The sequence below is a fragment of the Salinimicrobium aquimaris genome (assembly GCF_035607535.1).
GTDB lineage: Bacteria > Bacteroidota > Bacteroidia > Flavobacteriales > Flavobacteriaceae > Salinimicrobium.
This window is the reverse complement of sequence record NZ_JAYDZX010000003.1, coordinates 115,344-173,014: the sequence shown is the minus strand read 5'-3', so window position 1 is coordinate 173,014 and position 57,671 is coordinate 115,344. Positions and strand designations below refer to the sequence as shown.

The window sequence follows — 57,671 nt, the reverse complement described above, 5'->3', positions numbered from 1 at the left end:
GAAAGGTTTGTTGCTGTTATCATCCTATTCACCTGTTTGTTTAAAACCATTGATCATGGCATATTTATTTTTTCTGTATGATTCTGTCACCTGCTCCATAATTCCCTTTCTGAATATGATCCCTAGAAGACCTAAAATTGCCAGTACTAACAAAGCGGCTTCAAAAGAATGAAATTTATTGAGGGCCCAAAAAAGTAGAATAGGAAGGATCACCAGTGGAAGTCCCACCAGCCACTGCGCCGCTCCTGTCCCCTGGTAGTTCATAAAAGGGCTTTTTTCAAGATCGATCCGTTTTCTATTATAAGATCCTGCAAACAATAGCACCGGCACATTGATCCCGATATTATAGATGGCACAAACAATATTGATCAAAAGAATGTCTAATCCAAAAAACACATAAGGAGTAGTGAGAATTGTGAGTATGACTATGCTGAAGGTGATCAAAGCAGCTTTGGAATTGAGGTACTGCTTTAGCGGAATGTTCTGTGCCATCATCATAGAATAGTACGATGAATCCCAGGCAGGAATGAACTGGCCGAAATTGATCATAAAGATACCTGTCATAAAGATCCCGACAAACACAAAAATGGAGGGCATGTTTTGATATGTTTCCTGCGGATAAAAGATCATTCCGTAGCCCATGATGAGCAACGAAATAAAAATAAGGGTCTTTGGCCGCTTATTACGCCAAATCATTTTAAGGTCTAGCTGAAGAAATGTCGAAATATCTCCAAATCTTCTCAACCATTGAAAATCCTGAGATTTTGCTTCAGTTACTTTCCCTTTGAGAGATTCATCCAGGTAGAACCTGCTTTTTAATACTTTTTGATTCCATTTATATAAGGCGAAAAGAAGCAATAAAGGCAGGAGAGCCAAAAATGGCATTTCCAACACATAATTCAGTCCGGCACCAAAAACCTTGGTGATACTGAAAATTCCGTAATTCTCCAGTCCAAAAAAGATAAGTGCGATCAAGATATAGGGAAGCAGGGCTTTGAGATCATCTACAAATCTCTTTTTGAGAAGAAAATTGAAGTAATTCACACTCAGGTCGAGTGAGATGACAGCTACTGCCCAGGCCAGTACTGAGACCCAGGAAAGATCGGTTGCATACCAGGTAAATACTGCAAAAGGAATGAACAGCAAAAGGGGCAAAAAGTTGAAAAATGAGAATAAAGATCTCAGAAGAACATAATTCACCATTTTTTCTTTCGGAACAGGCAGAGACAACATAGGTTTAACTGTCATCACCGGCAGCGTTTGCAACATAAAACGCATGATCATTTCAAGGGCAAAATATACCAGCAAAAAACGGTTAACTATCTGCAAAGGTTCTTCTGCAGGAAAAGCTTCTTTCAGCAATGGATGCAAGCCTATTCCCAATAGTAAAAATACCAGTGAAAAGTAAATGGCAATGAACGCCATGAAGATCTTTAGACCGAGGCTCTTCCCGAAACTGGCCGAGCGGTAAAAAGCTTTCCACTGTAGAGAAATAAAGTCTTTATACATCCTTTTGCTTTATACTACAAGTAGGGAAATTTACGATTTTGTTACAAGAATAAATTCACATACTTTGTACTTTTGCCGCAAATACCCAAGAGAAATGAGCAAATTCTTTCCGCTAAAGATCAAAAATATCATCAGGGAAACAGAAGAGGCAGTTAGCCTTGAATTTGAAATACCACAGGAATTAAAAAAGGAATTTTCCTTTAAAGCAGGACAATATGTTACGCTTAAAACCACTATAAATGGTAAAGAAGTGCGCCGCGCCTATTCCCTTTGCACTCCGCCAACAGACGAAACCTTTAGGGTGACTGTGAAGGAAGTAAAAGATGGCACCTTCTCTGTCCTGGCAAATAATAAATTAAAAGCCGGCGATGTTCTCGAAGTTCACCCGCCCGAAGGAAAGTTCATTTTTGAACCGGAACAGGACGGCCACCAGCACACCTATGCTGCCTTTGCTGCCGGAAGCGGAATTACTCCTGTAATGTCTATTCTCAAAACGGTCCTACAGGTGGAAAAGCACAGCCGGTTCGTGCTTGTCTACGGAAATAAAACTCCCGACGATACCATCTTCTTTAAAGAATTGCTGAAACTGCAAATGGAGCACCCGGACAGGCTGTTCATCGAATTCATTTACAGCCGCACCAAAGAAGAAGAATCCCATTATGGAAGGATCGACCAAAGCACAGTGAATTATGTGCTGAAGAACAGGTTCAAGGACGTTAGCTTCACAAAATTCTACTTGTGCGGACCTGAAGATATGATCAATAACGTGACCGAGATCCTCCTGAACAACAACATTAAAAAAGAAAAGATCCTTTTTGAACTTTTCAATACCGAAGTAGAAGGCCAGGTAAAATCAGATCTTTCAGGTGACACAGAGCTTCTTATAAAAGTTGATGAAGAAGAATTTTCATTAACGATGCCAAAGAACAAGACTGTATTACAAATGGCTCTTGATAATGACATCGACGTGCCATATTCTTGCCAGGGTGGGATTTGCAGCAGCTGCGTCGCCCGTATAACAGAAGGTACCGCCGAAATGGAAAAGAACTCCATTCTTGTGGATAGCGAAATCGAGGAAGGCCTTATCTTAACCTGCCAGGCACACCCAACTTCTGCAACGCTAAAGGTGGATTATGATGATGTATAGGTTAGTCTTTAGACGGTAGATGGTAGACGGTAGTTATTAGAACAAGAGGCTTCAAAAATGGCATTTTTGAAGCCTCTTGTTTTTATCTTTTTTTGGAATTTGGATTTTGGTGCTTGGTGCTTAGTGCTTGAAATTTCAATTCTGCTCCAGAACTTCCATTATTCTTTGAACTACCCTTTGCGGAGGAATGCTTCTCATTACCTCTTCATATCCTTCCGGAATGTCTTTTCCATAAATCGAGGTGGGAATAGCGGGATACTTTTCAAGATCGGGCAGAAGGAAATTTGTTGGGGGCTGGCGAAAGGGAGCAAAACCGGTGTAAGGATGAGTGAGCCCCCACAGAGTGATCACCGGAACAGCGTAATTGGCCGCCAAATGTCCATTGCCGCTGTCCATAGAGATCATAAGGTCAAGATTAGAGATAAGAGCCAGTTCTTCCTTAAACATCAACTTTCCTGCAACAGAGATGACATTAGGGAATTCAGATTCCCAGGCGGCAAGTTTTCCGGTTTCTACCGGTCCACCACCGAACAATAATATCTTAAGATTTTCCTCTTTTTGGAGCTCCTGTAAAACCTCCTTCATGAGATCTTCCGGATAGGCTTTAGATGCATGTTGGGCAAAAGGGGCAACTCCTATCCACTTTCCTGTGGGTTCTTCTGTAATTTGCATAACCTTCTGCGGCAATTCCTGCTTTTTCAGGAGTTCTATTGACGCCAGGTCCAGGGGATATCCAAGCTTCCCAAAAACATCAGCATAGCGTTGATGGGTAGATTTCAGCTGCCTGAAAACTTTGTTTTTACTTCGGGTGAGAGCAGATTTTTCCCTGCGGCCCTTGTCTATTTGTCGTGCCGGTAGGCCCTTCAGCTTAAAAAAAAGTTTCAGGATATTTGATCGAAGTACATTGTGAAGATCGGCTACTGCATCAATTTTTAGATCCAGAAGTTCAGAAGAAAGTTTATAGAGTCCGGCGATACCTTTGTGTCTGCCTTTGACTTCAGCATCAAAAACCTCAACATTGGGTATTTCTTCAAACAGAGGCGCAAAAAATCTTCGGGTAAGCAGGGTGAGCTTTACATCGGGATATTTTTCAGTAAAAGCTTTGAGTACCGGCACCATCATCGCCACGTCTCCCATTGCCGAAAGGCGAATAACTAAGATGTGGCGCGGTCTCTCCATCCAAAAATGCTATTTTTTAGCCCCTCTTAGAACAGGGTTAAGCTCGTCGTCATTGTACATTTTCATCTGCCTGTAGACTTTCATGTATTTGTCTCCGTTGGCGATATCCTCCAAAAGTTGATTAATAGCCGTAGAAAGATCTACACGCTGTTCGAGCAACACGTCGAGTTTTGCCTGGCATTTCATCATGTGTTCCTGCCCCGCCTCAACGCGATTTGCCTCTTCATTCATGTGGTAGATCTTAAGGGCAAGGATCGAGAGCCGGTCAATTGCCCAGGCGGGACTTTCGGAATTAATAGTAGCGTTTGGTTTGGGCTCTACGTCCTTGTATTTATCAAGAAAGTAACTGTCAATGTACTCCACCATGTCTGTGCGATCCTGGTTGGATGCGTCGATCTGGCGCTTTAGCTTAAGGGCCGCAACAGGATCTATGTTGGGGTCACGAATAATGTCTTCGTAATGCCATTGCACAGTATCAATCCAACATTTGCGGTACAACAAATGCTCCAGCAACTGCTCCTTTTCATCATAGGGATTGTGGAATTCCTGCCCCACAGTATTGATCTCATGATATTTTTCAACTACTTCGTTGAATATTTGGTTGGCTTTATCTGAAAACATATTCTGAATATTTACCGGTTCCTTTAAAGGAAACCGCCTATTTACAATTTTGGCAAAGGTACCGGATTTTTAGCTTTTTTAAAGGGTGATTCCCGAACTTCTGAAGGCTAGAACAGCAGCAGAAGCAATCCCGGCAGGAGGATTATTGTAACAAACAGAATTTCCTTGAACCACTTATCATTCATATGCTGAAAATAATTGGTGACGATGATTGCCAGGGGAGCAAAGAAAAACATGAGTTCGCTGCCATTCTTTGTAGGTGCCAAAACCGCCACGGTCAATGCCACTCCCGCACATAACAGAATGAGGAACAGAGAAGCTTTTGCATTGGCACTGGCCTTTTGAATGATCAACATATAAAAGAAGGTAGACCATGCTGTCAAAGCAAATAAGAAGGCAGCGGGAATGAGTAAACCGGTATCGCGGTAATTCTCAAAATCAAAATTTGAAGCCTGGGTCCAATCGGTAAGGGTATAAAAAGTATCAGTAATTAAGAGGTCAAAACAGGTGACCAGGGATAGCAGGGTTAGAATTGCAACCAGTGGCACCAACCAGTTCTTGAACCTGTGACCTACATGCACCAGTATGCCGAAGTAGACCACAAATAAAAAGAGAATGCTCCAAAAATAGAAGAGAGAAGCTACTCCAACCCACAAGGTTGCATCAAAGATTTTCTTTACGGTGTCGCGCTGTGACCGGAAAGAAAGAATACGTCTTAGTGCCAGCAGCAGGAACAAATTCGCAAGAATGACATCATTATTTTGCATGGCCGCGGCAAACATGCAGAGAAATCCTGCAAACAATATGCTTTTGTAGGCATTGCGTCCTGTCAATTCATTTCTTCCGGAAATGAAGTTGAGCAAAAACACACTAAGAACAAGTATGAGCAACATTCCCACCTCCTGCAAAATAACCCAAAGGTTGGAAGATAACAGGGTGCTAACATTGGCAAATAGATAGAAGATGAGAATATAAACGGCCACTATTATGAAGTTGATTGGCCGTGAATTGCTAAAAAAGCTTGTTAGCATTAGGGTTTTTTATATTTTTGTGGAGTTAAATATAACTACTATGACGGATTTTTTCGAGGGGATACAGACCATTTTTGAAGATTACCTGTTCGCACCGTTCAACGAATTGGCCAATCTTGAGTTAGATAGCTGGTGGCTGGCAAATGCAGTGAACTGGATCTTTATCATTATTGCTTTTGCTGCTTTTATCTACTGGATGAAACAGCTGAAAAAATTCAATGACCGCAATGAAGAAAAGCGCGAAACCAGCGCACATTCTTTTCTTGGCTAGAGGTCAAAACCTATATCTTTTCTAAAATACATCTTATCAAAATGAAGCTTATCGGCATTTTGGTAAGATTTTTTTATGGCCTCTTTATAGTCCTCTCCAAATGACGTGATGGCTAAAACGCGGCCACCGCTGGTCACAACCTTTCCATCCTTTTCGGCAGTTCCTGCGTGAAAGACTATAGAATCTTCAATATTTTCCAGTCCTGAAATAACTTTTCCTTTTTCATAGGCTTCGGGATATCCTCCCGAAACCAGCACTAAAGTAGCAGCGGCTTCCTTTTTCACCTCGAGTTCCACCTCATTCAATGCACCGGCAGCAACTTTTTGAAAAACCTCAACAAGATCAGATTCTATACGCGGCAGCACCACTTCGGTTTCGGGATCACCCATTCGCACGTTGTATTCAATAACATAAGGCTCCTCCCCCACTTTTATTAAACCTATGAAAACAAAACCTTTGTAATCGATATCTTCAGCTTTGAGACCATTGATCGTTGGCTTTACGATCCTTTCCTCCACCTTTTTCATGAAATCCTTATCTGCAAAAGGAACAGGGGAAATAGCTCCCATTCCACCGGTATTCAACCCTTTATCTCCTTCTCCAATTCGCTTATAATCTTTGGCTGTTGGCAGGATCTTATAATCTTTTCCATCGGTAAGGACAAAAACACTTAGTTCAATCCCATCCAAAAATTCTTCAATAACCACAGTATTACCGGCTGCTCCAAACTTGTTGTTGGTGAGCATATTTTCCAATTCCTTCTGTGCTTCCTCGAGTGAGTCGAGGATCAAAACTCCTTTCCCGGCTGCAAGTCCATCGGCTTTTAGAACATATGGTGGTTTAAGCGTAGTGAGGAATTCTTTTCCGGCAGCAAGGCTTTCTGCTTTAAAACTTTCGTAAGCTGCTGTGGGTATCTTGTACATACCCATGAATTCTTTCGCTCTTTCTTTACTTCCTTCCAGTAAAGCACCTCGCTTTGAAGGACCTACAACCGCCACCTTCTTTAATTCTTCATCCCGGTTGAAAAAATCCACAATTCCCTGCACCAAAGGATCTTCGGGTCCTACCACCATCATCTCAATATTTTCCTTTAGTACCAGCTGCTTGACCGCTTCAAAATCTGTCACACTCAATGCAACATTTGTTGCTATTTTTGCTGTACCGGCATTTCCTGGGGCTACAAAAAGTTTATCACAATTGTCACTTTTGGAAAGTTGGTGTGCAAAGGTGTGCTCACGGCCGCCGGAGCCAAGGATAAGAATATTCATGAGGGTTGTGTTTTCTTTCTTGCCTCAAAAATAATTGTTTGTAAATTAAAGCACTAACTTATTGGCATAAAAAACAATCTTTCTTGACTCTTGAACTGGTTTAGCCTTTCATTACAACTCAATCGCTTCCCCATCAAAAAGGCCAAAAATGCCCTGGAGGAGATCAAAAATATTCCCGAAACGGAATATGCCGCCTATGTGGAAAGAAAGAAGCAGGAAATAATCAATTACCACCTACAGAACAATTCCCTTTACAAAGATTTCTTTGGTAGTGAAAAATACAGTACCTGGGAAGAGGTGCCGGTAATGAAGAAGAAGGACCTTCAAAGGCCTTTGGAAGAACGCTTTAGTAAGAACTTTAGCTCCAAGAACAGCTATGTAGGTAAAACTTCGGGTTCCAGTGGTCATCCCTTTATCTTTGCAAAAGACCGGTTTTGCCATGCCCTTTCCTGGGCAGAGTTCAATGACCGCTATCGTTGGTACGGTATAGATCTGGACCGTTCTGTTCAGGCCCGGTTTTATGGAATTCCCCTCGATAGGTTCGGATATTTTAAAGAACGGATAAAAGATCGCTTCGGTTTCAGGTACAGATTTCCCATTTTCAATCTCAGCGATGAGAAGATGGAAGAGTTCCTGAGTGAATTTCAGAAGAAAAGCTTTGATTATATCAACGGTTACACGAGCTCCATCGTTCGCTTCGCAAAATTCCTGAAGAAGAAGAACCTCATCCTGAAAGAAATTTGCCCCCAACTTAAGTTGTGTATCGTTACTAGTGAAATGTTCTTCAAGGAGGACAAAATTCTACTGGAGGAGACATTTGGAGTGCCCATTGTCAATGAGTATGGCGCCAGTGAACTCGGCCTGCTTGCTTTTCAAAATCCTGAAGGGGAATGGATCCTTAACAGTGAGACCATGTTCGTGGAGGTCCTGGATGACCGGGGTAAAGAGTTACCTTACGGCCAGGAAGGGCGAATTGTAATTACTTCCCTGTACAATAAGGCTCATCCATTCATTCGATACGATATAGGCGATACCGGCTCCCTGGCAGAAAACTCCACGCTCAAAAAGCCTGTTTTAAAGAAGCTTTTGGGAAGGACCAACGACATGGCTGTATTGCCCAGCGGAAAAGTGGTACCCGGCCTTACTTTTTATTACGTTACCAAGAGCGTGATCGAGAATGACGGACAGATCAAGGAATTCATCGTCCAGCAGATAGAACCCGGCGCATTTAAAGTTATTTATGTTTCTGAAGTAGAATTGGCACCTGAAAAAAAGAAAAAGATCGAAGAAGCAATGGAGGTGTATCTTGAAAAGGGACTTGATCTGAATTTTGAACACCAACCTACCCTGAACCGCAGCAAAAGGGGAAAGCTGAAGCAATTCGAATCACTTATTTAAAGCAACTTTCTGCTTTTGTTTTACAAACAATTGTTCCCACAGGAATAAGATCATCCAAAAAAGGCTTTTTAGAGTGGAATATTTCAGCACTTTTCTATAGACTCTGTAGTTATACTGAAGCATTTCAAATTTATTCCCGGAGATAGATCCTTTACGCTCCCGGTAGATAGCTAATGGCTCCCGGATTCCTCTTGCTCCGCCCGCCTTTTTAACTGCCAGAAGCCATAGTCCCCAGTCCTGCCTCTTCCGGATTAACGGACAATAGATCTTCCCTAGTTTTGCAGCATCATATATCCCGGTGAGATTACCAATGTAGTTGGCTTTTTTAAGCTTGTCAAAAGTTAGGTTTTCCAATGCCTTTATTTCCTTATTAAGGCCCCGGCCACTTTCGTCAACAAGTTCATAGCTGCTGAAGCATACCTGCTCGCCTTCCTCTTCCATTACCGTTAACTGCGTTTCCAGTTTGTGAGGCTTCCAAAGGTCATCGGCATCAAGGAATGAAATATGATCTCCTGTGGCAGCCTTGATCCCAATGTTGCGGGCAAACCCGGCGCCTTGATTGGTGGGAAGCACGTGCAGTTTGATGCGGTTATCAACTTCCGTGAATCTTTTCACTATTTGAGAAGTTTCATCTGTTGAAGCATCATCAATCACCAGTAACTCCCAGGAGGAATGAGTTTGCTGCTGAACAGATCGAATACTTTCAGCTATAAAAGCGGCTGCATTAAAGGCCGGCATAATGACAGAAACCACGGAGTCGGAATTCATTTCAAGGTTTTAGTCATTATAAAAAATCTTAGGGAACGGCCAAAAACTACAGGCCCGAAAAAGGTTATTTTCGAATGTGTTTTGAAAAATCCTTGTGTTCGCTTCGATGAAGTTCTTCTTCAGTGAGGCCTTTAAAGTATTCGTAAGTCCTTTTCATGCCTTCACTTCGGGAGATCTTAGGTTCCCACCCAAGGACCTCTTTAGCCTTGGAAATGTCCGGTTGCCTTTGCATGGGGTCATCTTCGGGCAGAGGTTTATATACGATCTTTTGATCTGTTCCTGTAAGTTTGATGATCTCTTCGGCAAAGTCTCTTATCGTGATCTCATGAGGGTTTCCAATGTTCACGGGATAAGCATAATTACTCAACAACAGCTTATAAATTCCCTCTACCTGGTCATCTACATAACAGAAAGAGCGGGTTTGGGACCCATCGCCGAATACCGTGAGATCTTCTCCTCTTAATGCCTGGCCAATAAATGCAGGAATTACCCGCCCGTCATTCAGTCGCATTCTGGGTCCATAGGTGTTGAAGATCCTCACAATCCGGGTTTCCAGCCCGTGGAAACGGTGGTAAGCCATGGTAATAGATTCCTGAAAGCGTTTTGCTTCGTCATAAACTCCCCGGGGACCTATTGTGTTTACATTTCCGTAGTAATCTTCTGTTTGGGGGTGAACCTGTGGATCTCCATAGACTTCAGAAGTCGAAGCAATTAGGATACGTGCTTTTTTCACCATTGCAAGCCCCAGCAAATTATGAGTTCCCAGCGAACCTACTTTAAGGGTTTGGATCGGGATCTTTAGATAATCAATGGGACTGGCAGGAGAAGCGAAGTGCAATATATAATCGAGCTTACCCGGCACATGTACAAAGGTTGTTACGTCATGGTGGTAAAACTCGAAATTTTCCAGCTTAAAAAGGTGCTCAATATTTCTTTTGTCCCCGGTGATAAGGTTATCCATTCCTATCACGTGATTACCTTCATGTATAAATTTATCGCAGAGATGAGAACCGAGGAATCCCGCGGCCCCGGTAATGAGTATCCTTTTCTTCATTGGTTGGTTTTACTTCCGAAAGTAATAAAATTAGGTCTCACCACCATCACCTAATTAGTTGACTGCTCCTATTCCTTCGACATTTAAGAATAATTTAACCCAATTTAAGCATAACTGAAACTCAGCCTGAGTCTCAATATGAGTAAATTAGGCTATAAAACAGAAAAACAAGACTCATGAGGAAACTTTTACAACATCTATACACCAATGTTAGTCCGGCAGAAAGAGGTGCTTCTCTCCTGGCGGGAGCTTATTTTTTATATGACGCCTTAGGAAAAGAGAAAAAGAGCGGAATCGAAGCTGTTCTTGCGGGTTACCTTCTCTACCGGGGCATATCGGGTAATTGTTTTGTGTATAACGCAATAGGAAAGACAAAGCCTGATAACCGCAGCCGAAATGTCAACATTCAACTGAAAATGTTCGTAGATAAGCCTCGGGAAGAGGTCTATACCTTCTGGAGAAACCTGGAAAATCTTCCGCTGTTTATGGAACACCTGGAAAGTGTAGAGAGTCTAAATGACAGTATTTCTGTGTGGGAGGCAAGTTTACCGGGACACGTAGGCACGCTGCGATGGAAAAGTGAAATTGTAAAAGAGCGGCCTTTTGAACTTCTTGGCTGGCAGTCTTTACCGGGATCATCAATAGAAAATGCAGGTAAAGTAGAATTTCTGGACGCGGGCGAAGGAACAGAACTGCACGTTGTGATCTCTTACCACGCTCCCGGTGGAATAGCCGGAGAAAGTGCCGCCCGACTCTTTAATCCTGTGTTTGAGGACATGGTCGAAGAAGATGTGAGAAATTTTAAATGGTTTATTGAAAGAGATTATACCTTTTGAGAAAGCTGTTTCAAACTATCCTTCCAATGCGGAACAGGTAAGCCGAAAGCCGTCTGAATCTTCTCCTTACTCAGAACGCTGTACTCCGGCCTAATGGCCAGGGTCTCGAAGTCGTTGTTCTCATTCAGGCTGGTAGGAGAATCCATCAAATGTAATATCTCTTTTGCAAAATCATACCAGGTTGCCTCCCCCAGGTTACTGTAGTGATATAAACCGTATTTAGTTTGACCTTGTGCTATGATTTTCAACACAAAATTAGCCAGATCATGTGCATTTGTTGGCGTTCCTTTTTGTGAAGTAGTGATATTTAAAGTTTCGCCTTCCTCTGCTTTAGTCCTTATGGTGTTGAAAAAATTCTTTCCAATATCTGAATAAAGCCAGGATGTCCTGAAGATGTAGTACCTGGACAATGCCTCCTGAATGTATTGTTCTCCAAGTAATTTTGACGCCCCGTAAACGTTCAGGGGATCTGTTTCATCCTCTTCTGAATAGGGAGAGGTTTTCTTCCCATTAAAAACATAATCAGTAGAAAAGTGGATTAAAGTGCAACCTATCTCTTCACAGTCTTTGGCCAGGTTACGCACGCTTTCAGCGTTGGTGAGGTATGCCATTTCCTGCTCCTTCTCTGCCTGATCGACCTTGGTGTAAGCGGCGCAATTGATACAGATACCAAATTTTTCCCTTCGCAGGTAAGCCCCCACCACAGCAAATTGTGACAGGTCAAGATCTTCGGAAGTTGTAAAGGTGAAATCCCAATGGGGGTAATTTTTAGAAGCTTGTCTAAAGCACTTTCCAAGTTGGCCTCCCGCTCCTGTAACTAGAATTTTCATAAGTCCAAGTCTTTAAAAAGGGGAAGGTTCTTATCTTTTTCTGAAAGTATAAGGTCTTCAACGGGGTATTCCCAATCTATTTTAAATTCCGCATCATTAAAAAATACTCCGGCATCGGCGTCCTTGTGAAAGTAACGATCACATTTATATGCGAACACAGAGACTTCAGAAAGCGTTAAAAAGCCATGTGCAAAACCGGCAGGCACAAAGAGCTGATGATGGTTTTCATCGCTTAAAACAGCCTTAAATGATTTTTTGAAGGTGGGGGAATGGGGTCTTAGATCCACAACCACATCCAGCACCTTACCAACTACAGTTCGCACCAACTTTGATTGTGCATATTTTCCCTTCTGAAAATGAAGACCCCTCAAAACCCCCTTTTTGGAAGATGATTGGTTGTCCTGCACAAAGTCGATCTGCAGGCCTGTGACTTCTTCAAATCTCCTCTGACTAAAGCTTTCCAAAAAGGTACCGCGGTGATCCCGAAACACCGAAGGCTTCAGTAAAAAACAATCTTTTAGAGGTGTCTGTTCCAGTTCTAACATTTAATCCAGTTGTAAAAGATATTCACCGTAACCGCTTTTTAGCAGTGGTTGCGCAAGGCGGTGCAGCTGTTCTTCATTAATATAGCCCATTTTATAGGCTGTTTCTTCAATTGCTCCAATCTTTAAACCCTGCCGTTCTTCTATCACCTGCACAAATTGTGAGGCTTTCATGAGAGAATCAAAGGTTCCGGTATCGAGCCATGCTGTACCTTTGTCGAGAATACTCACCTGTAATTTTCCTATCTCTAGATAAGCATTATTCACATCGGTGATCTCCAGTTCTCCCCTGCCCGAAGGTTTTATATTCCTCGCAATTTCTACCACGTCATTGTCATAAAAATATATTCCCGGCACTGCAAAATTGGATTTTGGTGAGGCTGGTTTCTCTTCTATAGAAATTACCTTGCCCGACTTGTCAAAATCCACTACTCCGTATCGTTTCGGGTCGTGTACATGATAGGCAAAGATCATCCCGCCCTCGGGATTGTTATTGTTTTGAAGAAGCTTGTCAAGACCTGAGCCATAAAAGATATTATCCCCTAGTATAAGAGCTACCTTTTCATTTCCAATAAATTCTGCACCAATGATAAAGGCTTCGGCGAGACCTCTTGGTTCCTCCTGTGTGGCATACTGAAAATCACATCCATACCGGCTTCCATCTCCTAACAGCTCCCTGAACACAGGCAGATCTTTAGGGGTGGAAATGATGAGGATCTCTCTTATTCCCGCCATCATCAAAGTGGATAGTGGATAATAGATCATGGGTTTATCATACACCGGCATTAACTGCTTGCTTAATGCAAGAGTCAAGGGATGTAATCTTGTTCCCGAACCTCCGGCCAGGATGATGCCTTTCATGCTTTATACTTTTCAAGGTACCATTGTACCGTCTTTTCTATACCCGATTCAAAATTTTCATCGGCTTTCCAGCCCAGCTGAGACTCCAGTTTGGTTGCGTCTATTGCATAACGCTGGTCGTGACCCGGTCTGTCTTTTACAAAAGTGATCAAATCTGTATAACTCTTACCGTCTTCACGAGGCACTAATCTATCCAAAATTTCGGAGATCTTTTGCGCGATATAAATATTCTCACGTTCATTGCGACCTCCAATATTGTAAGTTTCGCCGAATTTTCCGTTCTCCAGGACTAGCTTGATCCCTTTACAATGATCGGCAACATAAAGCCAGTCACGCACATTTTTTCCGTCTCCGTAAATAGGGATCGGTTGCTTCTTTAGGGCAGTGCGAATGATTGTTGGTATTAACTTCTCGTCATGCTGGTGCGGACCGTAATTGTTTGAACAATTGGTCGTCAGGACCGGCATTCCGTAAGTGTGGAAATAACTACGAACAAGGAAATCTGAAGCTGCTTTTGAAGCAGAATAAGGACTGTTTGGTGCGTACGGTGTTTCCTCTGTGAATAATCCTTCTGCTCCCAAAGTTCCATAAACCTCGTCTGTAGAAACATGCAAAAATTTAGCGTCGCTGTATTCTTCCTTCAGCTCAAAAGGACCATTCATCCATAGCGTATAAGCAGTTTGCAGCAGGTTAAAAGTTCCGTTGATATTTGTTTCAACAAAGGCTGCAGGATTGAGAATGGAATTATCTACGTGAGATTCGGCTGCAAAATTTATCACCTTCGAAAAATGGTATTTTTCAAACAGAGCTTTTACGAGCTCCTTATCCCGAATATCTCCCTTGACAAAGGTGTAGTTCTCATGGCCATCAACCTCCAGGTTATCCAAATTCCCTGCGTAAGTCAATAGATCCAGGTTCACTATGTGGGTATCTTTATCCTTGACAAAAAGATTGATGTAATTTGAACCTATAAAACCGGCACCTCCGGTAACTAAAGTGTATTTCTTATTCTCCATTTACAGTTTCCTTTTTTTCTGATCTTTCTTTTTTCCCCTTTTCCTGCGGAAGTTCAAAGATCTGTTCCAGTATTTTCTCTGTGATGAGGTAAGTTGGCTTGACACCCGTAGTTCCAAGTCCGCCAGAAGCTAAGGTGCTTCCGGTTTCTAAAGGATTATCTGAAGCATAGTACGCATATCTCACCTTTACATTTTCACTAATATTTCCTCTTAACCTTGAAGCTGCCTGTATCGCCTTTTGATAATGCGCACCTTCCATTTCCAATCCTACTACATTCCATGTTGATTCGTGGAAGAATTTGAGGATATCCTTATTTTGGAGGGAAGTACCTAATACAGTTACCATGGAGCCATCACAAACATGAATACCGTTGCCTTCAAGATCGGCCTTGGTGAGTTCATTGTGGAACGGGTAATTATCGGCTGTACCTTCAAAAAGGTGTGCTGTTGGGATCATAATATCTCCCTTACCACCAACTAGAATTCCTGCTTTTCCCATTATTGAAATGGAAGCGACATTCAAATGGATGTTTCCGTGTTCAGACTGGTAAGGTTTCAGCATTTCATCCATCGTCTCATAGGCCTGCTCTCCAAAGGCGTAATCCATCACCATGATAACCGGTTTATCTTCATCTTTTGTCTTCTTGTCAAGGCTGAACTTCGGATTAATTGAGGACATTTTAGCAGTATCAAAGATCTGCACATCAATGTTTGCACCGCTGGTATCTTCAATGAAAACCATCCCTTCAGAAACAGCATTTTTCATCACCTTCATTCGTAGCTGCCCATTGGCGTTGTTGCTAAGATCCTCATAGATCCCGAAAAGAGATTTTTTCTTAAGCTCGGCCTTTAGAGCTTCCGAAGCATACAACGTGTTCATTACACTATGCATATTGGCACTAATGATGTGTAGAGGCCTATTCATAAGGTTCTTTTCAAGCAAAACCTCCTTGATCTTGTTCGCCCAGATCTCGCCGTGAATGTGATGTCCAAGGCGCTCACGCAGTACGGGGCTAAAAGTGACTATCCTCTTGTTGTTATTTAGCATCTCGTCAATTGCCAGTTTTCCCAGGTAATAGATGATATGCAGGAATCTCTCGGGGCTCGATGAGGTGCTAAAAAGGGGATAAATTGTGGTCACTTCCCTAAAGGTGCGGCCCAGGATATTTGCCGTGTGAGTAAGTGCAACTTCCCGTTGTGCCTGGGTTAACGGCTCTTTTTGAGTAACCGCCATCTCCAGCTTTTGCCAGTCACGGGAAACCTCTCCTTCTTCATCTATCAAAACGCGTCTCATCACCTTATGAGATTCGATAAATAGAAAAGTGAGGTGAGTAAGGATATCATAAATTTCCGATCGCCCCCGGGTGATCTCAATGTTCATTTGCTCCTCATCGATCCTGTAACAGTTCCTGCGTCTTTTCGGCGGAACTATAGGTTTGAAATGAGAATTCCCGTATCCTTCATCACTTGTTAGATTGATAAAGCGGCATTCTTCAATGCCCAAAGGCAGCCGGTCCATCACGTAAAGAAGTCCGTTAAGCTCAACTTTTTCCTCTGCAACAGATCCGTATATTTCGGGACGTAGAATCAATAAAGATTCGCGTAGAGTCTCCCCCGAAACGCCCATAGGTTTGTAGAACCCACGATTAAAAAGGTGACGCATAGTAATATACATTCGTTCAATAGCGTTTGAACTTTCCTGCGCTCGTGTGCGTCCCTGTAATTTTAAATTACCCATAAATTATTTATTGTTTATTATGTTTTCCAGGGCTTCGGCGATCTTTCGATCATTTGAAAGCCTTGGTAGTTTGTTTTGTCCGCCCAGTTTTCCAATCGATTTCATATACTGCTGAAAACCGTTAGCGGGAACCCGGCTGATCTTTAACGGCTGAAGGACTTTGCCTTCGATCAAGTCCAGGTAATATGAATTTTGCTGCTGAAGTGATTTGTCTAAAGCTGAAGCAAAAGTATCTAAATCTTTAGGTTCTTCCTCAAATTCTATGAACCATTCGTGATAAGGAAGCTGGTCACCTTCGGGAGTGATTTGTGGTGCCACGGTGAATTCAGAGATCTGCACTCCTGTTCCCGCTGTAGCCTCCTGCATTGCCTGCTCCACTTCCTTGGCAATAACATGTTCTCCAAAAGCCGAAATAAAATGCTTTATTCTTCCCGAAACGATCACCCTGTAAGGAGCTAAAGATGTGAACTGAACTGTATCTCCAATATTATAAGCCCACAGGCCTGCAGTAGTAGAAATAAGCAATACATAGTTGATTCCCAGTTCGACTTCGCCAATAGTATAGCGACGAGGATTTTCAGTATAAAATTCATCGGCCTTTATGAATTCATAAAATATACCGGAGTCAAGTTGCAGGAGCATTCCTTTCTCATCCTGTCTGTCCTGAAAAGCAAAAAATCCTTCAGAAGCAGGAAACAGCTCGATACTATCCACTTTTCGGCCAATGAGGCTTTCAAATTTCGCACGATAAGGCTCAAAATTCACTCCGCCGTAAATGAACAGGTTAAAGTTGGGAAAGATCTCTCCCACTTTTTTACCGGTCCTGGCCTGGAGCCGTTCAAAATACATCTGTACCCAGGAAGGAATTCCACTTATAACCGTCATATCTTCCTTAACAGTTTCATCAACTACAGCTTCTACTTTTGTCTCCCAGTCCTCAATAGTATTTGTTTCCCAGGAGGGCATACGGTTGCGCTGTAAATAACCCGGAACGTAATGTGCAGCTATACCTGAAAGCCGACCTAATTTAATTCCGTTTTTCTCCTCAAGCTCTGGACTTCCCTGGAGAAAGATCATTTTACCATCGACAAAATTTGAATTCCCTGTATCATCGATATAACAGAGGATAGCATTACGGGCAGCGTCAATATGAGTTGGCATTGATTCCTTTGTGAGCGGAATATACTTCGCTCCACTCGTAGTTCCCGATGTTTTTGCGAAGTAGATAGGTTTACCGGGCCACAGGATATCTTTGTCCCCAGCCACCACTTTTTCCACATACGGTTTAAGGTCCTCATAATCCCTTACCGGCACCCTCGCCGCATATTCGCGGTAGCTTGAGATGTTTTTGAACCCGTGATCCTTTCCAAATTCGGTATTGGCCGCTTTCTTTAAGAGGTGTTCAAAAACCCTTTTTTGAGTCTCTACCGGTCTGGTAGCCCAGGAATCGATTTGGCGCCTTATGTAGGCTGCAAATATCTTGGATGCAAAAGATTTAACTGACATAACAATTATTCAAAATCTATAAAATCTGTTGGATTCACAGGGCGACCTTCACTCCACAACTCAAAATGCAAATGGGGTCCTGTAGAGTATTCCCCGGTAGACCCGGCCGTAGCAATAACTTCCCCTTTCAAGACCCTGTCTCCCTGCTCTTTGGTGAGAGAGGAATTATGCTTGTAAATAGAGGTTAGCCCATAGCTGTGTTCAACAATTATGACATTTCCCGTCTCGGCCGTCCAACCTGTAAATATGACCGTTCCATCTGCCACAGATTTTATTGGAGCATTATTGGATGCTACTATATCGACGCCAAAATGTTTATCTTTTATATTATAACCTTCCGAAAAAGGTCCTTTTAGAGGGGGAAATAGCGCGTAATTTGCTCTTGAGGTTGCTGTTTCCAGAAAATTATACTTATCCTCCTGTACTACCGTCTCCCTTAACAGGCTGTCTTCCTTCGACGGATTCAAATTTACCTCCTCTGCGCTAAGCCTCTGGGCTTCCATTAGAGAGTCCCGGTTAAATTCCGCCGGTTTCACATCTCCTGTAAGTACTCTTTTTATGGAGTTCAGGTACTGATTGTTCAGCTCCACAACAGTCTGCAGCGAATCTGTTTTATAAGCGAGGTTTACTGCCCTTTGCTGAAGTTCTGTAGAAGAATAACCCGGTATATACTCCCTTAGCCCGGTGAAGGCAATGAGCACTGTAGTTCCGGCTATTAACAGGATCGCAGAAAGAGTGACCACCACAAATACGTTGAGCCTTGTAAGCTTGAAGGATACCTTCTCCTCAAAAGTATCTTCATTAAGAATGATGAGCCTGTATTTGTGCAGGAGCTTTTGGCGGAAATTTCTTTTATTTTCAGTGTTATCGGTCATATTTGAAGCCTTAGGCAAAGATATAATAAAGATATTTTAAAGTGGTTTTATCCCTTCATAAACAGAGGAATTAAAGTTTTATTACTAACTTTGCAGCATTAAATTGATCATTATGAGTGCAGTTTTTATACCATTACAGATTGGGGCACCACAAATCATCCTGATAGTGATTGTAGTGTTGTTGTTGTTTGGAGGAAGAAAGATCCCTGAACTGATGAGAGGATTGGGTAGCGGAATCAAAGAATTTAAAGACGCTTCTAAAGATGATGCTCCTGCAAATAAACCCGAAGAAGACAAAAAGAGATTGTAAAAAGATCCTTTTATAATACTAAAAAACCCAACTTTCGTTGGGTTTTTTTATGCTATTTAATTTCCGCCGATCTCAAGATGGCTTCCAGCTCCATCATGTTTTCCCGCTTTCGGGCCGATGGTGAGAAGGCAAAACCTTCCAGAACTACATACCTGTCATTCTCTTCATCTAGGACTGCATAATTAAGGAAAGGACCTCCCATAAAGTCACCTTTGACCTCCCAGATCCCCTTGGATTCCCAGGCAAAATTGCCATCGATCTGAGACTCGAAGAGATAGGGCGCATAAGCAGATTCAGTTACCATGTAAGAGCCATCCAGTCTTCCGGGGATGTGAGTCTTACCTATAGAATCCCTCATCTGAATAATGTTGCCCACAATATTGGTATCCTTTTCAATTACATGTCTCGGAACCTCATATACCAGGATCTCCATACTTCCCGTAGGAATATCTTTGCGGATCCAGAAAAAATCATCTGTTTCCTTGGCATACCTGTAGGCAGTAGGAAATTTCAACGCTACCCCCAGTTTCTCTTCCAACTTTTCATCGTTTTTCAGGGATTTTTTGATTCGGCGTTGTTGTTCTGTAAGCTCGGTTTGTTTGAAGGTGCTAATGATCTTTTCAGCATTTTCATCAATGAGAGAAATAAGTTCTTCATTGGTTTCTCCGCTAATAAATATACCCTTTTGAGGACGGGCATAAGCATTTTCTGCCATTTTTATTCCGGTATCACTTCCTTTTTCCACGTGAAGAAAAATCCTGTTCTTTCTGGTAAAGCCTTCAAATGCTTCAGGGGGCATCTGGCTAAGTGAGAACAATGGTTCCTCCTGGGGCAAACCATCTACAGGTGCTGCTAAATGTCGTCTTATGGCCTCGCCTACTTCGCCTGTCCACATTTCATTGGGCATTACAACTGTGAGATTGTTGATCTTTCCGGAGGAGTTGGAGACTACCACAGGCTCGTCCTTTCCATCACCACAACCAGTTAGAATAAATAAAAAAGAAAAGAGTGCTAAGAGATTTTTCATAAATATGGATTCAGGATGGATTTCTATCCATCAGATAGTTTAAGTTTCATACCCGGCTTCAGGCGATTGCTACTCATGTTATTGAGGTTTTTGATCTCCTGTACGGTCACACCGGGAAATTTCTTCGATATACTCCACAGAGAGTCTCCACGCCTTACCGTATAAGTTTTAGGTGAGGAAGATCTCTGAGCTGTTGCCGTATTCTTTCGGGGATAAATTATGAGCCTTTGGCCTATTCTAAGGTTATTGCTCCGCAAGTTATTCCATTGCTTTATCTGGCTCACTCCCACACCGTATCTTTCAGCAATTTTTCCGAGGTAATCACCACGCCTTACACGATATCTTACAGTGGTTTCAGCCTTTACCAGCTCAGGAAGTGTCTCTTCCTTCTTTTCTTCTAAAGCTTCAGCATAACCATAAATCGCATTCTCATTGTTCACGAAAAGTCCGGTCCTGTTCCGGGGTAATCGAAGGCTGTAGTTCTTATCTTCAATAAAAGGAATCACATCCAGCTTATAACTGGGGTTAAGGAACTGTAACATTTCACGTTCCACTCCCGTCACCTGAGAGATTTGCTCAAATGTCAACATTCTTTTGGTGTGGATAGTATCTGTCTCGAAATATGTAGTACGGGGATGTGGCGGTTGAAAACCATGTTCTTCGGCATATTCGAAAATATACATAGTTGCCAGGAAAGCCGGCACGTAACCTGCTGTTTCACGTGGAAGATATGGCCGCAGGTTCCAGTAATTGGTAGATCCTCCACTTCTTCGAATAGCCTTGGAAACATTTCCGGGACCCGAATTGTAGGATGCCAGCACAAGGTCCCAATCTTCAAAGACTCTGTAAAGCGTCGAAAGGTATTGCGCGGCAGCCTCGGTGGCCAAAACCGGATCCATACGTTCATCGACATAAGAGCTTACATCCAGGCCGTGCATTTTTCCTGTGGCAAACATAAACTGCCATAGACCCGTCGCCCCAACCCGTGAGCGGGCCCGTGGGTTTAATGCAGACTCCACGATAGCCAAATACTTGATCTCTAATGGGATGTTATAGTGATCCAGCTTCTGCTCAAAAAGGGGAAAATAGTACGTGCTCAATGCCATTAAGCGCTCCATTCCCTTCTTATTCCTTTTAAGATAAGATTTGATCACATTCTCAAGCAGTGGATTATACTCTACATTGAACGGCGTTTTAGCATTTAACTTTTGAAGCCTTAGCTTAAGAGTATCTGTTGGCAGTTCATCAAAGACAACCTCGTTGTATTCCTGGTTGAGCAAAGAATCCTTTAGGTTCATATACAAGCTGGACTGGAAGAGCTCCTGCTGCCATAATGAATCTATGACTGCGGCCCCGGGGTCATCTAAAAGAGCAAAAACAAGGGAGTCTTTGATGATCTTATGTACAGGTACATTATTGGCAAGATCTACATCATCATTATCTAAAAGGAGAAAGAAATCCTGTTCAGGAAGTCGTATGGTATCGCCTTTTTCTCCGTTCTCCTGTCCAACATTCTTTGCTTCAGTCTTTACATCCTGAGCAAAAGTAGTTACTGACGCAAGCAGCATCAAAAATGGCAAAAGTGGTTTCATCATAAGTTCATTTCTCAAAAAGCGGTACCTGTTCCCTTCAATTATCGTACCTCTTTACTTTTTAAGGGCTTCAATTCCCGGTAAACTCTTTCCTTCAAGCATTTCCAACATAGCTCCACCCCCTGTAGATACGTAGCTTACCTTGTCTTCAAGACCAAATTGTTTAACAGCTGCGACAGAGTCACCACCACCAACGAGAGAAAAGGCTCCCTTTTGTGTGGCAGCTACAATATATTCTCCAACGGCAATAGTTCCCTTGGCAAAAGGCTGCATTTCAAAAACTCCCATCGGCCCGTTCCACAAAATGGTCTTAGAGTCTTCGAGAACCTTTCCATATTTTTTAACAGTTTCCGGTCCTATATCCAGACCCATCCAGCCATCGGGAATTTCGTCAACAGGGACGGTTTTGGTGTTGGCGTCTTCCGAAAAGGAATCGGCTATTACGGCGTCAACCGGTAAATGTATCTTCACGCCTTTTTCCTCGGCCTTGCGCAGAATTTCAAGGGCCAATTCCTGTTTGTCTTCCTCTACTAATGAATTTCCAATCTTTCCACCTTTGGCTTTTGTGAAAGTATAGGTCATTCCTCCGCCAATGATAAGGTGGTCGATCTTATCCAGAATATTTTCGATGACAGTGATCTTGGTAGACACTTTGGCACCTCCTAAAACTGCAGTCACAGGTTTTTTTGAACTACCCAGCACCTTCTCCAGGCTTTCAATTTCCTTGGCAAGCAGAGCCCCTAAACATTTATCTTCAAAATAATTAGCCACAATAGTGGTAGAAGCATGAGCACGGTGAGCAGTACCAAAAGCATCGTTCACATAGATGTCACCAAGAGTAGACAACTTTTTAGCAAAGTTCTCTTCCCCTTTTTCTTCTTCTGCATTAAAACGGAGATTTTCCAGTAACAGGACTTCACCGGGTTTTAGCTCCCTGGCAGCCTGCTGCGCCTTTTCCCCGGTGCTGTCGTCTACAAATTTTACTTTCACCCCCAGGATCTCGGAAGCCTTATCTACAATGTGCTCCAGGGAGTTCTTTTTATCTACTCCTTTGGGTCGTCCCAGGTGAGACATTAGGATAGCACTACCACCATCCTTAAGAATTTTATCTACTGTAGGTTTAGCTCCTTCTATACGGCTGGTATCTCCCACCTCTTGTTGCTCATTTAGCGGAACATTAAAATCGACCCGTACAAGGGCCTTTTTATTTTTGAAATTATAATCATTAATGGTTTTCATAATGCTTGGTTTGGCATAAATAAATTTTTCTCTAAGATACTAAAGTGTGAAGAAATTTTATCTTTGCTTATGCTATTTTCTGAAGTTTTAGGCCTGCCCCACATCAAGAATCACCTTACTACAACTGTAGATAATCAAAGGATTCCTCATGCACAATTATTTGTGGGTTCCTCTGGAAGTGGAACTCTTCCTATGGCCATAGCATATGCTCAATATGTCTTGTGCAGCAATAACGGAGGCGAAAACAATACGGGAAGGGAAGCCTGTAATATCAAGATGAACAAACTGGCCCACCCCGACCTCCATTTTGCCTTTCCGGTTGCCAATAATGATAAGGTAAAGAAAAATGCCGTTTCCTCTCATTTTAGTGAGGAGTGGAGGCAATTTGTGGAACAGGAGCCCTATGGCAGCCTTTTCGACTGGTACCAAAAACTCGGAATTGAGAACAAACAGGGAAAAATTGGGGTAGACGAGGCGCAGGACATAGTTAAATCTCTTTCCCTTAAAGCCTATGAAGGAGGCTATAAGGTCATGATCATCTGGATGGCCGAAAAGATGAACGACAGCTGTGCCAATAAGTTGCTAAAGCTCATTGAAGAACCTCCTCAAAAAACACTTTTTCTATTGATCACCGAGGAGGAAGAGAATATCATCCAAACCATTAGATCAAGGTGTCAAACCCTTCATTTCCCGCCTCTTAATGAAGCTGTAATTGCAGAAGGTTTGGTGGAAAAGGAGCAATGCGATCGTGCCAGGGCTATGACCATTGCCCACCGGGCAAACGGCAATTACAACAATGCCCTCCATATTCTAAAGGAGAATTCTGGCGATGAGCAATTCGAGGAATGGTTTATTTCCTGGGTGCGCACGGCTTTTAAAGCCAAGGGAGACAAGACTGCCCTGGCCGAGTTGATCGCCTGGAGTGAAATGATAGCAGGAACAGGAAGAGAACCTCAAAAAAAGTTTTTACTCTATTGCATGGATTTTTTCCGGCAGGCGCTTATGTACAATTACAAAGCAAAAGATCTCGTTTTCATGGAGCCGCAAACCAAAGGCTTCAAGCTTGAGAAATTTGCGCCTTTTATTACAGGGAAAAATATTACCGGAATAACCAAAGAACTGGAGGATGCTATTTACCACATCGAAAGAAATGGAAATGCCAAGATCATTCTCACAGATCTCTCAATTAAACTTACCCGCTTAATTCATAAAAACTAAATCAAAATGGACAACTTCATTCTTAACATACCGGTTTATCTTATTCTTATTTTTACCATCATTACCTTTTTACAATCGGGATTTGACAAGATGTTTAACTGGAGTGCTAATTATGAATGGCTCACCGGTCACTTCAAAGGCACTTTTATGGGAGGAATGGTCTCTGTCCTTCTTGCCGTCATTCTGGTACTGGAGGTGCTCACGGGATTTTTGGCACTTGCCGCAATTTTCACCCTGTATTTAAATAATGATCCCGGTTTTGCCCTTTGGTCCCTTGTTTTAGCTGCTATTACCCTGCTAATGCTTCTATTCGGGCAGCGGGTGGCAAATGATTATGCCGGAGCTTTTACAATCGTCGGTTATTTTATTGTCATAATCTTCGGAATTTTCCTTGTTACAGCATAAAAAAAGGGTTCCGTAACGGAACCCTTTGATCTTTAACTGATAGAATTCTTATTCAGTAACTGCAGCATCTTCCTTAGTCACTCCTCTACTTTCATTTAGTTCCTTTAGAATTTCCTGGGTGATATCCAATCCTTCCTCAGCGTACATAATATTAGCAGATTCGTTGGATCCAAAAATGTAAGTGTAGTCGTTCTCTTCTCCGTACACCTTTACAAAATCCTTTACCTTGGTAATAAGAGAATCAATTACTACGTCCCCCTCCTGTCTTAATTGACTGCTCCTCATTTGTTGTTGTTGCTGAAGCATTTGCTGCTTGCGCATAAGTTCTTCCTGGGCAGCTTGCTTTTCTGCTTCGCTCATTGTCGCCATATTCTCCCTGAACTCCATTACTTCCTGCTGAAAACCCTGTGCAGCCGAATCCAGCTCTCTTTTCAAGCTTTCGGACCTTTCATTGAAATCTGCTTCCACTTCTTTCATTTCTGAATACTCCTGAATTAATACAGTCGTATCGACATATGCAGTTTTGTCGTTATTACATCCGGCTAGTATAGCTCCTAAGGAAAGAGCAATAAATAATTTTTTCATTTTAATTTCTATTTCGTTCGCAGCAAAAGTAAGAAAGCATTTTCATTCCCTACTTAAAAACGCAATTTTCTGAACCTATAAGGAAAATTCATAAAACTTTAAAAGTTATTTGGAAAATCTATTAAAACCGACGGTTAAAGAAGCTGAAAACAGGTGATTTCAGAAAAAAGAATAGGTAGATCATCATCTAAAAGAAGAAAACCTCTTAAAAAGCCTTAAAATGAGTTTTACTTGCTTTTCCTGATGAAGTAAGTGAGCGAGGAATAATTTCCTGTAGATCTGGCTTTGAAATTAGATATTGATCCGGTGAGAAGAGCTTTAGGTATATTTGAACTACCTGTAGCATATTTTTCCGAAAGCAGGCTCACATAAAAGGAATCAAAAAAAAGCCCTTTTTGAGAGGTAAGGAAAAAACCTGCCGAAGAAAAGATCTCCTTCATGGCTGAAGGTGAAAAATGATATAGGTGTCGCGGCACATCATATGCTGCCCAAAATTCCTTGTACTTCCGGGCATCATAACTTTTAAAATTTGGAACTGCGATGACCAGCAGCCCATCAGGTTTTAAAAGTCGGTTCAATTCAGAAATCTGTTCTTCAAGATCCGGCACATGTTCCAGCACATGCCACATAGTAATTACATCAAAACTATGGGAAGGAAAGGATTTGGTATTATCAATAAGTGGAAGACCTTTTTTAGAAGCAAGGTTCCGGGCTCCGGAATTCGGCTCGGCCCCAAATACTTTCCAACCTCGCTTTTTTGCCGCCAGCAAGAAATCACCCGTTCCTGCACCAATATCTAAAATATTTCCCTGCCCTGGTTTTTCTCTTTCAATCCAATTAAGCTTTTTGGAAAGCATAAGATCTTTCACTTTCTGATAAATCTTATCCAAAAATCCCTTTTTTGAATCGGTATGGGAAATGTATTTTTCGCTCTTGTAATAGGCCGGTAATTTATCAAGATCGGGTTTTGGAAATGTGGCAAGAAGATCAAGGTCCTTTGCTTTTCGCAGTTCAAAAACCTCTCCTGTAACGGTGTGGTCTTTACAGGTAAGGGAAGTTTTATTAGAAAATTCTAGTGGCAACATTGGAATTTTTTAAAGGATGTTCCACGTGGAACGATGAACAAATTATCGCCCCATATACACAAGCAGCACAGAGATATCATTAGGACTTACCCCGCTGATTCTTGAAGCCTGAGACACGGAAGTAGGCTTAACCTTTTTCAGTTTTTCACGCGCTTCGTATGACATCGACTTGATCCTGGAGTAATCAAAATCCTCCGGAATTTTAATCCCTTCCAGCCTGTGAAGTTTATCTGCATTGTTCTTTTCCTTTTCAATATACCCCGAATACTTCACTTGAATCTCGGTCTGCTCCAGCACTTCTTCAGTAAGATCATGCTCCTGAATAAATTCCTCTACCCCACTAAAATTTCGGATATCCTGCATGTCGATATTAGGCCGAGAAAAGACTTTAAAAATCTTATCACTCTGCTTCATGGCTGCCGAATTATTTGCCTCCAAAACAACATTTGCTTCTTCGGGCGCCACGCTGGTGTCCTTCAAAAATTCAACAAAAGAATGAGATTTAGATTTCTTTTCTTCCATTTTTCGAAGTCTCTTTTCCGAAGCCAAACCAATTCTATAAGACTTTTCGGTAAGCCTGAAGTCGGCATTATCCTGTCGAAGTAAAGTGCGATACTCGGCCCTTGACGTAAACATCCTGTAAGGCTCTTCGGTTCCTTTCGTGATTAGATCGTCAATAAGTACCCCGATATAGGCTTCACTTCTTTGTAAAATAAATTCTTCCTTTTCCTGCACTTTTAAAGCAGCATTAATTCCGGCCATCAAACCTTGTGAGCCGGCTTCTTCGTAACCGGTGGTTCCATTGATTTGTCCGGCAAAATAGAGTCCGCTAACGAGCTTGGTCTCCAAAGTATGTTTCAACTGGGTCGGCGGGAAATAATCATATTCAATTGCATATCCCGGTCTGAAGAATTTTACATTTTCAAATCCGGCAACAGAACGTAAGGCTTTGAATTGAACATCCTCGGGAAGAGAAGTTGAGAAACCATTAATATACATCTCTACAGTATTCCATCCTTCAGGTTCTATGAAAAGCTGATGTCTGTCCTTATCGGCAAACCGGTTGATCTTATCTTCAATAGACGGGCAATAACGGGGGCCAATACTCTTGATCCTGCCGTTGAACATTGGAGACCTGTCAAAACCTTCTTTTAATAAATTATGCACCTCGGGAGAGGTGTAAGACATGTAACAGGATCTCTGTTTCGTGAGCGGTTTTGTTTCATCGAGGTAGGAGAACTTTGACGGAATTTCATCTCCGGGCTGTTCGATCATCTTGGAATAATCCAGCGATCTTCCATCTACTCTTGGAGGAGTTCCGGTCTTCATTCTTCCGGCTTCAAAACCCAGCTGAACGAGCTCTTCGGTAATGCCTGTCGCAGCTCTTTCTCCTGCCCTACCCCCCCCGAATTGTTTCTCCCCTATATGGATCAAACCATTTAGAAAAGTACCATTCGTTAAGATGACCGTTTTGGATCTTATTTCTATTCCAAGGGAGGTTTTTACGCCTACAACTTTCTCTCCTTCTATGATAAGTCCTGACACCATTTCCTGGTAAAAATCCAGATTTGGTGTTCCTTCAAGACGCAGTCGCCAATGTTCGGCAAACATCATCCTGTCGCTCTGAACCCTCGGGCTCCACATCGCAGGTCCTTTTGATTTGTTCAGCATCTTAAACTGTATAGCACTTGTATCACTCACCAGCCCACTATAACCTCCAAGAGCATCTATCTCCCGAACGATCTGTCCTTTTGCAATTCCACCCATGGCCGGGTTACAGCTCATTTGTGCAATATTCTGAAGGTTCATTGTCACTAAAAGTGTGCTACAACCCATATTAGCTGCCGCTGCCGCTGCCTCACTCCCTGCGTGACCGGCCCCCACAACTATAACATCATACTTGTCTTGAAACATAAATTTCCTGCTATTGTTCCACGTGGAACATTTTCATTTTTTCTTCTTCCTTCTTTCGCATTATTTGCTCCTGTTCAGTGGTCTTATCTTTATACCCACAGAAGTGAAGCACCCCATGAATAATTACCCTTTTTAGCTCCTCAGTAAAAGTGACTTCATAAGTGCCGGCATTCTCTTCCACCCTTTGGGTGCTAATAAAGATATCGCCGTTGAGGATATTCCCAACAGAAGCATCAAAACTAATTATATCTGTGTAGGTGTCGTGATCGAGGTACTTTTGATTAATGTCTAAAAGATACTCGTCATCACAAAAAATAAAACTTATTTCACCGGTCTTTTTCCCTTCCGATGCAATCACCTTTTTAACCCAGGTTTCATAACCGGAAACACCCTCCAGTTCGAAATCATTTTCAGAATAGAAATTAATTATCTCTTCGTTCAAAATATTCTTTTACTTTAAGCTTGTAAACGGGGCGCAAAGGTAAGGTTTGTCTATTTAAAATTTCAGTGGTGCTAAAATATTCTTTAGCCCGCTCCCTGGCCGACTTAGTCTCGTTAGAATACACTTCCTTACCGGTAGTGGATTCTCTTTCAGGTTTTTCACCCTGTTGCCGCTCGGCATCTTCCAGTTCTATCAATCGGTGTTCCAATTTCTGCATTCTTTGAAGTACTCCCGGATCAAATCCTTTTTCCAATAGTTGTTTCTCGATTTGTTCCATTTCCTTTTTTACTCCATCACCCTTCCCATCCATACCTTCTTCTTTTAACTTCTTCTCAAGCGCCCGTCTCAACATTTGTTGCTCCTGAAAAATTCTAAAGAGCTCTCCACTTTCTTCTTCCCCAGATTCACCTTCCCCACCCTGTTGCTTCTGTTGTCCTTTTTGCATTTGTTCCTGCATTTCTTCATTAAGCTCACCCTGCTTTTGAATGATGTCCTGCAGCTGTTGACCCTGACCGCTCCCTTGTGAGGGTGACGAATTCATCATTTCTTCCATATTGCCCAGGATATCGCTTAATAAGTAGGCCAGATCGTTAGCTCCCGTTATCACATACTGCTGACTACTCAGACCCATCCTGATCTCATTTTGAGCTAACCTCTCAAGAGTCTGTTCCAGGCTGTAATCAACATCGATGAGTTTCTTTGTAATAGGTTCACTAATCATTTCATTCCGTAAAGCCAGATTGTATAAGCTATCATCAATATGCCTGAAATTCTCCCTTAAAAGATCCTGTCGTCTTAGCTTGCCCGGTAAGGTTGTATTATCACTTCCTAATTTTCTGAAGTCCTCCATAAGGTCTTCCTGGCCAAAGGAAAAAGTGACAAGATTGTCCAGGATTTGACGAAGCACGCTGGCATCTTCCTGCATTTGTTGCATTCCTGCCTGCTGCATTTGTTGCTTCATTTTTTTACTCATCTGCATAAGCTTTTCAGCGGCCTTCTTCTGTTCCTTTTTTGCCCCTTCCCTGTTCTGCTTCTCAAGTTCTTCTCCTGCTTTTTGCTGATCTTCCAGTACTCCTTCCTGTTCCTCTTCACTTTCAGGAATGTCCAGAGGTTTCTTTAGATCTTCGTTTTCCTTCTCAAGATCTTTAAGCTCCTCAAAAACTTCATCTGTTTTTTGAGACAAAGAATCCTGAGCTGACTTTGTATTGGAAATATCCTCTTCAGCCAGCTTTTGCTGATCCTCTCCTAATTTTTCCAGCTCCTCAGCAATTTTTGCAGACTTCTCCTGAACGTAATATTTCTTCGTCAATTCAAGTAACTGTTCAAGGCTTCTCTCCTGGTTGCGGGAATTTTTTGATAGTTCTTCCAGCTTTTCCTGAAGACCCTCCTCTGTAATTTTTTCAGAATACTTTTCGAGCTCCTCCAGCAGTTTCTCATTCTCTTCCAAATCTTCTTTCCTGTTTTCTAAACGCTCCTCGAGATTCTTTTTCAACTCCTCATTTTGCGGTGCGGTTTCCTCCTGCAAATTCCTTTTAAGCTTCTCCGCAAAATTTTCCATTATCTGGTTTTGCTGCTTTTGCCGTTGAAGAAAATTTTCCAGCTTCTTCCGGTCATTGTAATTCAGTTCCTTTTTCTCTCTCTGAAGCCTTGACAATTCCTCCAGTTCCTTCTCAGAAAGTTTCAATTTTTCCAGAGAATTGTCTATTCCCTTTATAGCTTTTTGTTGTTCCTGTAACCTCTGTTGCTTTTCTTCGGAATCCGTTTTACTGTTATAGCTAAAAACTCTGCTTTTTACTCTTTTATAACCGTTAAGAGCATCATTATCAATGACTTCAAAGAAAAATTCATACATTTTCCCCTTTTCAAGACTTATGGTATCGGGAAAGCTGGTAACGAACTCCCCCACATTTCCTTTTCCAAAAGGAAGCCGCACCTTAAAGGAATTAGTTTTATCACCCTTCTCCTCAACCACCAGGTTAACAACTCTAATTCCATAATCGTCGGACACTTTTCCATAGAAATATTGGAAATCGGGCTCCAGAGAGTCGATCTGTTGTTCCAGAATGAGCTCTGGATGCTCATCCCTCACAATCCTGATCTGGTAATTAAGACTTTCAAAATTCTTCACCTTTGCATTAGAAGTGCTTATTTCATAGTTCACGTTAGCTCTTAATTGTTTTCGAAGCCGAAAAAGATCTCCCCTCTTTTGGAATTTTTGAAGAGTATCCGGAAGTTTCATTTCAACGTTATTGGTAGCGGTGGTTTCCAACTCCCAATTCACCTGTGTACCTTCAGGAACCGTAGCATTACCCGTACCTTCAACTACCTCCTCCCCTAATCCAGTATGCTGTGGAAATTCCAGAATCATCTTCAAATTCCTCATTTTTGGAACCTCAATAACTTCTACTTCATATTTCGGGCTACGGATCTCGTTAGCCAAAATCTGAAAATCAAAAGAAGCCTGTGCGGGCTCAAAGGTGTATTCGAACAAGCCGGGTGAAACCCGCTTCATAAAATAACTTTGGCCGTTGTATTGTACAGAGGCATCCTGGGGAACAATTCTTCCACTGGTACTCACCTGAATGGTCAGCGGTTCATTTTCCCTGATTTTTAACCGGTCATTGAGAAGCTGAAAAGAAAACGGTGCAGGAGGTTCATAAGCAGTTTTGTAATTAACTACCCGTTCATAACTACCGGAAAAAACTTCTGTTCTTCCTGAAAGAACTACCAATAGAATAATAAGTACGGGAATGGCAGCATACTTCAGATATGGCAGGTTCTTCTTTAGATCCACCGCCATGGTAAAGGGTACGGGACGTAATTCTGCGGCTTTTTGATCTATTGAGGCAATTAAAAGATCGGTCCTTTCATCATTCTTGCTTAGCTGAAGTAGGTTCAGCAGTTTATCACTTACTTCAGGAAAGTGGCGCCCAATAATTCGTGAAGCTTCAGTATATCCAATCCCGTGGGAAATCCGGAAGAGTTTAAGCAAGGGATATATGATGAACCTTCCGAAGAGAAAGATCTCCACCCCTACAAAACTCCAGAATAAAATACTCCTGCCGGTAGGATCAAGCCACAACAAATGTTCAACAAAGAGTGTTACGAGAAAATATAACAACCCAATGGATACAAACAGAATGGAGCCTTTGAGCAGTTCATTGAGATAAAACTTTCTTATAAACGCCTCCAGCTTGTTACGTAAGATCTCAAAATTATCCATGCTCCTCCCCATTTTTGAATCTTATAAAATTACAATTTTATTCGAGAAATTTTGGAACCTCCACATTTTCAGCTGCATTTCGAGAACCTAAAGAATCCTTTATCTTTGCGCAATAAAATACGCGTTATGTCTACAGAAAAAGTAAGAGTGCGTTTTGCACCGAGTCCTACGGGGCCATTACATATAGGAGGAGTAAGAACTGCCCTTTTTAACTACCTGTTCGCTAAAAAACATGGCGGAGATTTCATTCTTAGGGTGGAAGATACAGACCAGGCAAGATTTGTGGAAGGAGCAGAAGAATACATCATAGAATCTCTAAACTGGTGCAATATCCCTTTTGATGAAGGACCTGGAAAAGAGAAAGACGCCGGACCTTACCGTCAAAGCGAAAGAAAAAGCCTCTACAGGGAGTATGCCGAAATGCTTATTGCTTCGGGTAATGCTTACTACGCTTTTGATACTTCTGAAGAGTTGGATAAGCATAGGGAAAATCATGAGGCAAAAGGAAAAACTTTCATCTACAACTGGCACAACCGTCAAAAATTGAAGAATTCCCTCTCTTTACCGGAGGCTGAAGTAAAGCAGAAAATAGAGGCAGGGGAAGCATATGTCATCCGCTTTAAGGCGCCAGAAGATGAAACCCTGCACCTAAAGGATGAAATAAGGGGAGAGATGACCATTGACACAAAGATCCTGGATGATAAGGTGCTTTTTAAAAGCGACGGGATGCCAACATATCACCTCGCCAATATTGTGGATGATCATTTGATGAAGATCACTCACGTAATTCGAGGAGAAGAATGGCTTCCTTCCCTTGCTTTGCACGTGCTTTTATACCGTGCCTTTGATTGGAAAGCACCAAAGTTTGCTCACCTTCCATTAATCCTGAAGCCACAGGGAAAAGGAAAACTAAGCAAGCGGGATGGCGACAAGATGGGTTTCCCGGTCTTTCCGCTGGAATGGAAAGATCCGAAATCGGGCGACGTTTCTACAGGTTACCGGGAAGAAGGATATTTTCCCGAAGCGGTTGTGAATATGCTGGCTCTCCTTGGTTGGAATGCCGGAGGTGGAACTGAAAAGGAAATTTATACCCTAGAAGAACTTACCAGGGCTTTTAGTTTAGAGCATGTTTCGAAAGGCGGATCAAAATTTGACCCTGAAAAGACCAGGTGGTTCCAACATCATTACATGCAGGAAACTAACAACGAAGAGCTGGCAAAAGATCTTGTAGGCCTTCTTCAGGAGAAAGGAATTTCAACATCACAGGAGTACGCACAACATATAATTTCACTTCTAAAGGAAAGAACCACGTTTTTAAGCGACTTCTGGGAACAGGGGAGCTACTTCTTCACTGCGCCTGAAAAATACGATGAGAAAGCCGCTAAAAAAGCATGGAAGGAAGATACAGCCGGAATAATGGAGAAGGTTATTAGTATTCTGGAAGAAGTTGAAGATTTTAGTGCAGGAAACGTGCAGGAAAGCGTGAAGTCCTGGATAACTTCAGAAGGAATTGGTTTTGGAAAAGTGATGCAGCCATTCAGGTTATCGTTGGTTGGCGCAATGCAGGGACCAGATGTATTTGATATTGCCGCTGCAATTGGCCGGGAGGAAACCATCTCCCGAATAAGAAAGGCCCAAAGCGAACTTTAGTACAGAAAAATTCAAACTGAAAAAGCCATTTTTGAGAGGTCTCAAAAATGGCTTTTTCAGTTAGTGTAATTTCGTTTACAAATAGAAGGTAATTCCCCCTGCAATTATGCTCATGTTACCTTTGAACGACGGCGTAGAAGGATCTATTTCCTGCAGCCCCTCATCATCAAGTCCTTTAAGGAAGTTATTGAGACCGTACTGGTATTGTGCCCAAAATTTTACGGTTTCCCATCCCCCACTCAGTCCAACGGCGAGGTTAAAATTGAAGGTGGAAACATTCTCTAGATCTATCGCATTGAGATTATAGTTACCAACATAATACAACTCCTTATCCTGCCTTGCCTCAAGTTTTCCGTTCACCTGAACTACAGGCCCGGCTTCAACACTAAGGTAATGATCAAGTAGCTTATAACTGGCAAAGAAATTCCCCTGCACCCCAATCATGTTGTATTCAATTTGAGTATCGGCAGTTGTTGTTTCAATCTTCTGGCGACCTTCAATATCTACATTAAAGTCATAAAAATTGATTCCATAAACGAACTGGAAATCTTCGTAGAAAGAAGCTCTGGTTGTAAAACCTGCGGTCCAGCTAAGCTTTGGAGTCACCTGGAGATCATCTGTAATAATATTAAAATGATTTACTCCTCCCTGCAGCCCCAGTCTGTTGTATTCCCCATCCCAAATACGGCGCTGTGCCTGTGTGCTGAAGGAAAAGAATAAAATCCCTGCAAGAAGAATAACTTTCTTAAGATCCATAAATGTTGATTTGAGAAATGAGGGGCTAATGTAGGTGATTATTTTCATATCTTTCGTTAAAATTAACTTACAACCATGATTCCCACTATTCTAACCATCTTCTTCGCTATTCTTGGATTGATCATTCTTTTCTCCGGAATATTTACAGTTAAACAGCAAACTGCTGCCGTGATTGAACGCTTCGGAAAATTCCAGCGTATTAGTAACAGCGGATTACATTTTAAGGTTCCTGTTTTTGATCAGATCTCCGGAAGGATCAACCTAAAGGTTCAACAGCTCGATGTACTTGTTGAGACAAAGACCAAAGACGATGTTTTTGTAAAACTGAAGATCTCTGTACAGTTCCAGGTCATTAGCGCAAGGATCTACGACGCCTTCTACAAGTTGGAGAATTCTCATGACCAAATCACCTCTTACGTATTTGACGTGGTTCGTGCCGAAGTTCCAAAAATGAAACTGGATGATGTGTTTGAGAGAAAGGATGACATTGCAATTGCCGTTAAACGGGAATTGAACGAAGCAATGGAGGAATATGGTTATGATATCATTAAAACCCTTGTGACCGATATTGATCCCGATGTACAGGTAAAAGCTGCCATGAATAGAATCAACGCATCAGAAAGGGAGAAAGTGGCTGCTGAATATGAAGCAGAAGCCGAAAGGATCAAGATCGTTGCCAAGGCCCGCGCAGAAGCTGAAAGTAAGCGTTTACAAGGACAGGGTATTGCAGACCAGCGAAGAGAAATTGCACGCGGTCTTGAAGAAAGTGTAGATGTCTTGAACAATGTCGGGATCAATTCCCAGGAGGCTTCTGCTTTAATAGTGGTCACGCAACATTATGACACGCTTCAATCTCTCGGGGAAGAAACCCAAAGTAATCTTATACTTTTACCTAACTCTCCACAAACCGGAAGTGACATGCTAAATAATATGATCGCATCCTTTACTGCCTCCAATCAAATTGGAGAAGCAATGAAAAAAGAAAATGCTTTAAGGGAGAAAAAACGCAGGGAAAAACAGGAGCGAAAAAAGAGAGAACTACCTCCGGAACTGCCACAGGAAGATCCCGATAGCCCGGAAGAATAGTCTTATTTGAATTTGTTGCCTATAAATGCCAGGACTGATGTAGTTCCTTTAAGGATATAAGGGTTTTTCATCAGGCTGTTGGCTGCGTCCTTCACAATACGCTTGGGAGAGAGACTTTCCTTTGTCTGATTCATACTCAACAGAACCTTTTCTTTGTCAATCTCTCTTTGGAGTTTAAGGAGTTGCAGATCGCGTTCTATTTCTTTGAAATTCTTATACTCTCTCATTGTCCTTGATTATGATTTCATCGGTTTCAAAATCCTTTTGAGGAGTGAACTCATGATGTTCCTCGTGGACCGGCTTTTTTTCGGGCTTCTGAAAGAACTTTCTGGATGCTCCGGGCAATATGGCCTTCATTAGCACTTTACTACCAAAGAAAACGAAGAAAAGGACCAATAAGAGATAAATACCCGCCACAATAAAGAAACCACTGCTTGGGGAATCGATCCAGTTACTTAGAGCTACTGCGACAGCGATGGATATGAACATTATAAAAAAGAACATAAAAAGGGCTATTGCCACACCTTTAATGGCGGCAATAGCTCCATGTATGCTCTTATTAAAGAGTTCTAGTTTATAATACTCAGCACTACTGTGTGCTAAGGCTTTAACGTTCTCCTTTAATTGTTGAAAATTGTTGGATATTCTTCCAAATGCCATAAACGCTTAGACTGCAGCATTACCTGTATTCTTCTTTCCTTTGGAAGCTACGCTTTCGTCAATGTTAGCGTTATCATCTGTGCCTCCTTTTCGATCTTTCTGAAATTTGGCATTCTGTCTTTTTAGCTCGTCGAGTTTAGTTTCAAGACTACTGAGGATCTCATCGGCTTTATAGCTTGCTGAAGATAAAGTTTCCTCCAGTCTCTGCTCAAAATCAGATTTGGCTTTTTTGGCTTTTTGACTAAGATTGGAAGAAGTTTCGCGGTATCGCTTATTTAGGTCATCCTGAGTTCTTCTTGCATTCTCACCCAGTTTTCTCCTGGTTTCCTCTCCACTTTCAGGTGCATATAACATTCCAAGGCCTGCTCCTATAGCTGCCCCGGTTAGCAATGCTAAAAATGTACTTCCTGATTTTGCCATGATATTGTTGGTTATTAAGATTAATACTACAACCAAATATACTTCAATGTGGTCTGTAGCGCTGTTAATAACCGGTTAATATACAAAAACCAATGCTAAATTATTCTTAATTGGCACCGTCCGCACGGCCTGCTAATTCTTACCACCCCACGAATCCCTTAAGGTTACCGTGCGATTGAAAACAAGCTGTTCTTTTGTGCTTTCCTTATCAACGTTAAAATATCCTAATCTTTGGAATTGGAATTTATCCCCTGGCTCTACGTCCTTCAGGCTAGGCTCAAGGTATGCCGTGATGATCTTAAGAGATTCAGGATTCAAAAAATCAAGAAAATCTTTGTCTTTGTCGGCATCCGGTGATTCCACAGAGAAAAGTCGGTCATAAAGCCTTACTTCTGCTTCTATAGCATGTTTGGCCGATACCCAGTGCAATGTTCCTTTGACCTTGCGCATGGATTCCTCGGTTCCGCTTCCACTTCGGCTTTTTGGATCGTAAGTACAGTGAATTTCTGTGATCTCTCCTGCCTCGTTCTTTACCACCTTTTCACCTTTTATGATATATGCATTTTTCAGCCTTACTTCTTTTCCAAGAGTTAGCCTGAAGAACTTACGATTCGCCTCTTCCTTAAAATCTTCCTGTTCTATATATAACTCTCTTGAAAACGGCACCTGTCTTGAACCTGCAGTTTCGTCCTCAGGATTATTTTCGGCTTCGAGCCATTCTTCTTCAGTTTCAGGATAATTGGTAATCACCAGTTTTACAGGATCAAGTACCGCCATTACCCTTGGCGCAGTCTTGTTAAGATCTTCCCGGATACAGAATTCCAACAGGGAAACATCTATGATATTTTCCCTTTTTGCGATCCCTATGGTATCTGCGAATTTGCGGATTGATTGTGGGGTATAACCTCTTCTTCTTAGACCCGAAATAGTTGGCATTCTTGGATCATCCCAGGATTGCACTATTCCTTTTTCAACAAGGTGAAGCAATTTTCTTTTGCTTACAATCGTATGGCTGAGATTACGACGCGCAAACTCACGCTGTTTTGGCTTAAAATCTTCTGAAGAACTCACCTTTTCAAGGAACCAGTTATAAAGCTCCCTGTGCGGCAAAAATTCCAGCGTACAGAAAGAATGTGAAACAGATTCGATAAAATCACTTTGTCCATGAGCCCAGTCGTAGAGCGGATAGATCATCCAGTCGGTCCCTGTGCGGTGATGTTTGCGGTGCAGGGTTCTGTACATCACAGGATCTCGCATCAACATGTTCTTTGCCGCCATGTCAATCTTCGCCCTAAGCACATGCTCCCCTTCCTTAGTTTCCCCATCTTTCATCTTCTGAAAAAGCTCCAGGTTCTCCTCAACAGAGCGATCCCTGTACGGACTGTTCTTCCCCGGCTGAGTGGGAGTTCCTTTTTGTTCTGCAATAGCTTCTGAAGGCTGACTGTCAACATACGCATCGCCGGATTTTATCATCTCCACCGCCCAGTCGTATAACTGCTGAAAATAATCTGAAGCATAACATTCTTTAGCCCATTTAAAACCAAGCCATTCCACGTCACGTTTAATAGCGTCTACGTATTCCTGTTCTTCTTTGATTGGATTTGTATCGTCAAACCGAAGGTTCACAGGAGCATTATACTTCTCCCCCAGCCCAAAGTTGAGGCAAATAGAAGAAGCGTGGCCAATATGAAGATAGCCGTTCGGTTCGGGTGGGAACCTGAATTGCAGGTCCTCTTTTTTATAGTCGTTCTTTAGATCTTCTTCTATGATTTGCTCAATAAAATTGAGGGATCTTTTTTCTTCAGCCATAGTTTCTAATTCATCTTTAAGGGGGACAAAATTACAGAAAATAAACATCATTTCCGCTGCTGCTCATATGTCTTCTGAATTGTTGTTATCTTCGCAAAAAATTAAGTTTTGGGAAGTATTAAACTCAGGAATATCAAAGTTTTCGCCTATCACGGCTGCCTTGAAGAGGAAGGCCAGATTGGAAGCGATTACAGGGTCGATCTCAAGGTGAAAGGGGATCTTTCTCTTTCGGCAAAGACCGATGCTTTAAAAGATACCATTGATTACGTGCATTTGAACAAGATCGTAAAGGAGGAAATGGCAATACGGTCCAAGTTGCTGGAAACGGTAGCCGAACGTATACTCAACCGCGTCCTGGATGAGCTGTTAATCGTTCAAAAAGTGACAGTAGATGTTTCCAAGATCAATCCTCCAATAGGCGGAAATGTCGCAATGGTGACAGTAAAGAGAAGTAAAAGCAGGTAATTGCTTAATTATTTCTAAAGGCCGTAAAAGCATAGGCCTGAAAAAAGAAATTTTATTACATTTGCCTCCGTATTCAAAAGGCATCGTGGCCGAGTGGCTAGGCAGAGCTCTGCAAAAGCTTGTACAGCGGTTCGAATCCGCTCGATGCCTCCAAAAAAAGCTCCCATTTCCGGGAGCTTTTTTAATTCTCAAAAATTCAAATTCCAAGTAAGGGTCTTAATACTGGCGTTTGAAGGAAAAGATTATATATAAAAAGCTTGTACACCGATTCTCCCGAAACTTCAGGACGCACAATGCCTACAAAATTCAAAAAATAAATTCCGATTTTTAGCTCCTTATTCGAAGTATTCAATATATGCCCCGGAAGTAGGGGTCATATTATCAATCTGATCCTGCAACTGATTCATTTCCTGCGGAATTAATCCCTGAATGATCAAAAAGATCCCGAAAATGACAAGTATGACACTTATGCCTTTCTTCACATTATAAATTCGGGTAGGAGTAAGTTTTTGATTCAGCTTTTTTGCAGCAAGGATCTTAAAGATGTCAACTAGAAGATAAGTTCCTAAGACCGCACCAAAGAAAACTATCATCCTGTTGGTTTCCATTTCCAGTTGAGGCCCGAATACGATAATAAGTCCCAACCAGAACCCTAAGACTCCAATGTTTATAAAGTTTAGTAGGAAACCTTTTGCCGCAAGCCCTAAATAGTCTCTTTTATTCAATTTCTGTATCTCCGGAACCTCTTCATGCTTTAAAACCTTCCGGTTTTGAATGAATTGAATAATGCCATAAGTGACCAAAATACCCCCGCCGAAAACAAAAAGAGCCGGATCATCCTTGATCCGGTTCAGTAATTTTGTGGTACTTAAATAGGCTATAAGCAAAAATACGACATCAGCAAAAATAACTCCGAGGTCAAAGGAAATAGCAGCTCTAAAACCTTTTATAGCAGCGGTTTCAAGGAGTACGAAAAATACAGGCCCCAAAAGGAAAGCAAGGAAAAATCCTAAAGGTATCGCAGCCAGTATATCCTGAAACATTCAGATCTTTTAATTTCACAAAGATAAAATTTTACCTCACTTACAAAATTCTTCCGCCAAGACTTGTCTTTTTATCTACTTCAGCAGGGTTTCCAAAGATCTCTACTGTGCCTCCCAGCTTAGCGGTAGCCTTGACATAATCTGTAGCGTAAACCTCTCCCTTACCTGCAGTACCGGCACTCACCTCGGCTCGGGAAGTTCGCAGATCTTTCCCGTAATAATGTCCGCCGGTATTGGTCTCCACCACCTGTTCTTCAGCTTTACCTTCGAGGGTGATCTTACCTCCCGAAACTGCTTTTGCGTGGATCTTACGGCTGTTCACCCTGGCAAGGATATTCGCAGCTTCCTGGGTGCGAAAAGTGAGCTCCTGCCCTTTTATTTCACCTGAAACTTCAACTATTGAACCTTCATTGGCATCTATGGTCGCTAAATCTTTTGTATAAAGCGTGATACGGGTATTGTTTTTGGACCAGATGTTATCAAGGGAAAGCCTTATCTCCAGCCGGTCTTCAACTATGTCGAATTTTACATCATTTTTACTGTGGCCGGTAATAACGATCTTGTTTTTATCTGAAGGAATAATTTCAACTTCAACCGCATTGAAGGTCTTGACTTCAGTGAAATCTCCCAGTTCCTTCTCTACATCCTGTGCAGCGACAGAAAGGCTGAGGAATAAGATCATCAGCGGGAATAAAAATGTACTTCTAATGTTAGTTTTCAACTTCATTTCTGTTTCCAATTAAATTAAAGTCAAGATGCCTTTTTACAAGATCGGCATTCTTAACTGTCACATAAACTTCGTCACCTAACTGGTAAACCTTTCCTGTTTTACGGCCTATAATGGCATATTGATCGGGATCAAAATCGAAATGGTCTTCTCTAATATCCCGCAGCCTAACCATACCTTCACATTTGTTTGCAATGATCTCCACATAGATCCCCCACTCGGTCACACCAGAAATAACGCCCAGGAACTCCTCATCATTGTGGTCCTGCATAAATTTTATCTGCATGTATTTGATGGAATCGCGCTCTGCGTTAGTTGCCAATCCTTCCATATTACTGCTGTGCTGGCATTTTGACTCATATTCCTCCTCGGGTGCAGATTTACCATTGTCGAGATAATGCTGAAGCAACCGGTGCGCCATAACATCAGGATACCTTCGTATTGGGGAGGTAAAGTGAGAATAATGGCTGAAAGCAAGACCGTAATGACCAATGTTCTCTGTACTGTAATAAGCTTTGCTCATTGTTCTTATGGTAAGGGTATCAATAAGGTTTTGTTCCTTTTTTCCCTGTACATTTTCCAATAGATTGTTGAGCGATTGTGAGATCTGCTTTTGATCCCTGAGGTTGAGCTTATGACCAAACTTACTCACAAGGGATTGTAAGGCAGCCAGTTTTTCATCATCGGGTTCATCGTGGCATCGGTAGACAAAAGTTTTCTTTGGCTTTTGTTTTCCAATGAATTCAGCAACTTTTTTGTTTGCGAGAAGCATGAATTCTTCAATCAGCTTATTGGCCTCTTTTGAAGTCTTAAAGAATACCCCTACCGGTTCATTTTTGTCATCCAGCTCAAATTTAACTTCGACTTTATCAAATGAGATCGCTCCTTCCCTCATTCTCTTCTTTCGCATCACCTCAGCGATCTGGTTCATTTTCAGAACGGCTGAAACAATAGAATCTTCTACAAGACGGCTTTCCCCCGTAAGGGAAATTTCCGAAGGAATGTCACCACCAGTGGTTTCAATGATGTATTGAGCTTCTTCATAAGCAAAACGCGCATCTGAGTAGGTGACCGTCCTGCCAAACCATTGATCTTTTACTTCACCTTTATCTGTCATTTCAAAAACTGCAGAAAAGGTGTATTTCTCCTCGTTAGGTCTTAAGGAACAGGCATTGTTGGATAAGATCTCCGGTAACATGGGTACTACCCTGTCCACCAGGTAAACGGAAGTAGCCCGGTTAAAGGCTTCTTCATCCAAAATGGTTCCCGGTTTTACATAATGGGAAACATCTGCAATGTGGATCCCAATTTCATAATTCCCGTTTTCCAGTTGTTGAAAACTTAAGGCATCATCAAAATCCTTGGCATCCTTAGGATCAATAGTGAAGGTCAACACTTCCCTCATATCTCTCCTTTTATTGATTTCTTCCTGCTGAATGCTGGTATCAATTCCTTGTGCAAAATCTTCTACTTCCTGCGGAAATTCATGCGGTAGTCCATATTGAGCAAGAATGGAGTGTATTTCGGTGTGATGTTCTCCCGGCTTTCCCAGAACCTGGGTAATACGGCCGAAAGGAGAATCTGCCTTCTCCGGCCATTCCTCCAGCTCCACTACAACTTTATCACCATTTTTTGCATCTCCAATTTTGTTCTTCTGAACAAAAATGTCGGTGTACATTTTCGGATCCTGAATAGCTACGAACCCAAAGTTTTCCTGAAGTTGCAAAACACCTACAAACGCAGTCTTTTTACGATTAATAATTCTGGTTATTTCACCTTCAGATTTTTTATTCCTGCGTCTTTTATAAACGTAGATCTCAACTTCATCACCATTAAATGCTTTATTGATATTGTTAGATGGTATGAAAACATCTTCATTTAATTCTTCAACAATGACATAACCACTGCCTTTAGCCGTCATATCGAGTATCCCTTTATATCTGTCTACATTGGCATTAAGACGGTACCTACCGCGGTCAACTTCCTCTATTTTCTTTTTGGCTGCAAGCTGGGAAAGTGTGCGAATGATCTTATTCCTGTTGGTAGGATCATCAACTCCCATTTTTGCAGCTATTTGTTTATAATTAAAATCTTTTCCAGTCTCCTTGCGCATAATTCCAAGAATTGTTTGTGTCACGCTTTCAAGACTGGCAGATTTGTTTTTTTGGTTCTTCTTTTTACTCATTTCTATATTTAAGCTCTAAAATTAAGTCTTAATATTCACATCTACCTGAATTTATAACATTTTAAGGCTGCAACAGGAATGTGTTTAAAAAAAGATAATCATTTAGTAAGAAAGAATTAACATAAAAAACCGAAAATTCTTAAAATAATATTAAATTTGTTTAGACAATTTCTCGCTAGGATCTATGAGTAAATCAACTAAAATAACCTTGGTTTTTATTCTAATTTTCGTTGTTGGGGTCCTAACTTTCGTGGCTTCAATAAATCATTCTCTAAACAATCCGGTCAACAAAGGACTCTATTCAGAGTCTTCTCCACTTTATTAGAAAGTACTATCTTTAGTAGCAAGCCATTGTTATGAAAGATTTTATTACTCTCGCGGTTTTTACATATCCTCATGAATTTACCATTCTAAAGCTTCTACTGGAGCAGGAGAACATAAGGCATTTTTTTCAAAATGAAACTATGGTGGGTGTCTTCCCGTTTTACTCGAACGCTCTTGGGGGAATCAATCTTAAAGTTCATCCCGGTGACCTGGAACGCGCAAAAGAGATACTCGACAATTTTAATGATCATCCTACTCCATTAAAGATCGTTTAGTTTTCAACAGTTATATTAATAAGTCTATTTTCTTTCTTTTTTAAAAAATTAAAATGTTGATTTATTATAGTCTGTTGATATGTAGAACAACTTTTTTAAATCTTTTTTGGAAAAGAGACGGGGAGTAGTAGAGTAACAAGTTATGAACAGCAGCAGGAGAGCTTAACCAGTTGATTTATACTATAATTTTTATTTTTCTTAACAACTGTTCATAACGAAATGTGAATTCCAATCTTTAATAACTTGACTAATTTTTAATGTTTAGAAGTGAAATTTTGATGCTGAAAACTTCTCCGAAAAAAGTGACTTAAAAATTTCATTCTCTCCTCCTTTCTTTCATATTGGGATTTCCCATGACTTTACCAAATTTTAATTTGCTTTTTTTGGTTTCATTTATGAACAAAATATCAACTTTTATAAAGGCTTTATTTTTAAGGTATTGTAACATTTAATTAACAATAGGTAAAATAGAAGTTGATAAGCCAAATTTTTACCTTTGTGACTCATAAAATCTCCAGATAATGAAAATATCAATAGGAAACGATCATGCCGGTACCACTTACAAAGAGGCAGTGGTGGATTATCTCAAAAGCAGAAATTTTGAAGTTGTAAACCACGGTACCGATAGTGAAGAAAGTGTGGATTACCCCGATTTCGTTCATCCAGTTGCACAAGATGTCGAGAACAGGACTTCCGATTTTGGTATCATTATTTGTGGAAGTGGTAATGGTGCGAATATGACGGCCAATAAGCACCAGGCAGTAAGATCGGCTCTTTGCTGGACAAAAGAGATCGCTGCTTTGGCACGGGAACATAATGATGCTAACATTCTAAGTATTCCTGCCCGCTACACTTCCAAAGAACAGGCTGTGGAAATGGTACAGGTTTTTCTTGATACAGAATTTGCAGGTGGCCGTCACAGCCGCCGTGTTGAAAAGATCTCCTGTAAATAATGAAGATCAAAATTCTCACTTTTGAAGAGTTAAATATTGATGAACTGTACCAAATTTTACAGCTACGTTCAGAGGTTTTTGTTGTAGAACAGGATTGTGTCTATCAGGATATTGACGGCAAAGATCAGAAAGCGGTTCACGTTCTTGGTTTTGAAGAAGAGAAATTAGTTGCCTATACCAGGATCTTTGCTCCCGGTATTTATTTTGAGGAAGCAGCTATAGGTCGGGTAATTGTAAAGGAAGGATTCAGAAAGAAAAATTACGGCCACGAAATCCTGGATGCTTCTGTTACAGCTATAAAAGAACGGTTTAAGACCGAAATAATCAAGTTATCGGCACAGACCTACCTCACAAAATTCTACGAAAGTCATGGTTTTCAACAAATCGGTGAAGGATACCTGGAAGATGGTATTCCTCATATAGCTATGCTGAAGAATTAGCCTTTTAAGATCTCCTGGTATCGGGTTTTATCCTGCAAAATTTCCTTGGCTTTCAATATCTCCGGATTCTTTTGAACATAATAATCATAAAGGCCTTCTTTGTAGAAATACCTTTTGATGATCTCTTCCGAAAGTAAGCTCATGATCTCAGCTTTTTTGGCAGTTAAAGCTTTTTCTTTTGAGCTTGAGATAGCCTGTTGTATTTCCGTAAGATCCTTCGAAATGTCCTGTTGATAACCTTCATTTTCAGCTGCAGCTATAACATCTTGCAGTTCTTTTTCAGTTTCAGTTTGAAAGTCAAAATCTGTTGTTTCCAGGAAATTCTTGAAATCTGAATAATCCTTTTCTGTGAAACTGAATTCTTCAGGAGAATTTAATTGGTGGGTGTAGTAATAATTCGTAGCATAGTCAAAAATGGCATTTTCCTGAAGTATTGCATTGGTGATATCACTAAATTCCGAAGTTTCCATTTTTACATCGGGTGAGATTCCTCCACCGTCGTAAACCTTTCTTCCATTACGGGTTTTGAACTCGTTGTAATCCTGAGCTGTGTACCTTACAGCATTTCCTTCTTCATCACGTTGACGATAATCCAGCGCCTGTATACAACGTCCACTAGGGGTATAGTATCTTGAAATGGTAACTTTTAGCTGAGTGCCGTAAGTAAGGTCTTTAGGCCTTTGTACAAGACCTTTTCCAAAGCTGCGGGCACCAATGATCACTGCGCGGTCAAGATCCTGAAGAGAACCTGCCAAGATCTCACTGGCAGATGCACTTCGGCCGTTTATTAACACTGCTAATGGAATCTCGGTATCTACAGCCTTACGTGTTGTTGAGAACGTCTGATTGTACTTTTCAACTGCCGACTTTGTGCTGGTGATCAACTCTCCTTCGGGCACAAAAATATTGGTGACATTTATAGCTTCAGAAAGTAATCCGCCGGGATTGCCGCGCAAATCGAGAATGATCTTTTCGGCGCCTTCATCCTTGAGTTTCTTTAAAGCTTTGACTGTTTCAGAAGAAGCATTCCGGTTAAACTGGGAAAGTACTATGTATCCAGTTTTGTCTTCAAGCAATTTGAAATATGGAACAGCTTTAATCTCAACAGCACCACGGGTAAGGGTAGTGGTTTTGGTTTCTCCACGGCGTTTAAAAGTGAGTTCTATACTGCTGTTTGGGGCACCTTTAAGGAGTTCTCCTGCATCTTCACTAAAACCGGCCACCGAAATATTCCCGATCTTGATGATCTCATCTCCGGCCTTTAATCCGGCTTTATCGGCAGGATAATCCTTATATGGCTCAATGATGACGATCTTGTCGGCTTTAATTCCCACTGTTGCACCTATACCGGTGTATTCCCCCGCATTATCTATTCTTGCTGCCTGTACTTCCTGTTCATTCCAGTAATGCGTATAAGGGTCAAGGTCTTCCAGCATGGCATTTATAGCAGTGTCCATAAGCTTTGCAGGATTTGTCTCATCAACATAGTTCATGTTGAGCTCCTTAAAAAGGGTCGTAAAGATCTCCAGTTGCTTGGCGATCTCAAAAAAATCGGCTTTGTAACTAACGTTGGTAAAGAACAGCACAGGAATGGCTGCCAAAAATGCTATTTTAGATAGTGTTTTTTTCATGTTCCTTCATTTTTTCTTGCTCCACAAATCGTTTAAGAAGTTCTTCGCTGCTGCGGAATAATTCTGAATAAGTCCAAATCTCGCGCCCGGTGTAGATCAACATCAACGCGTAATTACCGGCTAATTTACTGGTAACAAGATACTTATTTTTTCTATAGGCTTCCCGCATAAGCCGCTTAATTTTGATCCTGTCTACGGCCCGCTTAAAATTTCTCTTCGGAACAGAAACGGCAACTTTATTCAGCTTTTCTGAAGGATCCTTCAGCGGAAGGTATACGAGTCTTAAAGGATATTTTTTGACGGAATTGCCTTCAGCAAACAATCTGTCGATCATCACCTTGCTTTTTAGCTTTTCTTTTTTTCCGAAGCTTTCATCCATGCGGTAAAATTATCATTTATAAATAAGTAATGACAATTATGTTTTAGCTCATTAAAAAACACAAAAAAGCCCCTCCAAAAGAAGGGGCTAAAAAAGGTCATTTTTGGAACCTATTCCTGTTGTGGTTTAGGGTAAACATTGTTACTTCTCTTGACATCTGCCATCATCTGGCTTGGATCGATCTCTATTGAAGATATTTGCGATTTAGGCTTATCAACAGTAAAGGAATAAGTAGGATAGGCCCACGCCCAGTCTTTCCTGATCTGCTCCTCTTCAAAGCCCGGTTTCTCCCAGCGCATCATTTGCAGAGGAATATAAATTTCTTCGGAAGTACCGTCGTTGTAGGTTACTTCCACCTCAATGGGCATCGGCATTTCTCCATTTCTCACCAATACAATTCTGGTGTTATTTCCTTCCTCTTCTACAGCGTGTATCCCGTAATCAATAACGTTTGTGGTACGGGTCCAGTCATTGAGGTACCAGTCCAGTTCTGCCCCGGTAACCTTTTCAGCTACTCTTATGAAATCATTTGGCGTTGGATGTTTAAATTTCCACTCGTCATAGTATCTTTTGATGGTCTTTTGAAGGTTTTCTTCACCAATGACGTATCCTAACTGGGAGAGAAATACAGCACCTTTTGAATAAGCGGTAGCTCCATAGGCAGCATTATAGGTGTACCTGTCTGCATGGGTTGTTTGTGGCTGTTCCACACCCGATGTTGCCAACCTCATGTAGCTTCTGTAATTACCGGCCAAAGGATTTTCCTGTCCCTGTTCCATAACTTCATTCATTGCAAGATCTGAGATATAGCTGGTAAATCCTTCATCCATCCACTCGTGTTTGCTTTCGTTGGTCGCAAGAAGATGCTGAAACCAGGCATGAGCAAGTTCATGCGCCGTCACCCCTACCAGGCTTCCAAAGTTTCTTTCGCCGGTTATAAGAGTAAGCATGGCATATTCCATTCCGCCGTCACCACCCTGGATCACAGAATACTGTGGCCATGGATATGGACCTATGTTTTCGTTAAAATAAAGCAGAAGTTCCTCGGTCTTTGGCTGAAGATTCTTCCAGTTCTCTATTATTTCAGGATTGTTCTTGTAAAGGAAGTGCAGCACAGTTCCATCGGCAGCAGTTCTTTTATCATGAATATATTCCGGATCGGCAGCCCAGGCGAAGTCGATAACATCTTCAGCAACAAAATGCCAGGTTAGCTTGTCACCTTTCTTTCTTTTTACTTTCACTCCTTCGTCTTCATAGCCATATCCAATTTCATTGGCATTCTGAAGAATTCCTGATGCTCCTAAAATGTAATTTTTATCAATGTTTATCTTCACATCATAGTCTCCCCATACCCCGTGCCACTCACGGCCTATATAAGGATCGGCATGCCACCCTTCGAAGTCATATTCTGCTATTTTAGGATACCATTGTACCATTGAAAGAGCTACTCCTTCACTGCTGTTCCTACCCGAACGACGTATTTGCTCAGGAACCTGTCCGGCAAATTTCATTGAGAAATTCACTGTTTCTCCTGGGAGGATTGGTTCATCAAGCTCTACTTCCAGCACAGTTCCCACTTCCTCAAATTGTAAAGGTTTACCATTCCTTGTAAGGGTATTTACCTTTAAATATCCCTGTTGCGAAGGAGTAAGTTTGGAGATCCTGTCTCCTACCCTTGGATCGGGATCGGCGATAGTTCGGGATCGGATGTCCATCTCACTTCCCGGTTGGAAAGCATTAAAAAATAAATGGTAAAAAACCCTTTTTAGAGTATCTGGAGAATTATTGGTGTACTCCAACTCCTGTTCCCCTGTATACTGGAAGTTCTTGACGTTCATGTCAACATTCATGCTGTAGTTAGCTTCCTGTTGCCAGTAAGAGGTGTTATTTTGTGCTGTGATTGTAAGGCATGTAAACAATGCCAGTGCTAATATTCCTTTCTTCATATTTTACTTTTTCTATTTTGAAATTTTATCGGCCAGGATAAGAGCGTTGTAAAGATTCGCCATTTTTCCTGAAGTAGATAGTTCTCCGAATTTTTTTGTATTGGAAGGATCTCCACCAATGATCACGGTAGCATTACTGGTAAGTCCACTTTCCATAATCACCCTTTTCACCTCATCATCTGTCAATTTTGGGAAAAATGAACGGATCATAGCTGCAACCCCTGCAACTGCCGGTGCTGCCATAGAAGTTCCCTGCAGGTATTCATATTCATTGTTTGGTGTAGTTGACCAGATCTTCGTACCGGGAGCAAATACATCAACATTTGTCTTTCCGTAATTAGAAAATCCTGCTATAAGACCCGAGCCGTACTTATAGTTGAGGGCTCCAACCGTTAAGAAATTATCTGAAATCTCACTGGTGTTCTCAGGATCCTGGTCATTTGGATAAACTGCGTTTTGATCGAGATCAAGACCTTCATTTCCGGCAGCATTCACGATCAATACATCATTTTCATCTGCATAGCGAATGGCATCTCTAACCCACTCAGGATGTGTGGAGAAATATTTTCCAAAGCTGGTATTAATGATGCTTGCTCCGTTATCTACTGCATAACGAATAGCTAGGGCGATATCCTTGTCGTACTCATCACCATCGGGTACTGCTCTGAGTACCATGATCTCTACATTATTGGCGACCCCATTGATCCCCAGGTTGTTATTTCTTTCAGCAGCAATGATTCCGGCCACGTGTGTACCGTGCTTGAGATCTTCCTTATCGGGCGTTGGGCCCATCACATTGTTGTTTCCATAATTTGTATCTGTGATGTCATCAACATCATCACCAACTACAGAACGGGCATCAAGATCAAGGTTGAAATGTGAAGAAAGGCGACCGTCAAAATAATCAATTGCATCTTGCAGTTGTGAAATAGCTTCAGGAATTGTTCCTTCGACATTGCTCATCACCTGAGTTAAAAAGCCTTTATACTGCTGCATTTCTTCTGTAGTTGCCTCCATTTTTCTCAACTCCGCCAGGGTATAATCTTCCTTCTCGAGCTTTGCTGATACTGCTTCGTGGGAAACCTTCAATTGCTGTACAATTCCTTCATACTGGTTTTTCATTCCGAGGACCTCGTTGTACTCTTTATCATATTCGGCTTTTGCTTTTTGATAAAGTTCAAATTCCTCACGATTTTCAGGCTTTACAGCACCTGCAGGTACACTGCCATACTTAGGCTTTAATTTCTTGTAGATCCTTGTGTATTCAAGATTTTCCTCAACTGCATCACCTAGAAAGTTCCAGCCGTGGATATCATCTACATAACCATTGTTATCGTCATCCACATTATTATTAGGCTTTTCATCTTCGTTGGTCCATATCACGCCGTCAAGATCCTCGTGTTCAATGTCCACACCACTGTCTATTACCGCGACAATAACCTTTTTTCCTTTGTTGTTCTTGATGATCTCGTTGTAAGCTTTTTGGACGCTCATCCCGGGTATGGTGTCTGAAACAAGATCGGCACCACCCCATCCCTGGAGCTGTACTTCGGTTAGTTCAGAAACCTTTAGAGGTATCTCATCAATGTTCTCAATTGGGGTAGATACAATAGCTGGAGCCGAGCTCTTACAGGATGCCATTGCGGCAACCATTCCGGCTATTAATAAGGGCTTGTAAATAGGGATCTTCATAATCTTCTAGTTAAAAATTTCATTAAATTTATATACTTCGTCTAATCGTACTCCTTTTTCAGTTTCTTTTACTGTAATGATCTTGTTGTGGGCATCATGTTCCAGGAAGAGATAAAAGGTCTCTTTTGCTGCTCTTTCAAGAAAGGTTTTTTTCTCCGGAAGGGTGAGCAAAGGCCGCGTGTCGTATCCCATCACAAAAGGAAGTGGGATATGCCCTGCTGTAGGTAAAAGATCGGCCATAAATACAAGGGTTTTATCCTTATATTTTATGTGTGGGATCATTTGTTTATCTGTGTGTCCATCTACAAAAAGAATTCCGAAATCAAGTTCGGAGGATTCCTGATAGGCGCCCCCGGCTCTGTTTATAAACTTTAGCTGACCACTTTCCTGCATGGGAAGAATATTCTCCTTTAAAAAGGAAGCCTTTTCCCGGGCATTAGGTTTTGTAGCCCAATCCCAGTGTTCCTTGTTGCTCCAGAAGGTTGCGTTTTTAAAGGCAGGCTCAAAGCCCGTGTGATCTTTGTTCCACTGTACACTGCCTCCGCAGTGATCAAAGTGTAAATGAGTCATAAAAACATCTGTGACATCATCTCTTGAAAAGCCATATTTCCTTAGAGATTTATCAAGGCTGTCATCTCCCCAGAGATAGTAGTAGCCAAAGAATTTTTCACTTTGTTTATTTCCCATTCCCGTATCGATGAGAATGAGACGCTCCCCGTCTTCAATTAGAAGACAGGTTGCAGCAATATCGATCATATTATTTTCATCTGCCGGATTGGTCTTGTTCCAGATGGATTTTGGTACTACGCCAAACATAGCACCACCATCCAGCTTAAAATTACCGGCTTCAATTGGATATATTTTCATGAATTTTCAGGTGGTTTAAAGGGTCTAAATAAAATTCACTGTAAATATATTATTTTTTCACCGGGACTAATGTTGTCGTGGTAGTGGAACGGCCTTTTAATACCTTCAGGATTTACAATAAGAAGTGGGAGGATATTCATATGATGCTCCTTTTGTTCCTTGACCCAGTTTCGTGTTGACATTTCCTCTTCGATGATCACTTCCTTCTCCTCTACCTGGTTCTGACTTAACTTATAGCTCCAGGGCTCCAGTTTTGTCTTATTGGCAAACATGGATGATGCATCAATACGATCCAGCATATCAACGCCTGCACCCGATTCTTTAGGATCCATTAATACGATCTTCTTCGGAACATAAAAGGAGTCGTTAGCCAGTTGTGCAGCCAGTAAATTGATCTCACTATTAGGGGTAAGTGCTATAAAAGTACCTTTATCAATGGCTTTTGCCTGCTCCATGGTTTCTTCCTTGAGGATATTTCCAAAAACTGTGTCGATCCCTTCCTTTTTAGCAAGGGCTACCATTTCCCGGTTAGAGTCTACAAGAGTTACATCATTATCTTCCTTAAGGTGCTTTGCCAGGTATATTCCCAATGGATTTGCTCCAAGAATAAGAAATCCTTTTCGCGATTCCTGATGAATGAGCTCTCCCCTGTCTTTAAGCCATTTCGTGGTCCAGGTGAGGAAGACGGGTACAGTTAAGGTCGTAAAAATGGCCATGAAGACCAGGATTGAAAAAATTTCAGGAGAAATAATTCCCATTTCCAGACCAATTCCCGCAATGATGATCTCTACCGCTCCCCTGCCATTCATTCCGGTACCAACAGTTATTCCTTCGCGCCACCCATAACCACTTGGTAGATAGAACAAGGCAGTACCGCCTATTTTACCTATCATGGCAACCAATGTCACAGCTATAAGCATCCAAAGATCGGTCTGGAAGATGTCCAGGGTTACATTAAAACCTGCAGAAACAAAGAAAATAGGAGCTAAGAACCCAATAGAAACATCGTGAAAAATGTCATTAATTTCCTTGGATATTTGCCTGTTAAAGACTCCGTCCCTAATAAAAAGTCCGGCCATAAAAGCTCCTAAAATGCTGTGCAGTCCGGCGAGTTCGGCGAGTTCGGCAAACCCGAAAACAATGATCAGGATAAGAGTGAAGTGAAGAGTTCGATCCTTGATCTTTGCACGGCTAAGGGTTTTACCCAGCATGGGCAAAAGATAAATACCACCAAGGGCCGTGAGAATGAAAAAGAGAATAGCTTTTCCGGCAACCCATATGAGGCCCATGGTATCGATGTTTCCGGCGTCGACAAAGCTCATCATTCCGGCGAAGATGATAAGGGCAAGGGTGTCAGAAATTAAAGCTCCCGCCATAAGCACATAGGCGATACGGGTGTTTAGAAGCTTAAGGTCGACCAGGATACGGCTTTTGGTGGCAAGGGAAGTCACCCCTACCGCAATTGCGACAAAGATCGCTGCCATGTTTGTTCCTCCAAAGTAAATGATGGTGTAATAGCCCAAAGCGAACGGAACTACAAAACCACCAATGGCTGCGAGTAGGCCGGGCCAGGAGGCTTTTCCCAGATCCCTAAAGTTGATCTCCATCCCAATATAGACCATTAGCAGGATGATCCCTACCTCTGCCAGAACGCTTATCATTTCTGAAGTTTCAAGCATTCCCAGAACAGCAGGACCCAGGATGATACCAATGACAAGCTCTCCCAGTATTGCGGGATAACCCATTCTTTTTGCAGCGGCACCACCAACCCAGGCTCCTATTAGGATGATAAGCAGACTAAAAATGTTGAATTCTTCCATAGGCAGGGAATTTTTTTCAGGTATTAGGGAATTCCGTTTGATGCTGCATGTGCATCTACAGTACCAGCTTTCCTTTTTTTAGCAAAATCACCTAAAAATAGTATTTTTTAGAGGAATTTAATTTTTTGAGTAACAATATCGGCTAATTTTAAGGCCATTATAACAAATCGATGAACGAGTTTGCCGAACTTTTGAAACACGAGTTTGAATTACCATTATCAAATCCGGTCCTGGTCTTCTCACTTATCCTGCTCATTATACTAATTGCGCCAATTGCATTGCGACGGATAAATATTCCGGGTATTATCATTCTCATTATTTCCGGGATCATCATTGGGCCCTATGGAGCAGGTCTCCTGGAGCAGAATGCCGCAATTGATCTTTTTTCCACAATTGGATTATTGTACATCATGTTCATAGCGGGGCTGGAGCTGGATATGAACCAGTTCAAAGCAAACCAGAACAAGAGCTTTCTCTTTGGTTTTTTTACTTTTATTATTCCCCTGGGAATAGGCTTTCCGGTATGTTTTTACCTGCTGAATTATGACTTCAATGCCAGTTTTTTAACTGCCAGTATGTTTGCTACTCATACGCTGCTCACCTATCCAATTGTTAGTAAGCTGAAGGTGTCAAAAAATGAAGCTGTAGCTATTACAGTTGGTGGAACCATACTCACAGATACCGCTGTACTTATAGTTCTTGCAGTGATCATGGGGAACCATGAAGGCACGCTTAATGCAGCATTCTGGCAACGTCTTGGAATATCTCTTGCCATTTTTTCAGCCATTATGTTCCTGCTCGTACCAAGAATTGCTAAATGGTTCTTTACGAGCATGGAGAACGAAAAGCACTCCCACTATATTTTTGTGCTCACGGTCGTTTTTATTGCCGCCTTCCTTGCCGAACTTGCCGGGGTTGAACCTATTATTGGTGCTTTCCTGGCCGGATTATCATTGAACAGATTGATCCCGCATTCTTCAGCTCTTATGAATCGGGTAGAGTTTATAGGTAACTCCCTTTTTATCCCTTTTTTCTTAATTAGTGTGGGGATGCTTGTAGATATCAGCGTAATTTTTAGCGGTCCTACCGCTTTGATTGTTGCAGGAACACTGAGTGTAGTTGCTGTTTTTGGAAAGTGGCTGGCATCACTTTTTACACAGCTAAGTTTTAGGTATTCGGCTGCCCAGCGAAAGGCGATCTTTGGGTTAAGTAGCGGACATGCTGCGGCTACTCTTGCCGTGATCATTGTTGGTTTCAATGCCGGAATAATTGATGAGAACATTCTCAATGGTACAGTAATTCTCATTTTGGTGACCTCTATTGTTGCAACTCTGGCAACACAAAGAGCGGCAACTAAATTAAAAGCTGAAACAGAGAAAGATCTCTCACAGGAGGTAAAAAAGACCGAAGCTTATAAAAATGAAACCGTGCTGCTACCTATTGCCAACATCCTAAATTTCGATAAGCTGCTGGAATTTGCTATTCTTATAAAAGATAAAACTTCCCCTAATCCAATCTCTATTCTTTCTGTAGTTCCGAATAATGCTGAAGCCGAAGTAAATATTGCCCGGGCTACTCATAAGCTCGAGGATTTCGTTTCACAGGCATCTGCCGCCGAAGCTGAAGTGACCATTCATGCTACCATTGATCAGAATGTTGCTCAGGGAATAGCCCGAAAAGCACGGGAGATCATTGCCGATCTTATCATTTTTGGATGGCCATCAGATAAGGGTCTTATGGATAAACTTATCGGCAAGAAGATGGAGCGCATAATTGCAGCTAACAATAAAACCTCGTTCATAACTTACTTCAGCCGGCCCCTGGCCACACACAAGCGACTTTTTATAGCTGTTCCTGCGTTAGCTGAAGAAGAACCGGGATTTCCGTTATGGGTGAAGAAGATCGAACTACTTTCTAAGGAACTAAGTGTACCAATCGTCATCAACTGCAATGAGGTGTCAAAAAAGGCAATTTCCGCAGAGCTTAAAAAGCTTAAGAGTGATGCTCCTGTGAGCTACAATAAATTTAACGACTGGAACGATTTCTTAATACTGGGAAGAGATATGCAGGAAGAGGACGTTGTAGTACTGGTTTCTGCAAGAAAAGGTTCCAGGTCTTTCCAGAGTGTATTAACCGGGATACCTGCTAAGCTTGAAAAATATTTCTTTGACAAAAGTAGGATCATCATATACCCTTAAAGTTTTCTGAAGGAAAAGATGAGCTCTAGCAGGTTCTGTTGTTAAAACATAAAAAGTTAACTTTAGAGCCTGTTTAAGCTTTAAAAAGAACACATGTTAGAACTCGCAGGCTTAGTGATCCTGGGCATACTGGCGCAATGGGTTGCCTGGAAGACCAAAACTCCGGCAATTCTCCCGCTTATATTAATCGGTTTATTTGTAGGCCCCGTTTCCACGCTCCTTTCCGAAGATGGCACAAAATGGCTGGAGCCGATCTGGAATGGGGAAGAAGGAGTTTTCCCGGGGGAGAGCCTATTTTATTTTGTTTCCCTGGCTATTGCAGTTATTCTGTTTGAAGGAGGACTTACTTTAAGACGGGGAGAGGTAGGAAATATTGGTCCTGTGATCGTGAAATTGATAAGCGTAGGAGTGGTGGTCACCTTTTTTGGTGCAGGTCTTGCCGCACATTTCATCTATGGTTTTTCATGGCAGATCTCTTTTTTGTTTTCCTCTCTTATCATTGTAACAGGGCCAACTGTTATTGCACCTATTTTGCGGAATATCCCCTTAAAGACCCACGTCTCCTCCATCCTTAAATGGGAGGGAATATTAATTGATCCTATTGGTGCGCTTATCGCTGTCTTGATGTATGAGTTTATTCGGGTGGAAGGCGGACAGGATTTTACCATGACAGCCCTGACCGAATTTGGAAAGATCATCCTATTCGGATTTACTTTTGGATTTACCTTTGCTCATATTCTGGCACTATTAATCAAGCGGCACATTATTCCTCATTATTTGCTAAATGTCTTTACTCTGGCTACGGTTCTGGGAGTATTTGTTCTGGCCGATACTTTTGCGCATGAAAGCGGACTCTTAGCCGTAGTGGTAATGGGAATGGTCATGGGAAATAAAGATCTTCCAAACATAAAGGAACTACTTTATTTTAAAGAGTCTTTGAGTGTACTTCTCATTTCCATCCTCTTTATTCTTTTAGCTGCCAACATCGAGATTGCCGAACTTATGCTCATTTTCAACTGGAAAGCTGCCATCCTTTTTGGAGTCGTAGTGCTTGTTGTAAGGCCGCTCGGCGTGATCCTTAGTTCCCTTGGATCCAACCTTAAAGCGAACGAAATTGCATTCATAAGTTGGGTGGGTCCCCGGGGTATTGTTGCAGCCGGTATTGCCTCCCTTTTCGGACTCAAACTGGCGCGGGAGGGAGTTCCCGGGGCAGAGTATATCACTCCGCTGGTCTTTATGATCGTACTTTTATCTGTACTGCTCAATGCTACTACTGCAAGGATCTTCGCAAGACTTGTGGGCGTGTTTGTAAAAGATGCCGAAGGAATTTTGATTATAGGGGCATCTTCGGTTTCCAGATTGGTTGGAAAATATCTACAGGATAATAAAAGACACGTAGTGTTAATGGACAACAACGCCGACAATGTTATGAAGGCCAAAGACGTTGGACTCGACGCTATAGCGGGTAGCGTTTATGAGGATGATCTCTTCAACAATATTGAATTGAACGATGTAGGTTACCTCATGGCAATGACCGGAAACAGTGATATTAACAAAACCGCCATCAATAAATTTACCAGTCAGTACGGAGAAAAAGGTTCTTTCCGGCTTATTTCTTCTGACGAAATGAATGATCCTGAAACCAATCCCGCAGAAGGATTATTTTCTCATACAGATGACTATATCAAGCTAACCGAAGTGGCCCGATGTTACCCTACCATTCATGAGGTGGTGTTGAACAGCAGAAAACATTATGAAGGACTTATCGAGATTTCCAAGACAGATCCCGAGATCATTCCTCTCTTTGTTAAAAAGGATACGGGTGAACTCGAGATCATTCCTTCACATAGCTCTGAGGTCGAAATTAAAAATGGATATCAACTTGTGTACCTGGGAAAAAAGATACAGAAGGAAGAGGAAGAACAGGAAGAAAATTATGAGGAAACAGTTGAACAGCTGGATAGCAGGGCCTAATCTTCCTGCATGGCCTCCAGGAGCTCATCTGAGAGTTGAAGGTTATGATAGACGTTCTGCACATCATCATCCTCTTCAAATTTCTCCACCAGGTCAAGGATCTTCTTGGCATCTTCTACTGGCAATTCCACAGTGTTTAAAGGAATGCGTTGTAATTCTGCATTTTTGGGCTCTATGTTCAATTCTTCCAATTTGGCATTCATAGTACCAAAATCGGTGAAGTCTGTATAGACGTATACAGTATTTTCTTCCTTATCGATTGTGGTTGCCCCACCTTCAATAAGCTCCAATTCAAATTCTTCCATATTGGAGGTAATACTGTCACGATCAATGCTGAAAACGCCCTTCCTGTCAAATAAGAACTCGAGAGAACCATTAGTTCCAAGACTGCCGCCGTTTTTAGAGAAGATGGACCTCACCGAAGCCACTGTGCGATTAGTATTGTCTGTAGTACATTCAATAAAGAAAGCTATTCCGTTTGGGCCGTAACCTTCAAAGGTTACCAGCTCATAATTGTCGGCTTCTGCTCCACTGGCTTTTTTAATTGCACGTTCAATAGTGTCCTTTGGCATGTTCACGCCCTTGGCATTGGAAATTGCATTCCGCAGCGCCGGATTAGCTTCAGGATCGGGTCCTCCGCCATCTTTTACGGCAACACTTATTTCCTTTATCGCCCTGGTGAATTGTTTAGCTCTTTTCTTATCCTGGGCTCCTTTTCGGTGTTTAATATTTGCCCATTTGCTGTGTCCGGCCATTGAATGAGTTTTTAGTCTGTAGTTCGGAGTTCGTAGAATAGCTTAAGGAGCAAAATTAAAAAAATGAGATAAACCTGTAATTTTGGTCTTTTCGAATTAGATATGAATGCAAAAATGTTTTTAATA

Annotated in this window: 53 protein-coding genes and 1 tRNA gene (1 of these 54 only partly in view); 16 read left to right on the top strand and 38 right to left on the bottom strand. The window is 41.7% G+C overall.

Going from position 1 to position 57,671, the window contains the following annotated elements:
• Both VR862_RS06940 and VR862_RS06935 read right to left on the bottom strand, forming a co-directional pair.
• Positions 1-23: the beginning of an ABC transporter ATP-binding protein gene (locus VR862_RS06940; RefSeq protein ID WP_324720228.1), read on the bottom strand. The gene continues 694 nt to the left of window position 1, outside the view; only the first 23 of its 717 coding nucleotides appear in the window; its start codon is at positions 21-23; its stop codon lies off the left edge, out of view.
• A 1-nt stretch (position 24) separates the two neighbouring features.
• A complete protein-coding gene (locus tag VR862_RS06935) occupies positions 25-1,509 on the bottom strand; it encodes a DUF5687 family protein (protein WP_324720227.1) in 1,485 nt (494 codons plus the stop codon).
• 94 nt (positions 1,510-1,603) lie between these two features.
• Here VR862_RS06935 and VR862_RS06930 point away from each other — a divergent pair, with 94 nt between their 5' ends.
• Positions 1,604-2,656, top strand: a complete 1,053-nt coding sequence (locus tag VR862_RS06930; RefSeq protein WP_324720226.1) for a 2Fe-2S iron-sulfur cluster-binding protein — start codon at positions 1,604-1,606, stop codon at positions 2,654-2,656.
• Positions 2,657-2,791: 135 nt separating this feature from the next.
• Here VR862_RS06930 and VR862_RS06925 read toward each other — a convergent pair whose 3' ends face one another.
• From VR862_RS06925 to VR862_RS06915, 3 genes are all read right to left on the bottom strand, one after another.
• Positions 2,792-3,835 carry a glycosyltransferase family 9 protein gene (locus VR862_RS06925; protein WP_324720225.1) on the bottom strand — a complete coding sequence of 348 codons (1,044 nt, stop codon included), beginning with the start codon at positions 3,833-3,835 and terminating at the stop codon, positions 2,792-2,794.
• A 9-nt stretch (positions 3,836-3,844) separates the two neighbouring features.
• A complete protein-coding gene (locus tag VR862_RS06920) occupies positions 3,845-4,456 on the bottom strand; it encodes a DUF4254 domain-containing protein (RefSeq protein ID WP_324720224.1) in 612 nt (203 codons plus the stop codon).
• Between the two features lie 107 nt (positions 4,457-4,563).
• Entirely contained in the window at positions 4,564-5,487 is a 924-nt protein-coding gene (locus VR862_RS06915; RefSeq protein WP_324720223.1) for a DUF6427 family protein, read from the bottom strand.
• A gap of 40 nt (positions 5,488-5,527) precedes the next feature.
• On the opposite strand from VR862_RS06915, the gene VR862_RS06910 reads away from it, so the two are divergent.
• Positions 5,528-5,758 (top strand): DUF6341 family protein, encoded by a 231-nt coding sequence (locus VR862_RS06910; RefSeq protein ID WP_324720222.1) that lies wholly within the window; start codon positions 5,528-5,530, stop codon positions 5,756-5,758.
• On the opposite strand, the gene purD is transcribed toward VR862_RS06910, so the two are convergent.
• Positions 5,755-7,026 (bottom strand): phosphoribosylamine--glycine ligase, encoded by a 1,272-nt coding sequence (gene purD / locus VR862_RS06905; RefSeq protein WP_324720221.1) that lies wholly within the window; start codon positions 7,024-7,026, stop codon positions 5,755-5,757. The two genes, VR862_RS06910 and purD, sit on opposite strands and share 4 nt — an antisense overlap.
• Before the next feature lie 90 nt (positions 7,027-7,116).
• Between purD and VR862_RS06900 the strand changes: the two genes are divergently transcribed.
• On the top strand, positions 7,117-8,424 hold the full coding sequence (locus tag VR862_RS06900; protein WP_324720220.1) for a phenylacetate--CoA ligase family protein: 1,308 nt from the start codon (positions 7,117-7,119) through the stop codon (positions 8,422-8,424).
• Here the strand turns inward: VR862_RS06900 and VR862_RS06895 are convergent.
• Both VR862_RS06895 and VR862_RS06890 read right to left on the bottom strand, forming a co-directional pair.
• Positions 8,413-9,192: a glycosyltransferase family 2 protein gene (locus VR862_RS06895; protein ID WP_324720219.1), complete on the bottom strand. Its 780-nt coding sequence runs from the start codon at positions 9,190-9,192 to the stop codon at positions 8,413-8,415. The genes VR862_RS06900 and VR862_RS06895 overlap by 12 nt on opposite strands.
• 64 nt (positions 9,193-9,256) lie before the next feature.
• The gene (locus VR862_RS06890) at positions 9,257-10,246 is read right to left on the bottom strand and encodes a UDP-glucuronic acid decarboxylase family protein (RefSeq protein ID WP_324720218.1); all 990 of its coding nucleotides are present in this window, start codon (positions 10,244-10,246) and stop codon (positions 9,257-9,259) included.
• Between the two features lie 176 nt (positions 10,247-10,422).
• On the opposite strand from VR862_RS06890, the gene VR862_RS06885 reads away from it, so the two are divergent.
• A complete protein-coding gene (locus VR862_RS06885) occupies positions 10,423-11,082 on the top strand; it encodes an SRPBCC family protein (RefSeq protein WP_324720217.1) in 660 nt (219 codons plus the stop codon).
• Here the strand turns inward: VR862_RS06885 and rfbD are convergent.
• The 7 genes from rfbD to VR862_RS06850 are packed head-to-tail and all read right to left on the bottom strand — an operon-like array spanning position 11,070 to position 18,450.
• On the bottom strand, positions 11,070-11,912 hold the full coding sequence (rfbD, locus tag VR862_RS06880) for a dTDP-4-dehydrorhamnose reductase (RefSeq protein WP_324720216.1): 843 nt from the start codon (positions 11,910-11,912) through the stop codon (positions 11,070-11,072). The genes VR862_RS06885 and rfbD overlap by 13 nt on opposite strands.
• Positions 11,909-12,457 (bottom strand): dTDP-4-dehydrorhamnose 3,5-epimerase, encoded by a 549-nt coding sequence (rfbC, locus tag VR862_RS06875; RefSeq protein WP_324720215.1) that lies wholly within the window; start codon positions 12,455-12,457, stop codon positions 11,909-11,911. The genes rfbD and rfbC overlap by 4 nt, the downstream gene beginning before the upstream one ends.
• Positions 12,458-13,315, bottom strand: a complete 858-nt coding sequence (gene rfbA, locus VR862_RS06870; RefSeq protein ID WP_324720214.1) for a glucose-1-phosphate thymidylyltransferase RfbA — start codon at positions 13,313-13,315, stop codon at positions 12,458-12,460.
• Complete coding sequence (gene rfbB / locus VR862_RS06865) at positions 13,312-14,331, bottom strand: dTDP-glucose 4,6-dehydratase (protein WP_324720213.1); 1,020 nt, start codon at positions 14,329-14,331, stop codon at positions 13,312-13,314. The genes rfbA and rfbB overlap by 4 nt, the downstream gene beginning before the upstream one ends.
• Positions 14,321-16,069, bottom strand: coding sequence for a DUF6909 family protein (locus tag VR862_RS06860; protein ID WP_324720212.1), 1,749 nt, complete (start codon positions 16,067-16,069; stop codon positions 14,321-14,323). Before VR862_RS06860 ends, rfbB begins: the two co-directional genes overlap by 11 nt.
• A 3-nt stretch (positions 16,070-16,072) precedes the next feature.
• Positions 16,073-17,575, bottom strand: a complete 1,503-nt coding sequence (locus VR862_RS06855) for a GH3 auxin-responsive promoter family protein (RefSeq protein WP_324720211.1) — start codon at positions 17,573-17,575, stop codon at positions 16,073-16,075.
• A gap of 5 nt (positions 17,576-17,580) precedes the next feature.
• Positions 17,581-18,450, bottom strand: coding sequence for a M23 family metallopeptidase (locus tag VR862_RS06850; RefSeq protein ID WP_324720210.1), 870 nt, complete (start codon positions 18,448-18,450; stop codon positions 17,581-17,583).
• Between the two features lie 112 nt (positions 18,451-18,562).
• Between VR862_RS06850 and tatA the strand changes: the two genes are divergently transcribed.
• Positions 18,563-18,760, top strand: a complete 198-nt coding sequence (tatA, locus tag VR862_RS06845) for a twin-arginine translocase TatA/TatE family subunit (protein WP_324720209.1) — start codon at positions 18,563-18,565, stop codon at positions 18,758-18,760.
• 52 nt (positions 18,761-18,812) lie between these two features.
• Here the strand turns inward: tatA and VR862_RS06840 are convergent, their stop codons facing one another.
• The 3 genes from VR862_RS06840 to VR862_RS06830 are packed head-to-tail and all read right to left on the bottom strand — an operon-like array spanning position 18,813 to position 22,618.
• Entirely contained in the window at positions 18,813-19,787 is a 975-nt protein-coding gene (locus VR862_RS06840; RefSeq protein ID WP_324720208.1) for a DUF4837 family protein, read from the bottom strand.
• Between the two features lie 23 nt (positions 19,788-19,810).
• On the bottom strand, positions 19,811-21,382 hold the full coding sequence (locus tag VR862_RS06835) for a lytic transglycosylase domain-containing protein (protein ID WP_324720207.1): 1,572 nt from the start codon (positions 21,380-21,382) through the stop codon (positions 19,811-19,813).
• Positions 21,383-21,433: 51 nt separating this feature from the next.
• Entirely contained in the window at positions 21,434-22,618 is a 1,185-nt protein-coding gene (locus VR862_RS06830) for a phosphoglycerate kinase (RefSeq protein ID WP_324720206.1), read from the bottom strand.
• Between the two features lie 69 nt (positions 22,619-22,687).
• Here VR862_RS06830 and VR862_RS06825 point away from each other — a divergent pair, with 69 nt between their 5' ends.
• Both VR862_RS06825 and VR862_RS06820 read left to right on the top strand, forming a co-directional pair.
• Positions 22,688-23,836: a DNA polymerase III subunit gene (locus VR862_RS06825; RefSeq protein ID WP_324720205.1), complete on the top strand. Its 1,149-nt coding sequence runs from the start codon at positions 22,688-22,690 to the stop codon at positions 23,834-23,836.
• A gap of 6 nt (positions 23,837-23,842) precedes the next feature.
• Positions 23,843-24,241: a DoxX family protein gene (locus VR862_RS06820; RefSeq protein ID WP_324720204.1), complete on the top strand. Its 399-nt coding sequence runs from the start codon at positions 23,843-23,845 to the stop codon at positions 24,239-24,241.
• A 48-nt stretch (positions 24,242-24,289) separates the two neighbouring features.
• Here VR862_RS06820 and VR862_RS06815 read toward each other — a convergent pair whose 3' ends face one another.
• From VR862_RS06815 to VR862_RS06795, 5 genes are all read right to left on the bottom strand, one after another.
• Positions 24,290-24,826, bottom strand: a complete 537-nt coding sequence (locus VR862_RS06815) for an OmpH/Skp family outer membrane protein (protein ID WP_324720203.1) — start codon at positions 24,824-24,826, stop codon at positions 24,290-24,292.
• A 227-nt stretch (positions 24,827-25,053) separates the two neighbouring features.
• Positions 25,054-25,911: a class I SAM-dependent methyltransferase gene (locus VR862_RS06810; protein WP_324720202.1), complete on the bottom strand. Its 858-nt coding sequence runs from the start codon at positions 25,909-25,911 to the stop codon at positions 25,054-25,056.
• 42 nt (positions 25,912-25,953) lie between these two features.
• Positions 25,954-27,825 carry a tRNA uridine-5-carboxymethylaminomethyl(34) synthesis enzyme MnmG gene (gene mnmG / locus VR862_RS06805; RefSeq protein WP_324720201.1) on the bottom strand — a complete coding sequence of 624 codons (1,872 nt, stop codon included), beginning with the start codon at positions 27,823-27,825 and terminating at the stop codon, positions 25,954-25,956.
• A gap of 10 nt (positions 27,826-27,835) precedes the next feature.
• Positions 27,836-28,267: an rRNA maturation RNase YbeY gene (ybeY, locus tag VR862_RS06800; protein ID WP_324720200.1), complete on the bottom strand. Its 432-nt coding sequence runs from the start codon at positions 28,265-28,267 to the stop codon at positions 27,836-27,838.
• Positions 28,248-31,490, bottom strand: a complete 3,243-nt coding sequence (locus VR862_RS06795) for a hypothetical protein (protein WP_324720199.1) — start codon at positions 31,488-31,490, stop codon at positions 28,248-28,250. The genes ybeY and VR862_RS06795 overlap by 20 nt, the downstream gene beginning before the upstream one ends.
• 126 nt (positions 31,491-31,616) lie before the next feature.
• Between VR862_RS06795 and gltX the strand changes: the two genes are divergently transcribed.
• Positions 31,617-33,140: a glutamate--tRNA ligase gene (gene gltX / locus VR862_RS06790; RefSeq protein WP_324720198.1), complete on the top strand. Its 1,524-nt coding sequence runs from the start codon at positions 31,617-31,619 to the stop codon at positions 33,138-33,140.
• Positions 33,141-33,215: 75 nt separating this feature from the next.
• Here the strand turns inward: gltX and VR862_RS06785 are convergent, their stop codons facing one another.
• Positions 33,216-33,944 carry an outer membrane beta-barrel protein gene (locus VR862_RS06785; protein WP_324720197.1) on the bottom strand — a complete coding sequence of 243 codons (729 nt, stop codon included), beginning with the start codon at positions 33,942-33,944 and terminating at the stop codon, positions 33,216-33,218.
• A 27-nt stretch (positions 33,945-33,971) separates the two neighbouring features.
• On the opposite strand from VR862_RS06785, the gene VR862_RS06780 reads away from it, so the two are divergent.
• Positions 33,972-34,982: an SPFH domain-containing protein gene (locus VR862_RS06780; RefSeq protein ID WP_324720196.1), complete on the top strand. Its 1,011-nt coding sequence runs from the start codon at positions 33,972-33,974 to the stop codon at positions 34,980-34,982.
• A 2-nt stretch (positions 34,983-34,984) separates the two neighbouring features.
• On the opposite strand, the gene VR862_RS06775 is transcribed toward VR862_RS06780, so the two are convergent.
• The 4 genes from VR862_RS06775 to VR862_RS06760 form a co-directional block, all read right to left on the bottom strand.
• Positions 34,985-35,209 (bottom strand): DUF6327 family protein, encoded by a 225-nt coding sequence (locus VR862_RS06775; protein WP_324720195.1) that lies wholly within the window; start codon positions 35,207-35,209, stop codon positions 34,985-34,987.
• Positions 35,196-35,642, bottom strand: a complete 447-nt coding sequence (locus tag VR862_RS06770) for a phage holin family protein (protein ID WP_324720194.1) — start codon at positions 35,640-35,642, stop codon at positions 35,196-35,198. The genes VR862_RS06775 and VR862_RS06770 overlap by 14 nt, the downstream gene beginning before the upstream one ends.
• 6 nt (positions 35,643-35,648) lie before the next feature.
• The gene (locus VR862_RS06765) at positions 35,649-36,062 is read right to left on the bottom strand and encodes a YtxH domain-containing protein (RefSeq protein ID WP_324720193.1); all 414 of its coding nucleotides are present in this window, start codon (positions 36,060-36,062) and stop codon (positions 35,649-35,651) included.
• A gap of 132 nt (positions 36,063-36,194) precedes the next feature.
• Positions 36,195-37,871: a glutamine--tRNA ligase/YqeY domain fusion protein gene (locus VR862_RS06760; RefSeq protein WP_324720192.1), complete on the bottom strand. Its 1,677-nt coding sequence runs from the start codon at positions 37,869-37,871 to the stop codon at positions 36,195-36,197.
• Positions 37,872-37,979: 108 nt separating this feature from the next.
• Here VR862_RS06760 and folB point away from each other — a divergent pair, with 108 nt between their 5' ends.
• Positions 37,980-38,336: a dihydroneopterin aldolase gene (gene folB / locus VR862_RS06755; RefSeq protein WP_324720191.1), complete on the top strand. Its 357-nt coding sequence runs from the start codon at positions 37,980-37,982 to the stop codon at positions 38,334-38,336.
• 79 nt (positions 38,337-38,415) lie between these two features.
• A tRNA-Cys gene (locus VR862_RS06750) sits at positions 38,416-38,489 on the top strand.
• Between the two features lie 182 nt (positions 38,490-38,671).
• Here the strand turns inward: VR862_RS06750 and VR862_RS06745 are convergent.
• From VR862_RS06745 to rnr, 3 genes are read right to left on the bottom strand one after another with little or no spacing between them, the layout of a single operon-like run.
• The gene (locus VR862_RS06745) at positions 38,672-39,379 is read right to left on the bottom strand and encodes a LysE family translocator (protein WP_324720190.1); all 708 of its coding nucleotides are present in this window, start codon (positions 39,377-39,379) and stop codon (positions 38,672-38,674) included.
• Between the two features lie 40 nt (positions 39,380-39,419).
• Positions 39,420-40,106, bottom strand: coding sequence for a head GIN domain-containing protein (locus tag VR862_RS06740; protein WP_324720189.1), 687 nt, complete (start codon positions 40,104-40,106; stop codon positions 39,420-39,422).
• The gene (rnr, locus tag VR862_RS06735) at positions 40,090-42,291 is read right to left on the bottom strand and encodes a ribonuclease R (protein ID WP_324720188.1); all 2,202 of its coding nucleotides are present in this window, start codon (positions 42,289-42,291) and stop codon (positions 40,090-40,092) included. Before rnr ends, VR862_RS06740 begins: the two co-directional genes overlap by 17 nt.
• A 356-nt stretch (positions 42,292-42,647) precedes the next feature.
• Between rnr and VR862_RS06730 the strand changes: the two genes are divergently transcribed.
• From VR862_RS06730 to VR862_RS06720, 3 genes are all read left to right on the top strand, one after another.
• Complete coding sequence (locus VR862_RS06730) at positions 42,648-42,890, top strand: putative signal transducing protein (RefSeq protein ID WP_324720187.1); 243 nt, start codon at positions 42,648-42,650, stop codon at positions 42,888-42,890.
• Positions 42,891-43,411: 521 nt separating this feature from the next.
• On the top strand, positions 43,412-43,843 hold the full coding sequence (gene rpiB, locus VR862_RS06725; protein ID WP_324720186.1) for a ribose 5-phosphate isomerase B: 432 nt from the start codon (positions 43,412-43,414) through the stop codon (positions 43,841-43,843).
• Positions 43,843-44,283, top strand: a complete 441-nt coding sequence (locus tag VR862_RS06720; protein WP_324720185.1) for a GNAT family N-acetyltransferase — start codon at positions 43,843-43,845, stop codon at positions 44,281-44,283. The genes rpiB and VR862_RS06720 overlap by 1 nt, the downstream gene beginning before the upstream one ends.
• Here the strand turns inward: VR862_RS06720 and VR862_RS06715 are convergent.
• The 6 genes from VR862_RS06715 to VR862_RS06690 form a co-directional block, all read right to left on the bottom strand.
• Positions 44,280-45,914 (bottom strand): S41 family peptidase, encoded by a 1,635-nt coding sequence (locus VR862_RS06715; RefSeq protein ID WP_324720184.1) that lies wholly within the window; start codon positions 45,912-45,914, stop codon positions 44,280-44,282. The genes VR862_RS06720 and VR862_RS06715 overlap by 4 nt on opposite strands.
• Positions 45,895-46,293 carry a ribonuclease P protein component gene (gene rnpA / locus VR862_RS06710; protein ID WP_324720183.1) on the bottom strand — a complete coding sequence of 133 codons (399 nt, stop codon included), beginning with the start codon at positions 46,291-46,293 and terminating at the stop codon, positions 45,895-45,897. The genes VR862_RS06715 and rnpA overlap by 20 nt, the downstream gene beginning before the upstream one ends.
• Positions 46,294-46,403: 110 nt before the next feature.
• The gene (locus VR862_RS06705; protein WP_324720182.1) at positions 46,404-48,239 is read right to left on the bottom strand and encodes a M1 family metallopeptidase; all 1,836 of its coding nucleotides are present in this window, start codon (positions 48,237-48,239) and stop codon (positions 46,404-46,406) included.
• A gap of 12 nt (positions 48,240-48,251) precedes the next feature.
• Positions 48,252-49,931 carry a S8 family serine peptidase gene (locus VR862_RS06700; protein WP_324720181.1) on the bottom strand — a complete coding sequence of 560 codons (1,680 nt, stop codon included), beginning with the start codon at positions 49,929-49,931 and terminating at the stop codon, positions 48,252-48,254.
• Positions 49,932-49,937: 6 nt separating this feature from the next.
• A complete protein-coding gene (locus tag VR862_RS06695) occupies positions 49,938-50,798 on the bottom strand; it encodes an MBL fold metallo-hydrolase (RefSeq protein WP_324720180.1) in 861 nt (286 codons plus the stop codon).
• Positions 50,799-50,833: 35 nt separating this feature from the next.
• Positions 50,834-52,618 (bottom strand): cation:proton antiporter domain-containing protein, encoded by a 1,785-nt coding sequence (locus tag VR862_RS06690; protein ID WP_324720179.1) that lies wholly within the window; start codon positions 52,616-52,618, stop codon positions 50,834-50,836.
• A gap of 170 nt (positions 52,619-52,788) precedes the next feature.
• Here VR862_RS06690 and VR862_RS06685 point away from each other — a divergent pair, with 170 nt between their 5' ends.
• Complete coding sequence (locus VR862_RS06685) at positions 52,789-54,816, top strand: cation:proton antiporter (protein ID WP_324720178.1); 2,028 nt, start codon at positions 52,789-52,791, stop codon at positions 54,814-54,816.
• Between the two features lie 93 nt (positions 54,817-54,909).
• Entirely contained in the window at positions 54,910-56,790 is a 1,881-nt protein-coding gene (locus tag VR862_RS06680) for a cation:proton antiporter (protein ID WP_324720177.1), read from the top strand.
• Here VR862_RS06680 and VR862_RS06675 read toward each other — a convergent pair.
• On the bottom strand, positions 56,787-57,545 hold the full coding sequence (locus tag VR862_RS06675; protein ID WP_324720176.1) for a YebC/PmpR family DNA-binding transcriptional regulator: 759 nt from the start codon (positions 57,543-57,545) through the stop codon (positions 56,787-56,789). The two genes, VR862_RS06680 and VR862_RS06675, sit on opposite strands and share 4 nt — an antisense overlap.
• Positions 57,546-57,671 lie beyond the last annotated feature (126 nt).

What these genes read in the sequence shown, in the direction of transcription:
- VR862_RS06935 (WP_324720227.1), bottom strand. Translation starts at nt 1,509, where the DNA reads ATGTATAAAGACTTTATTTCTCTACAGTGGAAAGCTTTTTACCGCTCG.
- VR862_RS06930 (WP_324720226.1), top strand. Translation starts at nt 1,604, where the DNA reads ATGAGCAAATTCTTTCCGCTAAAGATCAAAAATATCATCAGGGAAACA.
- VR862_RS06925 (WP_324720225.1), bottom strand. Translation starts at nt 3,835, where the DNA reads ATGGAGAGACCGCGCCACATCTTAGTTATTCGCCTTTCGGCAATGGGA.
- VR862_RS06920 (WP_324720224.1), bottom strand. Translation starts at nt 4,456, where the DNA reads ATGTTTTCAGATAAAGCCAACCAAATATTCAACGAAGTAGTTGAAAAA.
- VR862_RS06915 (WP_324720223.1), bottom strand. Translation starts at nt 5,487, where the DNA reads ATGCTAACAAGCTTTTTTAGCAATTCACGGCCAATCAACTTCATAATA.
- VR862_RS06910 (WP_324720222.1), top strand. Translation starts at nt 5,528, where the DNA reads ATGACGGATTTTTTCGAGGGGATACAGACCATTTTTGAAGATTACCTG.
- purD (WP_324720221.1), bottom strand. Translation starts at nt 7,026, where the DNA reads ATGAATATTCTTATCCTTGGCTCCGGCGGCCGTGAGCACACCTTTGCA.
- VR862_RS06895 (WP_324720219.1), bottom strand. Translation starts at nt 9,192, where the DNA reads ATGAATTCCGACTCCGTGGTTTCTGTCATTATGCCGGCCTTTAATGCA.
- VR862_RS06890 (WP_324720218.1), bottom strand. Translation starts at nt 10,246, where the DNA reads ATGAAGAAAAGGATACTCATTACCGGGGCCGCGGGATTCCTCGGTTCT.
- VR862_RS06885 (WP_324720217.1), top strand. Translation starts at nt 10,423, where the DNA reads ATGAGGAAACTTTTACAACATCTATACACCAATGTTAGTCCGGCAGAA.
- rfbD (WP_324720216.1), bottom strand. Translation starts at nt 11,912, where the DNA reads ATGAAAATTCTAGTTACAGGAGCGGGAGGCCAACTTGGAAAGTGCTTT.
- rfbC (WP_324720215.1), bottom strand. Translation starts at nt 12,457, where the DNA reads ATGTTAGAACTGGAACAGACACCTCTAAAAGATTGTTTTTTACTGAAG.
- rfbA (WP_324720214.1), bottom strand. Translation starts at nt 13,315, where the DNA reads ATGAAAGGCATCATCCTGGCCGGAGGTTCGGGAACAAGATTACATCCC.
- rfbB (WP_324720213.1), bottom strand. Translation starts at nt 14,331, where the DNA reads ATGGAGAATAAGAAATACACTTTAGTTACCGGAGGTGCCGGTTTTATA.
- VR862_RS06860 (WP_324720212.1), bottom strand. Translation starts at nt 16,069, where the DNA reads ATGGGTAATTTAAAATTACAGGGACGCACACGAGCGCAGGAAAGTTCA.
- VR862_RS06855 (WP_324720211.1), bottom strand. Translation starts at nt 17,575, where the DNA reads ATGTCAGTTAAATCTTTTGCATCCAAGATATTTGCAGCCTACATAAGG.
- VR862_RS06850 (WP_324720210.1), bottom strand. Translation starts at nt 18,450, where the DNA reads ATGACCGATAACACTGAAAATAAAAGAAATTTCCGCCAAAAGCTCCTG.
- tatA (WP_324720209.1), top strand. Translation starts at nt 18,563, where the DNA reads ATGAGTGCAGTTTTTATACCATTACAGATTGGGGCACCACAAATCATC.
- VR862_RS06840 (WP_324720208.1), bottom strand. Translation starts at nt 19,787, where the DNA reads ATGAAAAATCTCTTAGCACTCTTTTCTTTTTTATTTATTCTAACTGGT.
- VR862_RS06835 (WP_324720207.1), bottom strand. Translation starts at nt 21,382, where the DNA reads ATGATGAAACCACTTTTGCCATTTTTGATGCTGCTTGCGTCAGTAACT.
- VR862_RS06830 (WP_324720206.1), bottom strand. Translation starts at nt 22,618, where the DNA reads ATGAAAACCATTAATGATTATAATTTCAAAAATAAAAAGGCCCTTGTA.
- VR862_RS06825 (WP_324720205.1), top strand. Translation starts at nt 22,688, where the DNA reads ATGCTATTTTCTGAAGTTTTAGGCCTGCCCCACATCAAGAATCACCTT.
- VR862_RS06820 (WP_324720204.1), top strand. Translation starts at nt 23,843, where the DNA reads ATGGACAACTTCATTCTTAACATACCGGTTTATCTTATTCTTATTTTT.
- VR862_RS06815 (WP_324720203.1), bottom strand. Translation starts at nt 24,826, where the DNA reads ATGAAAAAATTATTTATTGCTCTTTCCTTAGGAGCTATACTAGCCGGA.
- VR862_RS06810 (WP_324720202.1), bottom strand. Translation starts at nt 25,911, where the DNA reads ATGTTGCCACTAGAATTTTCTAATAAAACTTCCCTTACCTGTAAAGAC.
- mnmG (WP_324720201.1), bottom strand. Translation starts at nt 27,825, where the DNA reads ATGTTTCAAGACAAGTATGATGTTATAGTTGTGGGGGCCGGTCACGCA.
- VR862_RS06795 (WP_324720199.1), bottom strand. Translation starts at nt 31,490, where the DNA reads ATGGATAATTTTGAGATCTTACGTAACAAGCTGGAGGCGTTTATAAGA.
- gltX (WP_324720198.1), top strand. Translation starts at nt 31,617, where the DNA reads ATGTCTACAGAAAAAGTAAGAGTGCGTTTTGCACCGAGTCCTACGGGG.
- VR862_RS06785 (WP_324720197.1), bottom strand. Translation starts at nt 33,944, where the DNA reads ATGAAAATAATCACCTACATTAGCCCCTCATTTCTCAAATCAACATTT.
- VR862_RS06780 (WP_324720196.1), top strand. Translation starts at nt 33,972, where the DNA reads ATGATTCCCACTATTCTAACCATCTTCTTCGCTATTCTTGGATTGATC.
- VR862_RS06775 (WP_324720195.1), bottom strand. Translation starts at nt 35,209, where the DNA reads ATGAGAGAGTATAAGAATTTCAAAGAAATAGAACGCGATCTGCAACTC.
- VR862_RS06770 (WP_324720194.1), bottom strand. Translation starts at nt 35,642, where the DNA reads ATGGCATTTGGAAGAATATCCAACAATTTTCAACAATTAAAGGAGAAC.
- VR862_RS06765 (WP_324720193.1), bottom strand. Translation starts at nt 36,062, where the DNA reads ATGGCAAAATCAGGAAGTACATTTTTAGCATTGCTAACCGGGGCAGCT.
- VR862_RS06760 (WP_324720192.1), bottom strand. Translation starts at nt 37,871, where the DNA reads ATGGCTGAAGAAAAAAGATCCCTCAATTTTATTGAGCAAATCATAGAA.
- VR862_RS06745 (WP_324720190.1), bottom strand. Translation starts at nt 39,379, where the DNA reads ATGTTTCAGGATATACTGGCTGCGATACCTTTAGGATTTTTCCTTGCT.
- VR862_RS06740 (WP_324720189.1), bottom strand. Translation starts at nt 40,106, where the DNA reads ATGAAGTTGAAAACTAACATTAGAAGTACATTTTTATTCCCGCTGATG.
- rnr (WP_324720188.1), bottom strand. Translation starts at nt 42,291, where the DNA reads ATGAGTAAAAAGAAGAACCAAAAAAACAAATCTGCCAGTCTTGAAAGC.
- VR862_RS06730 (WP_324720187.1), top strand. Translation starts at nt 42,648, where the DNA reads ATGAAAGATTTTATTACTCTCGCGGTTTTTACATATCCTCATGAATTT.
- rpiB (WP_324720186.1), top strand. Translation starts at nt 43,412, where the DNA reads ATGAAAATATCAATAGGAAACGATCATGCCGGTACCACTTACAAAGAG.
- VR862_RS06720 (WP_324720185.1), top strand. Translation starts at nt 43,843, where the DNA reads ATGAAGATCAAAATTCTCACTTTTGAAGAGTTAAATATTGATGAACTG.
- VR862_RS06715 (WP_324720184.1), bottom strand. Translation starts at nt 45,914, where the DNA reads ATGAAAAAAACACTATCTAAAATAGCATTTTTGGCAGCCATTCCTGTG.
- rnpA (WP_324720183.1), bottom strand. Translation starts at nt 46,293, where the DNA reads ATGGATGAAAGCTTCGGAAAAAAAGAAAAGCTAAAAAGCAAGGTGATG.
- VR862_RS06705 (WP_324720182.1), bottom strand. Translation starts at nt 48,239, where the DNA reads ATGAAGAAAGGAATATTAGCACTGGCATTGTTTACATGCCTTACAATC.
- VR862_RS06700 (WP_324720181.1), bottom strand. Translation starts at nt 49,931, where the DNA reads ATGAAGATCCCTATTTACAAGCCCTTATTAATAGCCGGAATGGTTGCC.
- VR862_RS06695 (WP_324720180.1), bottom strand. Translation starts at nt 50,798, where the DNA reads ATGAAAATATATCCAATTGAAGCCGGTAATTTTAAGCTGGATGGTGGT.
- VR862_RS06690 (WP_324720179.1), bottom strand. Translation starts at nt 52,618, where the DNA reads ATGGAAGAATTCAACATTTTTAGTCTGCTTATCATCCTAATAGGAGCC.
- VR862_RS06685 (WP_324720178.1), top strand. Translation starts at nt 52,789, where the DNA reads ATGAACGAGTTTGCCGAACTTTTGAAACACGAGTTTGAATTACCATTA.
- VR862_RS06680 (WP_324720177.1), top strand. Translation starts at nt 54,910, where the DNA reads ATGTTAGAACTCGCAGGCTTAGTGATCCTGGGCATACTGGCGCAATGG.
- VR862_RS06675 (WP_324720176.1), bottom strand. Translation starts at nt 57,545, where the DNA reads ATGGCCGGACACAGCAAATGGGCAAATATTAAACACCGAAAAGGAGCC.